At 53.4% G+C, this 57,671-nt stretch carries 47 protein-coding genes, 1 tRNA gene and 1 pseudogene (2 of these 49 only partly in view); 29 read left to right on the top strand and 20 right to left on the bottom strand.

Annotated elements, in window-relative coordinates; translation table 11 throughout:
* The 3 genes from ACZ5BW_RS09530 to ACZ5BW_RS09520 form a co-directional block, all read right to left on the bottom strand.
* Nucleotides 1-1,263: the 5' portion of a TonB-dependent siderophore receptor gene (locus ACZ5BW_RS09530; RefSeq protein ID WP_464539298.1), read on the bottom strand. The gene continues 1,110 nt to the left of window position 1, outside the view; only the first 1,263 of its 2,373 coding nucleotides appear in the window; it begins with the start codon at nucleotides 1,261-1,263; its stop codon lies beyond the left edge, outside the window.
* A gap of 90 nt (nucleotides 1,264-1,353) precedes the next feature.
* Entirely contained in the window at nucleotides 1,354-2,661 is a 1,308-nt protein-coding gene (locus ACZ5BW_RS09525) for a lysine N(6)-hydroxylase/L-ornithine N(5)-oxygenase family protein (RefSeq protein WP_464539296.1), read from the bottom strand.
* 10 nt (nucleotides 2,662-2,671) lie between these two features.
* Nucleotides 2,672-3,766, bottom strand: coding sequence for a GNAT family N-acetyltransferase (locus ACZ5BW_RS09520; RefSeq protein WP_464539294.1), 1,095 nt, complete (start codon nucleotides 3,764-3,766; stop codon nucleotides 2,672-2,674).
* Between the two features lie 475 nt (nucleotides 3,767-4,241).
* On the opposite strand from ACZ5BW_RS09520, the gene ACZ5BW_RS09515 reads away from it, so the two are divergent.
* Nucleotides 4,242-5,903: a cyclic peptide export ABC transporter gene (locus tag ACZ5BW_RS09515; protein ID WP_464539292.1), complete on the top strand. Its 1,662-nt coding sequence runs from the start codon at nucleotides 4,242-4,244 to the stop codon at nucleotides 5,901-5,903.
* Between the two features lie 9 nt (nucleotides 5,904-5,912).
* Nucleotides 5,913-7,184 carry a PepSY-associated TM helix domain-containing protein gene (locus ACZ5BW_RS09510; RefSeq protein ID WP_464539290.1) on the top strand — a complete coding sequence of 424 codons (1,272 nt, stop codon included), beginning with the start codon at nucleotides 5,913-5,915 and terminating at the stop codon, nucleotides 7,182-7,184.
* A 67-nt stretch (nucleotides 7,185-7,251) separates the two neighbouring features.
* On the opposite strand, the gene ACZ5BW_RS09505 is transcribed toward ACZ5BW_RS09510, so the two are convergent.
* The 7 genes from ACZ5BW_RS09505 to rplU all read right to left on the bottom strand — a co-directional run bounded on the left by ACZ5BW_RS09505 (nucleotide 7,252) and on the right by rplU (nucleotide 11,131).
* Nucleotides 7,252-7,575 (bottom strand): hypothetical protein, encoded by a 324-nt coding sequence (locus ACZ5BW_RS09505; protein ID WP_464539288.1) that lies wholly within the window; start codon nucleotides 7,573-7,575, stop codon nucleotides 7,252-7,254.
* Nucleotides 7,576-7,646: 71 nt separating this feature from the next.
* Nucleotides 7,647-8,465 carry a hypothetical protein gene (locus ACZ5BW_RS09500; RefSeq protein ID WP_464539286.1) on the bottom strand — a complete coding sequence of 273 codons (819 nt, stop codon included), beginning with the start codon at nucleotides 8,463-8,465 and terminating at the stop codon, nucleotides 7,647-7,649.
* Nucleotides 8,466-8,473: 8 nt separating this feature from the next.
* Complete coding sequence (locus ACZ5BW_RS09495) at nucleotides 8,474-8,989, bottom strand: hypothetical protein (RefSeq protein ID WP_464539284.1); 516 nt, start codon at nucleotides 8,987-8,989, stop codon at nucleotides 8,474-8,476.
* A gap of 12 nt (nucleotides 8,990-9,001) precedes the next feature.
* Nucleotides 9,002-9,217, bottom strand: a complete 216-nt coding sequence (locus tag ACZ5BW_RS09490) for a hypothetical protein (RefSeq protein WP_464539282.1) — start codon at nucleotides 9,215-9,217, stop codon at nucleotides 9,002-9,004.
* Nucleotides 9,218-9,406: 189 nt separating this feature from the next.
* Entirely contained in the window at nucleotides 9,407-10,471 is a 1,065-nt protein-coding gene (cgtA, locus tag ACZ5BW_RS09485; RefSeq protein WP_464539280.1) for an Obg family GTPase CgtA, read from the bottom strand.
* A gap of 78 nt (nucleotides 10,472-10,549) precedes the next feature.
* Nucleotides 10,550-10,807 (bottom strand): 50S ribosomal protein L27, encoded by a 258-nt coding sequence (gene rpmA, locus ACZ5BW_RS09480; protein ID WP_464539278.1) that lies wholly within the window; start codon nucleotides 10,805-10,807, stop codon nucleotides 10,550-10,552.
* Nucleotides 10,808-10,819: 12 nt separating this feature from the next.
* Nucleotides 10,820-11,131, bottom strand: a complete 312-nt coding sequence (gene rplU / locus ACZ5BW_RS09475) for a 50S ribosomal protein L21 (RefSeq protein WP_464539276.1) — start codon at nucleotides 11,129-11,131, stop codon at nucleotides 10,820-10,822.
* A gap of 192 nt (nucleotides 11,132-11,323) precedes the next feature.
* Between rplU and ispB the strand changes: the two genes are divergently transcribed.
* The 5 genes from ispB to ampD all read left to right on the top strand — a co-directional run bounded on the left by ispB (nucleotide 11,324) and on the right by ampD (nucleotide 14,036).
* On the top strand, nucleotides 11,324-12,292 hold the full coding sequence (gene ispB / locus ACZ5BW_RS09470) for an octaprenyl diphosphate synthase (protein ID WP_464539274.1): 969 nt from the start codon (nucleotides 11,324-11,326) through the stop codon (nucleotides 12,290-12,292).
* A gap of 40 nt (nucleotides 12,293-12,332) precedes the next feature.
* Entirely contained in the window at nucleotides 12,333-12,569 is a 237-nt protein-coding gene (locus ACZ5BW_RS09465) for an antitoxin (protein ID WP_464539272.1), read from the top strand.
* A 186-nt stretch (nucleotides 12,570-12,755) separates the two neighbouring features.
* Nucleotides 12,756-12,832: transfer RNA gene (locus ACZ5BW_RS09460), tRNA-Pro, on the top strand.
* A 344-nt stretch (nucleotides 12,833-13,176) separates the two neighbouring features.
* Complete coding sequence (locus ACZ5BW_RS09455; protein ID WP_464539270.1) at nucleotides 13,177-13,419, top strand: PP0621 family protein; 243 nt, start codon at nucleotides 13,177-13,179, stop codon at nucleotides 13,417-13,419.
* Between the two features lie 71 nt (nucleotides 13,420-13,490).
* Nucleotides 13,491-14,036 (top strand): 1,6-anhydro-N-acetylmuramyl-L-alanine amidase AmpD, encoded by a 546-nt coding sequence (gene ampD / locus ACZ5BW_RS09450; RefSeq protein WP_464543683.1) that lies wholly within the window; start codon nucleotides 13,491-13,493, stop codon nucleotides 14,034-14,036.
* Nucleotides 14,037-14,097: 61 nt separating this feature from the next.
* Here the strand turns inward: ampD and ACZ5BW_RS09445 are convergent, their stop codons facing one another.
* Nucleotides 14,098-15,771, bottom strand: coding sequence for an ABC-F family ATPase (locus ACZ5BW_RS09445; protein ID WP_464539268.1), 1,674 nt, complete (start codon nucleotides 15,769-15,771; stop codon nucleotides 14,098-14,100).
* Between the two features lie 206 nt (nucleotides 15,772-15,977).
* On the opposite strand from ACZ5BW_RS09445, the gene ACZ5BW_RS09440 reads away from it, so the two are divergent.
* Nucleotides 15,978-16,946, top strand: coding sequence for an acetyl-CoA carboxylase carboxyltransferase subunit alpha (locus tag ACZ5BW_RS09440; protein WP_464539266.1), 969 nt, complete (start codon nucleotides 15,978-15,980; stop codon nucleotides 16,944-16,946).
* Nucleotides 16,915-18,363 carry a tRNA lysidine(34) synthetase TilS gene (tilS, locus tag ACZ5BW_RS09435; RefSeq protein WP_464539264.1) on the top strand — a complete coding sequence of 483 codons (1,449 nt, stop codon included), beginning with the start codon at nucleotides 16,915-16,917 and terminating at the stop codon, nucleotides 18,361-18,363. The genes ACZ5BW_RS09440 and tilS overlap by 32 nt, the downstream gene beginning before the upstream one ends.
* A 162-nt stretch (nucleotides 18,364-18,525) precedes the next feature.
* Here the strand turns inward: tilS and ACZ5BW_RS09430 are convergent, their stop codons facing one another.
* Together ACZ5BW_RS09430 and ACZ5BW_RS09425 are read right to left on the bottom strand one after the other, a co-directional pair.
* Entirely contained in the window at nucleotides 18,526-19,224 is a 699-nt protein-coding gene (locus ACZ5BW_RS09430) for a pirin family protein (RefSeq protein WP_464539262.1), read from the bottom strand.
* Between the two features lie 72 nt (nucleotides 19,225-19,296).
* A complete protein-coding gene (locus ACZ5BW_RS09425) occupies nucleotides 19,297-20,961 on the bottom strand; it encodes an MFS transporter (protein ID WP_464539260.1) in 1,665 nt (554 codons plus the stop codon).
* Nucleotides 20,962-21,232: 271 nt separating this feature from the next.
* Here ACZ5BW_RS09425 and ACZ5BW_RS09420 point away from each other — a divergent pair.
* The 4 genes and pseudogenes from ACZ5BW_RS09420 to radA form a co-directional block, all read left to right on the top strand.
* Nucleotides 21,233-21,361, top strand: a pseudogene (locus ACZ5BW_RS09420) (IS3 family transposase); the annotation flags it as partial.
* 251 nt (nucleotides 21,362-21,612) lie between these two features.
* Nucleotides 21,613-23,328 (top strand): hypothetical protein, encoded by a 1,716-nt coding sequence (locus ACZ5BW_RS09415; protein WP_464539258.1) that lies wholly within the window; start codon nucleotides 21,613-21,615, stop codon nucleotides 23,326-23,328.
* A gap of 11 nt (nucleotides 23,329-23,339) precedes the next feature.
* Nucleotides 23,340-24,674: an FMN-binding glutamate synthase family protein gene (locus tag ACZ5BW_RS09410; RefSeq protein ID WP_464539256.1), complete on the top strand. Its 1,335-nt coding sequence runs from the start codon at nucleotides 23,340-23,342 to the stop codon at nucleotides 24,672-24,674.
* Between the two features lie 125 nt (nucleotides 24,675-24,799).
* Nucleotides 24,800-26,158 carry a DNA repair protein RadA gene (radA, locus tag ACZ5BW_RS09405; protein ID WP_464574137.1) on the top strand — a complete coding sequence of 453 codons (1,359 nt, stop codon included), beginning with the start codon at nucleotides 24,800-24,802 and terminating at the stop codon, nucleotides 26,156-26,158.
* Nucleotides 26,159-26,274: 116 nt separating this feature from the next.
* Here radA and ACZ5BW_RS09400 read toward each other — a convergent pair whose 3' ends face one another.
* Nucleotides 26,275-26,820 (bottom strand): peroxiredoxin, encoded by a 546-nt coding sequence (locus ACZ5BW_RS09400; protein WP_464539252.1) that lies wholly within the window; start codon nucleotides 26,818-26,820, stop codon nucleotides 26,275-26,277.
* Nucleotides 26,821-26,995: 175 nt separating this feature from the next.
* On the opposite strand from ACZ5BW_RS09400, the gene ACZ5BW_RS09395 reads away from it, so the two are divergent.
* Nucleotides 26,996-27,814, top strand: coding sequence for an alkaline phytoceramidase (locus ACZ5BW_RS09395; protein WP_464539250.1), 819 nt, complete (start codon nucleotides 26,996-26,998; stop codon nucleotides 27,812-27,814).
* Between the two features lie 50 nt (nucleotides 27,815-27,864).
* Complete coding sequence (locus tag ACZ5BW_RS09390; RefSeq protein WP_464539248.1) at nucleotides 27,865-28,251, top strand: group II truncated hemoglobin; 387 nt, start codon at nucleotides 27,865-27,867, stop codon at nucleotides 28,249-28,251.
* 89 nt (nucleotides 28,252-28,340) lie between these two features.
* Here the strand turns inward: ACZ5BW_RS09390 and ACZ5BW_RS09385 are convergent, their stop codons facing one another.
* On the bottom strand, nucleotides 28,341-29,759 hold the full coding sequence (locus ACZ5BW_RS09385; RefSeq protein WP_464574135.1) for a DEAD/DEAH box helicase: 1,419 nt from the start codon (nucleotides 29,757-29,759) through the stop codon (nucleotides 28,341-28,343).
* A 755-nt stretch (nucleotides 29,760-30,514) separates the two neighbouring features.
* Here ACZ5BW_RS09385 and ACZ5BW_RS09380 point away from each other — a divergent pair.
* Complete coding sequence (locus ACZ5BW_RS09380; RefSeq protein WP_464539243.1) at nucleotides 30,515-31,747, top strand: nidogen-like domain-containing protein; 1,233 nt, start codon at nucleotides 30,515-30,517, stop codon at nucleotides 31,745-31,747.
* A gap of 48 nt (nucleotides 31,748-31,795) precedes the next feature.
* Nucleotides 31,796-32,374 carry an invasion associated locus B family protein gene (locus ACZ5BW_RS09375; RefSeq protein ID WP_464539241.1) on the top strand — a complete coding sequence of 193 codons (579 nt, stop codon included), beginning with the start codon at nucleotides 31,796-31,798 and terminating at the stop codon, nucleotides 32,372-32,374.
* A 207-nt stretch (nucleotides 32,375-32,581) separates the two neighbouring features.
* Here the strand turns inward: ACZ5BW_RS09375 and ftsH are convergent, their stop codons facing one another.
* Nucleotides 32,582-34,456: an ATP-dependent zinc metalloprotease FtsH gene (gene ftsH / locus ACZ5BW_RS09370; RefSeq protein WP_464543682.1), complete on the bottom strand. Its 1,875-nt coding sequence runs from the start codon at nucleotides 34,454-34,456 to the stop codon at nucleotides 32,582-32,584.
* Between the two features lie 385 nt (nucleotides 34,457-34,841).
* On the opposite strand from ftsH, the gene ACZ5BW_RS09365 reads away from it, so the two are divergent.
* From ACZ5BW_RS09365 to ACZ5BW_RS09320, 10 genes are all read left to right on the top strand, one after another.
* Nucleotides 34,842-36,632, top strand: a complete 1,791-nt coding sequence (locus tag ACZ5BW_RS09365) for an autotransporter assembly complex protein TamA (RefSeq protein ID WP_464539239.1) — start codon at nucleotides 34,842-34,844, stop codon at nucleotides 36,630-36,632.
* Between the two features lie 6 nt (nucleotides 36,633-36,638).
* Entirely contained in the window at nucleotides 36,639-40,715 is a 4,077-nt protein-coding gene (locus tag ACZ5BW_RS09360) for a translocation/assembly module TamB domain-containing protein (protein ID WP_464539237.1), read from the top strand.
* A gap of 515 nt (nucleotides 40,716-41,230) precedes the next feature.
* Nucleotides 41,231-43,183, top strand: a complete 1,953-nt coding sequence (locus tag ACZ5BW_RS09355) for a glycosyltransferase (protein WP_464539235.1) — start codon at nucleotides 41,231-41,233, stop codon at nucleotides 43,181-43,183.
* Nucleotides 43,161-43,892 (top strand): SDR family oxidoreductase, encoded by a 732-nt coding sequence (locus tag ACZ5BW_RS09350; protein ID WP_464539233.1) that lies wholly within the window; start codon nucleotides 43,161-43,163, stop codon nucleotides 43,890-43,892. Before ACZ5BW_RS09355 ends, ACZ5BW_RS09350 begins: the two co-directional genes overlap by 23 nt.
* The gene (locus tag ACZ5BW_RS09345; RefSeq protein WP_464539231.1) at nucleotides 43,883-44,491 is read left to right on the top strand and encodes a D-glycero-alpha-D-manno-heptose-1,7-bisphosphate 7-phosphatase; all 609 of its coding nucleotides are present in this window, start codon (nucleotides 43,883-43,885) and stop codon (nucleotides 44,489-44,491) included. Before ACZ5BW_RS09350 ends, ACZ5BW_RS09345 begins: the two co-directional genes overlap by 10 nt.
* Before the next feature lie 91 nt (nucleotides 44,492-44,582).
* Entirely contained in the window at nucleotides 44,583-46,058 is a 1,476-nt protein-coding gene (gene rfaE2 / locus ACZ5BW_RS09340) for a D-glycero-beta-D-manno-heptose 1-phosphate adenylyltransferase (protein ID WP_464539229.1), read from the top strand.
* A 14-nt stretch (nucleotides 46,059-46,072) separates the two neighbouring features.
* Nucleotides 46,073-47,380 carry a glycosyltransferase family 9 protein gene (locus ACZ5BW_RS09335; protein ID WP_464539227.1) on the top strand — a complete coding sequence of 436 codons (1,308 nt, stop codon included), beginning with the start codon at nucleotides 46,073-46,075 and terminating at the stop codon, nucleotides 47,378-47,380.
* A 159-nt stretch (nucleotides 47,381-47,539) separates the two neighbouring features.
* On the top strand, nucleotides 47,540-48,346 hold the full coding sequence (locus ACZ5BW_RS09330) for a glycosyltransferase (protein ID WP_464574133.1): 807 nt from the start codon (nucleotides 47,540-47,542) through the stop codon (nucleotides 48,344-48,346).
* Nucleotides 48,347-48,622: 276 nt separating this feature from the next.
* Nucleotides 48,623-49,423 carry an inositol monophosphatase family protein gene (locus tag ACZ5BW_RS09325; RefSeq protein WP_464539223.1) on the top strand — a complete coding sequence of 267 codons (801 nt, stop codon included), beginning with the start codon at nucleotides 48,623-48,625 and terminating at the stop codon, nucleotides 49,421-49,423.
* 165 nt (nucleotides 49,424-49,588) lie between these two features.
* The gene (locus ACZ5BW_RS09320) at nucleotides 49,589-52,861 is read left to right on the top strand and encodes a hypothetical protein (protein WP_464539221.1); all 3,273 of its coding nucleotides are present in this window, start codon (nucleotides 49,589-49,591) and stop codon (nucleotides 52,859-52,861) included.
* A gap of 19 nt (nucleotides 52,862-52,880) precedes the next feature.
* Here the strand turns inward: ACZ5BW_RS09320 and ACZ5BW_RS09315 are convergent, their stop codons facing one another.
* From ACZ5BW_RS09315 to ACZ5BW_RS09305, 3 genes are all read right to left on the bottom strand, one after another.
* Complete coding sequence (locus tag ACZ5BW_RS09315; RefSeq protein WP_464539219.1) at nucleotides 52,881-53,285, bottom strand: hypothetical protein; 405 nt, start codon at nucleotides 53,283-53,285, stop codon at nucleotides 52,881-52,883.
* A gap of 95 nt (nucleotides 53,286-53,380) precedes the next feature.
* On the bottom strand, nucleotides 53,381-53,935 hold the full coding sequence (locus ACZ5BW_RS09310; RefSeq protein ID WP_464539217.1) for a DsrE family protein: 555 nt from the start codon (nucleotides 53,933-53,935) through the stop codon (nucleotides 53,381-53,383).
* A 208-nt stretch (nucleotides 53,936-54,143) separates the two neighbouring features.
* A complete protein-coding gene (locus ACZ5BW_RS09305; RefSeq protein ID WP_464539215.1) occupies nucleotides 54,144-54,602 on the bottom strand; it encodes a YbhB/YbcL family Raf kinase inhibitor-like protein in 459 nt (152 codons plus the stop codon).
* A 160-nt stretch (nucleotides 54,603-54,762) separates the two neighbouring features.
* Here ACZ5BW_RS09305 and ACZ5BW_RS09300 point away from each other — a divergent pair, with 160 nt between their 5' ends.
* Together ACZ5BW_RS09300 and ACZ5BW_RS09295 are read left to right on the top strand one after the other, a co-directional pair.
* Nucleotides 54,763-55,767 carry a glycosyltransferase family 9 protein gene (locus ACZ5BW_RS09300; protein ID WP_464539213.1) on the top strand — a complete coding sequence of 335 codons (1,005 nt, stop codon included), beginning with the start codon at nucleotides 54,763-54,765 and terminating at the stop codon, nucleotides 55,765-55,767.
* Nucleotides 55,757-56,761, top strand: a complete 1,005-nt coding sequence (locus ACZ5BW_RS09295) for a glycosyltransferase family 4 protein (protein WP_464539211.1) — start codon at nucleotides 55,757-55,759, stop codon at nucleotides 56,759-56,761. Before ACZ5BW_RS09300 ends, ACZ5BW_RS09295 begins: the two co-directional genes overlap by 11 nt.
* 25 nt (nucleotides 56,762-56,786) lie before the next feature.
* On the opposite strand, the gene ACZ5BW_RS09290 is transcribed toward ACZ5BW_RS09295, so the two are convergent.
* Nucleotides 56,787-57,671, bottom strand: the 3' portion of a protein-coding gene (locus ACZ5BW_RS09290; RefSeq protein WP_464539209.1) for a glycosyltransferase family 9 protein. Its footprint extends 264 nt past the window's final position; 885 of the gene's 1,149 nt are visible here — the last part of the coding sequence; the start codon falls outside the window, past its right edge; it ends in the stop codon at nucleotides 56,787-56,789.

Raw genomic sequence — 57,671 nt, 5'->3', positions numbered from 1 at the left:
GCGATCCAAGATTCGCTCATCTGCAAATCCTGCGGGGTTAATGTCTCTGAATCTGCCATCGAGCCCCATGAAACGGAAGTTTTGCCGTACTGTGAAGGTGTCGTTGAAATGGTGCTCGAGTTTGTAGCTGAAGGAAGCTTGGTCGGTCGAATACCGCGTGAAGTTGGGGTCGCCCAGCAACGTATTGGTGGGATTACCCTCTCGCGTTGCCACGTAAAAGGCAGACGCTTCGCTGCGATTGTTCAGAATACCGCCGAAAAGCGTGACGGATGTCCTGTCGGTGGGACGCCAGGTCAGCGATGGTGAAATATAAAAGCGCCTGATCTCGGCCCGGTCTCCGTCCGTATTCGGAAAGCGTACCTGCGTGTCTGTATCGAGTGCGGTCGTGACCAGCCGGAACATCAGTGTTCCATCTTCATTGGCTAACCCAAAGTCTCCGGCAATCCGCTTGCGGTCAAAATTGCCGTACTGAAGCTCGACCTCCCGAATGGGCGTGGCGGTAGGCAGCTTCGTAATGCGGTTTATGATACCTCCCGCGTCGCCTCGGCCAAATGTAACTGAAGTGGGACCGCGCAATACATCCACCCGCTCAAGGGAATAAGGGTCGGTAATGAAGTCGGCAAAAAAAAGTCCTCTCCCCTGCTGGCTTAAATTATCCCGAAAGTTGGCAGTGCTCAGGGAGTTGAAGCCCCTCATGCTTACATACTCGAAGCCTGTTCCATTGAAACCAAATGTGTCAGCTACGACCCCCGGTACGTAGCGCAGCGCCTCGGTGAAATTGAGATTTACCCCGCGCATGGTCAGCTCATTGCGATTGATGACTGAAATGGACTGCGGTACCTCTATAATCGGCGTCTTGGTCTTGGTCGCCGTCATGCTGTTTTTAACGCCATATCCTTCCTGGACTCCTTTTTCCCGGATGACCAAGGTCGGCAGGACCGTTTCGGAGGGTTTGGCTGATTCAGGATTTTCCCCCTGCTGCGCATTCTCCTGAGCCGACGGAGCGTTCCCCTTTAAAGCTTTTTCACCCGATTTGGAAGATTCTGTAGCAGAGGACTCGGTATTACCTTCTGCCGCAAGAACATTCGTTTGAAATTTTTTGGCTGATTCCGGGGAAGCTTCCTGTGCATGCACGTAGCCAGTTACGGACAGGCTGAGGAGTGCGTACTGTACTGCGGTTACAAGTCTGGTGGGTCGTGTAAGTGGAGTAAGTGAAGTAAGTGGACGGCGATGCCCTTTAATAGTTTTTGTATAGGCTTTCATTTTTGTGGTTGCTGGTAGTAAAAAAATGGTAAGTGGGTGCGTTATCAACTCGTATTCATGAGATCGAGAGGGATTTTCATTTGCAAAAACTCAGCGGCTTGCCACTGCGCGCACCGGGTTTTCTGCCTGCTTCGCAACCGGATCATTGACCATGCCTACGAGCGCCTGCCCTATTTCGTCCGTGCGAACCGCTGTAACTGAAAGCAGCGTATCGCTCAGCCCATGAGTTGATTCGCAGGCTCCCTGAAGGAAGATGGCAGGCCGAAAATTCGGCGCACTTTTCAGCCGGTAGTTGCGGTCTACGCTGAAGTCATCCATGTAGGGGGAAAGAGGTTTCAGCAAGGATTTGTGATAATCCCGTCCGTAGCCGGTTGCAAGCACGACCGCATCGTAGACCGCGCTGTATTCCCGCCCCGCATTCAAATCGCGCAGAAACAATTCAATGCCGCCTTCCGGCAAAATACTGACGCTGGCGACTTCATGACGCCGCAGGAAGCGGTGGCGGGTATTGCCGGTAACTCTCTGCTGGTAGAACACATTGAAGATCTGTTCGATCAGAATGAGATCAGGTGCGGCGTAATTGGTATGCCAGAACTCCTCCAGGAGAGAAACCCGGTCGTGCTCTGAACGGCTGAAAACGAAGTCGGTGAAATCGGCATTGAAGATTTCGTTTACAAAGGGGCTGTCGTCCGACGGTTTGATTGCGCGGGCGCGCATGATCAGGTCAACCTGCGGAGCATTCGGGCGGTTGTGCAGATCCATGAAAATTTCCGACGCGCTTTGGCCTGCACCCATGACCGCTATTTTTTTCGCTTCCTTGTGCCGCTCGATCTCGCGGAGATAGCTGTTCGAATGAAATATGCATTTGTCGCCTTTCAGCGATTGGAAGCATTCGGGTATGCTGGGAACACCGCCGATGCTGATAATGAGATTGCGTGCCAGCCGTTCCCGCACAGTTCCGGTGGAATCCAGCGAACGCACGCGCAGCAGCATCACTTCATCATTACGCTTCTCCGGCAGCACTTCCAGAACCTCTTCGCCATATGCGCAGCGATCGTCGAAATGGGATGCGGCCCAGGCGAGGTAATCGTTGAATTCGTGGCGGCTGGGAAAAAAGGTTTTAAGGTTGATAAAGTCCTGCAGCCGCTGTTTTTGATGGAGATAGTTGATGAATGTAAAGTGACTGGAGGGATTTCGCAGCGTGGCCAGATCCTTCAGGAAGGAAATCTGCATATGCGCATTGTCCAGCATCATGTTTGGATGCCAGGCGAAACCCGGCTGTTTCTCGATAAAAAATGCGTCTATGTCGTATCCTTCCTGCTTTTTTTCCTCCAGGGTGATGGCAAGCGCAATGTTGGAGGGGCCAAAGCCGATACCGATCAGGTCATGTATTTGCATAGCGATATCCTCAGGATAAAGAAGAGGTGGAACAGGATGTTGCGATGACATCGCGTGGAACCCACAACCGTTCTGCAAAGAAGCGTTCCCGCAACAACATGCCGAGCATGGCGCGTTTGTGGGGGAAATCGAATTCCTTGAGATTCGCATAGCCGCACCTGGCGAGATTGCGAATCATTTTGTAATTGTCCGTGCGAGGTTCTATGACGACGCGTTGAGTCCTGCAATCGTCGAGAAACAGGTAATGGGAGATCGATGGCAGCCAGGCTGTGACGAAGAGCTTGCCCCGAAAGCGGGCTTCACCGATCAGCACGTGCCAGCCCCGATCGAAGTCATCCACATCATAGAAGGGGGCAATACGGTCTTCTTTTGCCCAGTAAACTTCGAAATAACCGAAAGCCTCGTCATCGAGACTCGCGATAAGGGCTGTGACATGAGGGTCCGCAGAAATGGCGTGTAGATAAGCCTGATGTTTTGCCAGATCGCCTTCTTCCCGCCAGGATGCCGCTACTACGGGATCATTCATCCAGCGGTTGAAGCGTTCCAGGTCCCGGTGAAGGTCCACCGTGCGGAATGACAGGGTACGGCCGAGCCAGTCGATATGGCGCTGGTATACGATGCCGGCCGGTTTGGGAGACCGCAGCGGATGACGACGCCCCTCGCTGAGCATATAGGTCACGGGGAAGAAATAAGGTTGAGGCGGCACGAGCCACATTCTCGGCTGTTGCCAGAAAAGCTCGATATTCACAGTGGCCTGGCCGCTCCTGTCGCGAAGGAGAAGACCTGATCGAAGCAGTTCTTCAACCTGGTCGAAAGGAGCCAGGAGATTCAGTTTATCTGCGACAGGAAAACTGACGAACGCAGCTTCAATTGCCGCCAATACTTCCACGAGTTTTGGTTTTTCAGCATCGGACCCTATCCATTCCAGAGTCAGCCCGTCAGCCTGCTGGCCCAGCTGCCACCTCGAATTTTCAACACCATTCACCGGTTGTAAAAGCAAGGTGTTGCCGTTGAGCGTAGCCGAATATGCAGTCCGATCGGGACGGCAAGTAATCGACGTCGCACGAGCCGAGAGATGCTGGCCTTGCTCGTGTAAATGTCCCATCTCGTTTTCCGGATAAGTATTGTGAGAACGGCGCTGCGGGTTGTCACACTATCGCTGTCGCGCTGTTATTTGGTATTCGCTGTATTCCGCGGTGTTATTCTGCTTAAAGACGAATGAGAAACATTATTTTTTACAATTGCAGTCGGATTGATTGCTCATGCTCATTGCGAGAGCTATGACCTGGGGAGAAGTACGAGGGAAAATTCCGTTCTGGAGGAAATGGGGGATTAAAAGGGCCTATGCGGGTAACTGCCTAAGCGGATAACGGCAAGCACTCCTGCTGCAATTGTCTTTCCAGGCCCGCAGGAGCGAAATTGCCCTAAGGAATGAAATGCCTAAGGAATGAAATGCCCAAGGATTGAAATGTCCCAGGCCCTGTTTTGTCGATTAACAGGAGATGACGTGAACCGTTCGAACGTAAATAATTGTAATTCTCATTCGTCTTCCCTCATATCCATTTCCTTGCGGGACAGCCATGCTCAAGTATCTCATCAACCAATCCAGGGTATTATTGGCAGGCGCTTCATTGGTCACAGTATTCCATGGTGCTTGCAGCGTGTTTCTCATCACGCAGATCAGTTCTGCCCTCACCGCGGCTGAGAGCGAACGCGGAACCATGGCGCTCGTTTTTATTGCCACTGCCGTTGCCGTGATGCTGAGTTATGTAAGCGCAGCGATCCTTTTCGAGCGCCTGGGACAACGGGCGCACGCGGAATTGCGCAGCTTTGTCGCCAGAAAGGTGCTTGCCGCCGACTACCGTAATCTTGAAACGGTGGGGGCTGCCCGCATACAGTCGGCCCTTGCCGAACATTGCACGCACGTTGCCGAATTTTTCGTAAGCTTTCCTGTCATCCTGATGAATGCGGTCATCGTCACCGGATGCCTCCTTTATATGGCGTGGCTGTCATGGCAGGTATTCCTGCTCGCTGTCCTTGTGGTCGGCCTGGGGTCCGTGGGATATCATCTTGCGCACCTGCGCGCAATACGTCATTTGAATATTGCTTCCGAAGAGCAGGACAAGTTGTTTTCCTATTTCCGGTCCCTGACCGACGGGGCCAAGGAGCTTCGCCTCAATAATCGGAAGCGGAAGACATTTTATGAAGAAGTGCTATCGGGCTCGATCGAAACCGTGCGCCGCGAAAGGACTTTTGGAATGTCCGTTTTCGTCGCATCCGGTGGATGGGCCCAATTCCTGCTCTATGCGTTTATCGGAATGGTATTATTCGCGCTGGTGAGTGATGGTCCTGACCGGGCTCTGGTCATGACGGGCTACGCACTGGTGTTTGTTTACATGGTGGGACCGCTCGAAGCGCTTCTGTTGAATATTCCCCGCGCCAATCTGGCCAAGGTTTCTGCGGAGCGGATCGAGGAAATAACACGGGCGATGACCACATTGGAAATCGAGACCGATAATTCTTCTCCCCCAGGCTTGCAGTCCATCGCACTCCAGGGCGTGCTGCACCGGTATTATCATGAACAGAGCGATGAATTGTTTACGCTCGGTCCCATCGATCTGGATTTCCGTCCCGGAGAGATTACTTTTCTGGTGGGGGGCAACGGGAGCGGCAAAACCACTTTGGCTAAATTGCTGGTTGGACTCTACCCGCCAGAGGAAGGTCAGATAGTTTTCAATGGAAAAGTGGTCGATGAGACAAACCGGGATCGCTACAGGCAGCTTTTTTCGACGGTTTTTTCGGATTTCCATCTTTTCGACCGCTTGCTGGAAACGAGCAGAGTTGATCTGGATGACGAAGGCAATCGGCTTTTAGCCAAACTGCACCTGCAAAACAAGGTTAAAGTCCAGAACGGGGCTTTCACGACGCTTGCCCTTTCACAAGGACAGCGCAAGCGTCTCGCTTTGGTGGTTGCCTATCTGGAGAATCGCCCGTTTTTTATATTCGACGAATGGGCGGCGGATCAGGACCCGGTCTTCAAGGAAGTCTTTTACCGCGAACTCCTTCCGGAATTACGCGCCATGGGCAAGGCCGTATTGGTGATATCGCACGATGACCGTTATTTTCATCTTGCCGATCGGGTGATACGTATGGAGAGCGGATGCCTGACGTTCAATGGCCGTCCATCACTGAAAGATGCCGCGCACGCAACCGCGGCTCCGCCGCTGTACTTGACGGTATGACATGAAGCAATGAAACGAATGATCACGATGCCGGGCGTAACCGGAGTACAAGATACCCGGCGCGCGGAGAAACTTTCGATCAGACGCAGTTTTCTTGTGCTGGCGCACCGCTGGGCGGGTCTTTTATTGGCCGCATTTCTTTTCGTATCCGGCCTTACCGGCGCTGTCATCTCCTGGGATCATGAGCTGGATGAGTGGCTGAATCCCCAGTTATACGAAGCAAGGAATGCTGATGGCATCCCGCAGCCTCCACTGCTGCTGGCCGATCGACTGGAAGCGAGAGATTCACGGCTACTGGTCACGTGGGTTCCGCTTTCCGTTGAGCCGGGGCATAACCTTGGTCTGGCAGTGAAGCCGCGCCTCGCCCCGGCAACAGGCACGGCCTTCGATCTGGATTTCAACCAGATAGCCCTCGACCCAGTTGATGGGGAAGTGCGAGGCAAGCGCATGTGGGGCGAGATTTCGCTCAGCCGCGAGAATCTGCTGCCGTTTCTGTACAAGCTGCATTACAGCATGCATATTCCGGACGGGTTCGGCCTGGAGCTGGGTATCCTGTTCATGGGGACTCTCGCGATCATCTGGGCACTCGATTGCTTCATTGCCCTGTGGATTTCATTTCCGAAGGCGAGTGCATGGACCAAGTCCTTTGCATTCCGCTGGCGGCAGGGAGGAGCAAGGCTGAACTTCGATCTGCATCGATCCGGTGGAGTGTGGGTATGGGGATTCCTGCTGGTCCTGGCTGTGACTGCCGTGTCGATGAATCTCAACCAGCAGGTCATGCGGCCGCTGGTGTCGCTATTTTCGACGCTATCGCCCAACCCCTTTACACGTACTCCCAATCCTCCCGACCAGCCTGTCGAGCCGATAGTGGACCGGCGCACTATTCTGCAGTCGGCAATAACCGAAGCGGAAAAGCGCGGCTGGAGCACGCCTCCCGGTGGCATATTTTATGATCCCGAAGTGGGTGTTTATGGTGTGATCTTCTCCGAGTCGGGGAACGACCATGGCGATGTGGGACTGGGGAATCCCTCGCTTTTCTTCGACGGCAAGGATGGAACACCCGTCGGAGCGAATGTGCCGGGTGAGGGCAGTGCGGGCGATATTTTCATGCAGGCGCAGTTTCCGCTGCATTCCGGACGTATCGTTGGTCTTCCCGGGCGCATTTTCGTATCCGTCATGGGCCTGCTGGTGGCAATGCTGTCAGTTACGGGAGTGATCATCTGGCAGAAGAAGCGGTGGGCGCGAAAGAAAATGCTGATGAAGGGAGTGGAAGACGTATAGCTGTATTGCCCTGATTTTCGTCGTGTCCGCACCTTTCTGATTTTTTCGGAAAAACCTGCCTTGATCATCATCGGTGCGGAATCATTTTTCTGCCCAGTAACGATAGGACCACTCTGCGGCCAGTCGCAAGCACGGGATAAACCAGTGCAGCGGCGTTTCTGTTGCGGAACAGGAATTTGTTCAGCCCGCCAAGAAATCCCTTGTCAGCGCCGAGTATGGAAAGAAGGTGCATTGCATTGGCCCCGTGGTAATAATGCCTCTGCCATATCACGGCCATGCCTTCATTGATTTCCATGCCTTGGGCCCGCAACTCCCGGACCAGATCAGGTCTTGTCCGGGCGTCGATGAGTTCTATCTCGCCTATATTCTTCCGTAGAGCGTAAAGCTTCACAAACGCCGAACAAAAAGGACATTCCCCGTCATAAATGACGGAGAGACGATTTGAATCACTCGCAGTCGCTGTCATACCCAGCCCATCCAGCCTCGGACTGCCGAATTGGCTAGCATGACAGCCGGATAAGTTGCGAGAAAAGGCCAGACAAACGCGTTCAATCCCATGAAGTAGGCATTGGAAAAATGAAAAAGGGCGAAGCAGCAAAGACTTGCAATCGCTACACCGGGTGGCGCCAATAGAACGAGTGGAAACAGCATTTCCGTCCCGATAGTCAGCCAGCATACAAGCTTGCAGAAAGCGGGTCGGTCTGAGGCAAAACCCGCGGCAAGGGAGTGTCCGTATGTTCGGGTTTTCATCACACCGGGCAACGCTTTTCCGTTTCGCCAGACGGGCGAAACAACCTTGGCGGCGCCGGCAACAAAATAGGCGAGGACCGCCTGACCGCTGATTGCAAAAACGCCAGAGGCCGTCAGGTTCATGTCATCCAGCATAAGGCCGGCGGAAATGATGGCAACACCTGCGGCAACGACCATTCCCATCTGATCCGACCCATCGCCACCGAACCAGGTGCGGCGTGACATGTAGAAGCATGAAAGCAGAATGAGCAGGCTGGACGGCAAATCCGCATAATTAGGGTAGGGGATCAGCAACAGAAGCCCGGCGACAATACGGCATACCAGGACAGCAATTACAGCGGATTCCGCGTGCACACGGTGGCGGATGGATGCCGGGATCACAAGGCGTGGGCGCAGGCGCAGAATATTCCATGTGAGCAAACCATCAGACCGGAATAGGTGAAGGTTGGCAAACCATTCCGCTGCGGAAAGCAGGGCCCATGCAGCCAATAGAGTCTTGGTAATGACGAGGCATAAGGCGATGTTCGCCATGCCCTCAGTTACCATCGGCTATGAAAACTGGAAAGGAATGAACATTCCAGTTCCCGCTCGAGATGCCCCGTAGCCTCGATAATCGCGATTTGAAACTCGGTTGCGTCCGGCTCGGGCTGCACAGCATGGGCTGCGTAATGCAAAAGAAGGAGATAGGGGACGGTGAAAGGAAGTCCGGAGGGTCCCACATCGTCGCGTTTCAACAACAGCTTTATTGCCTGGACGGCATCAGTCAGTATCTTCGATGCGCGCTTCTGCGGATTCCACAAGTACGCGAATTTCGGGCGCGAGGGATAAACAGGCACGCTTTTCCAGTCTGTCAGCCGTCCATCACGGTAACGGTCCCTTATAACCAGGTGATAATCCCTGACTCCAGGATTAGGTGCAAAGAATGTCCAGCGCGGAATGATATGAAGTCCGTTAAACCGGTTGATGACGGACTGGAAGCGCGAGTGCTGCCCCAATAATGTGATTACCAGCCAAAGAGTCACTATCGAATAAAGCAGGATAGAGACTAATGACATGGTGAGCTTATGTCAGATCAGCGCGTTCTCGCGAAGTTTCATGAGTACGTCCAGTGACAGACCCTCTCCCCCTGATAAGCCTGCGTTGTCACCCGCTACAGCGGTGCCGGCATTGCCAATGGGTATCACGATCTGCTCATATTTGTCGGATGTATCGGATGTCATCCTTCTCGCTTCTATAACGGCATCCAGTCCTGCAAGTTCTCCTTCGGCAAGTTCTGTCATCATTCCTCCCCAGTCACAAAAAAATATTCCCAAATTTAAAGTTGGATCAGCGCCAGCAGAGTTTTATCTGGAAATCTGATTAAGTGTAGTACAACTTGGGGGCTATGTGCGCTGTGCTGTGAGCTCTGCTGCTGATAAGGGAATGGAAGGGGGTCGCAGCAGATGGCGCCCGTTAGTGGACACGAAGGGAAATCACTCGGATGTATCCGGTTCCTCAGATTTTGCCAGATCCTGATTTTCATCCATCGATTCCTGCTCCAGAAATTCCATAATCGCGTAGGTCAGTTCCTTGCAGCCATCCCCCGTTATGGCTGAGATGGCAAAGTTTTTATCTTTCCAGCCAAGGCTATGGATGAATTTCCTGCATATTTTTTCGCGCTCATTTTCAGGCAGCAGATCGACCTTGTTGAGCACCAGCCATCGCGGCTTGCGATAGAGCTCTTCGTCATACTTCCTCAGTTCTTCGAGAATAGCCCTGGCTTCATGCACCGGATCAACCGCTTCATCGAGCGGTGCAATATCGACGACATGCAGCAACAGGCGAGTACGCGCGAGATGCTTCAGGAAGCGGTGTCCAAGTCCCGCGCCTTCCGCTGCGCCTTCGATCAGTCCTGGAATATCAGCCATTACGAAACTGCGGTTCTGATCCACGCGCACCACGCCCAGAGCAGGGTGCATGGTGGTGAAAGGGTAATCAGCTACTTTTGGACGTGCCGCTGAAACTGCGCGAATCAGCGTCGACTTGCCCGCGTTTGGCATGCCGAGCAGTCCCACGTCCGCAAGAACCTTGAGCTCCAGCTTGAGGCCGGCTTCCTCTCCCGGTTCACCCAGCGTGAATTGCCGGGGCGTGCGGTTTGTGCTGGATTTGAAGTGCAGATTGCCTAATCCCCCCGTGCCGCCTTTCGCCAGCAGGATTTTTTGATCATGCTGGGCCAGATCGGCCACCAGTTCTCCTGTGGCCTCGTTGGTGACAACGGTGCCAACGGGCATGCGCAATACAATGTCCCCGGCGCTTTTTCCGTAGCGATCAGAGCCTTGCCCATTTTCGCCGTTTTTTGCGCGGTGGATGCGAGCAAACCGGTAATCCACCAAGGTATTGATGTTGCGGTCAGCCACCGCATAAATGCTGCCTCCGCGTCCGCCATCACCCCCGGACGGGCCGCCTTTCGGAATGTATTTTTCCCGGCGGAAGGCTGCGACGCCATCTCCACCTTTTCCAGCGATTACCTGAATAATTGCTTCGTCAATGTATTTCATGGGAATCAATTTACCATGATGCAAACAAAAAAGCCCTATCGGGGCTGATAGGGCTTTCCTGAGAAGCGCCAGTAAAATCTAAACCGGGATAATGCTCACTGTCTTGCGCTGTGGCAAACCTTTAATCGTGAAGTTTACCTTCCCGTCCACCTTCGCGAACAGTGTGTGATCCTTGCCCATTCCGACGTTCTCGCCCGGATGAACCCTTGTACCCCGCTGGCGGATGATAATGCTGCCAGCCGGAATCAATTCGCCGCCAAAGCGCTTCACGCCAAGACGCTTGGAATTTGAGTCCCGCCCGTTACGGGAACTGCCGCCTGCTTTTTTATGTGCCATGCCAGAGTCTCCTTATACCGAAATACCGGTAATCTGAATTTCGGTGTAGTTCTGCCGGTGCCCCTGCTGTTTCCGATAGTGCTTGCGCCGGCGCATCTTGAAAATGCGGATTTTGTCATGCCTGCCTTGTTCCAGTACGGTTGCCTTGACAGAAGCGCCGCTTAGCAAGGGTTTCCCCACTGAAATATTGTCGCCATCAGCAACCATCAATACCTGGTCGATCAGGAGTTCGCTACCGATTTCTGCCGGTACCTGTTCTATTTTGAGTTTTAACCCGTTTTCGACCCGGTACTGCTTTCCGCCGGTTTTTATGACTGCGTACATGATGGAATCCTGTTTATTGCGCCCGCCAGGGAGCCATGAAGAGAAGTAGACGCGGATTATACAGAGTCACCCACTCAAGGTAAAGGTCTGTTGTGGATGAGTTTTGTGCCGCAATCCAAGTTTTGCCTGTTTTCGAACTTGACACGTTGGTGGCGACATTTCTACCATGGCATCTTTTTTGCAGGAACCTCCGTGTCAATTGAACGTATCAGAAGCCTGATTGCCCAGGATATGGGCAGGGTGGATACCGTAATTCGTGAAAAACTCCATTCGGAGGTCGTGCTCATCCGGCAGGTAAGCGAATATATCATCAACAGCGGCGGGAAGCGTCTACGGCCCGCCTTGGTAATCCTGTCCGCGGGCGCGTTCGGCTACACCGGACAATACCATTACAATCTTGCTGCCATCGTGGAATTCATCCATACGGCAACCCTTCTGCATGACGACGTCGTGGATGCCTCCGAACTGAGGCGAAGCAAGGCGACTGCAAATGCCCTGTTTGGAAATGCCGCCAGCGTATTGGTCGGGGATTTTCTGTATTCCCGGGCGTTCCAGATGATGGTCGAAGTGGACAATATGCGCATCATGCGGGTATTGGCCGATGCGACCAACACGATTGCCGAAGGCGAAGTGTTGCAACTGCTCAATGTTCGTGATCCGGACGTTGATGAGGAAAATTACCTGCGCGTGATCCGCTATAAGACCGCGAAGCTGTTCGAAGCTGCAACACGGCTCGGTGCAATCCTCGGTAATGCCACGCCGGCGGAGGAAGAGGCGATGGCCGTGTATGGCATGCATCTCGGCACCGCGTTCCAACTCACCGACGACATGCTGGATTATTCCGGGGATTATCAAGAAACCGGCAAGAATCTGGGTGACGACCTGGCAGAAGGCAAGCCCACCCTGCCGTTGATCTATGCCATGAAAACAGGATCGAGCGCTCAGGCGGAGATCATACGCAGCGCTATCGAGCAAGGGGGCGAGGGGGGCTTTCAGCCCGTGCTGGAAGTTATCCAGCAGACCGGCGCACTGGATTATGCCAAGCAACGGGCGCAAACCGAATCCGAGACAGCATCCAATATGATTTCCTCACTGCCGGATTCAGACTACAAGCAATGTCTTCTGGATCTGAGCACCTTTGCGGTAGCGAGAAATTATTAACCCCGGTGCAAACACTCCGGCAATTCCAAGTCGTATCACAATGCTGACGCGGATTTTCAAGAGCGGTAGCTCACTGGCAGTACGTATACCAAAGGAGCTGGGTTTTGACGAAGCCGGTCGAGAGGTGGAGATCGAGCGACAAGGCGATGCTCTCGTTATACGATCTGTTCAGAAAAGGTCCGTGGCGGGACTGATGGATAAATTTGCTGCTTTTCCCTCGGATTTCATGAATGAGGGAAGGGGTTTCCATGAAGAAAAAGAGCGGCAAGGCTGGTAAGCCATGCGCTACATGATGAAATCATGCCTCCATTCTTCATGGGTTTAATGTTATTTGGCTACGAAACGCTTCACAGAGGGATTACACAATTTTGCATTTGCCCGAAAATCTCTTCCTGCGTACAATTGCAGCCCACGTGCCTGACATGAATTGTTCCAGGCATCGCAAGTATCAAAATCGGTTTTTCGGGGTGTAGCTCAGCCTGGTAGAGTACTGCGTTCGGGACGCAGGAGTCGGAGGTTCGAATCCTCTCACCCCGACCATTCGGCTTATTCAAATTAGCGTTTTCGATTACTTGTTATCCGGAAAACGCTGCCATACGCAAGATTTTTCTGCGTCATTCATTCCTGACTGGTATGCAAAGCGGGTCAGATTTGGCCTTCTCCCCAAGTCTGCAAATGCAGAGAGAACCAAGGAGAGAAGAAACAGGTCAACCGAACCATTTGTTCCCCTCTCCCACGCGTGGGGGAGGGGCCAGCGGAGAGGGCGGCCTTGGCGGATTTTTTATCTCCTCTCAAGCTTGCGCTCCAATGCATAAGCGGTAGAATGCCGTACATGTCATTTAACTGCTTGCCGCCGGTTTCGATATCGCAACGGAGATTCCAGCTTGGGTAGAATCCTGTTCTTCGCCCTTATTGCCCTTCTTTTTTTCTGGGTAATAAGGAGCTACCGTCGCGCTCTCAAAAAACGTGAGGAGATGCATAAACAGCCTCAATCTCTCGAAGGTGAGGATATGGTCCGATGTGTTTACTGTGGCGTCCATTTACCCAGAAGCGAGAGTATTGCTTCGGAAGGCAATTTTTTTTGCAGTGATGAGCATCGGCGACTGCACCTGCAATCTGAATCGTGAACCCGACAGTACAAATGGGTTACAGCCGGCAAAATGACGCAGCTAGCAGCGTCCGACAGGATGACTGCCTCATGCAGATCGATGCAACAGGATGTGCGAATGGCATCCGCTTCATCGCTTCGCCCAATTTCGACGAACGTCCCGCCGGGTGTGCAATCAGTCTGCTCGTGATTCACAACATCAGCCTTCCCCCCGATGAGTTTGATGGGGACGGCGTAGCCGAGTTATTCACCAATAAGCTTGATCCGGAAGCTCACCCCTACTACCGCGTCATTCACGGTCTCAAGGTTTCCAGCCACTTTTATATCCGCCGGACGGGGGAGATCATTCAATTCGTCCCGTGCGAAAAACGCGCCTGGCACGCGGGGGAGTCCTGCTGGCAGGGCAGGGGCCGGTGCAACGATTTTTCCATCGGTATCGAACTCGAGGGCAGCGATTCGCAGTCTTTCACCGATTTTCAATACAGAGCGCTGGTCGAACTCACGCTGGAACTGCAAAAGGCGTATCCCATTGAGCACATCGCGGGGCATTCCGATATTGCGCCGGGTCGCAAGACCGACCCAGGCCCCTGTTTCGACTGGGAGCGTTATCGCGCAGCGCTCACTGCTTCGCGTTAAGCCTTATCCGAGCCTGACGCGGTCTGTCGCTTATAAGCATCAGAAAGAAGAACTCATCCTGTCATCTGGATGAGGCGCGCGCTTTTTCCTTGGACGAGGCAGAACTATTCCCGCGCGAATTCATGCCGTCCGAAAAAATTCCCTGGCTCCGCAAATAGTCCTCGTAGTTGCCCTTGAAATCGATGACTCCCTCCGGCTTCATTTCAACGATGCGTGTTGCGAGAGATGACACAAATTCGCGGTCATGGGAAACGAAAATCAGCGTTCCTGTATATTTTTCCAGAGCTGCGTTAAGCGATTCGATGGATTCCATGTCGAGATGGTTGGTGGGTTCATCCATCAGCAACACATTGTTTCTTTGCAGCATGAGCTTGCCAAACAGCATGCGCCCTTCCTCTCCGCCGGAAATGACGTTCACCGATTTTCTGACTTCATCGCCCGAAAACAGCAATCTGCCAAGCACACTCCGTATCGCCTGGTCATCATCGTGCTCACCGCGCCACTGCGTCATCCACTCGGTAAGTGATATATCGTTATCGAAGTCCGCGGCATGGTCCTGGGCAAAATAGCCAGGACGCGCTTTCTCCGCCCATTTGACTTCTCCCGCATCAGGTGACAGATCACCGGCAAGGCAACGCAGCAAGGTTGTCTTGCCAATGCCGTTCGGACCGATAATCGCAATTTTTTCGCCTGATTCCACATTCATGCTGAATTTGTGGAACAGCGGTTTTTGCATTCCGGCAAAACCTTTGGTGATGCTTTGCACCGATACCGCCAGGCGGTGCAGTTTCTCGCGCTCATCCATGTCCAGCCGGATGTATGGATATTGTCGGCTTGAAGGTTTCACATCTTCCAGCTTTATTTTTTCGATCTGGCGGGCACGGCTGGTCGCCTGCCGTGCTTTGGAGGCGTTGGCGGAAAAGCGGCTCACGAACGACTGCAATTCAGCAATCTGGGCTTTTTTCTTCGCGTTGTCGGCCAGCATGCGCTCTCGCACCTGGGTAGAGGCGAGCATGTAGTCATCGTAATTTCCCGGATAGATGCGGATTTCGCCATAATCCAGGTCAGCCATGTGGGTGCATACGCTGTTCAGGAAATGCCGGTCGTGCGAAATGATGACAATCGTGCTCCTGCTAGTGTTGATGACGTCTTCCAGCCAGCGGATGGTATTGATATCGAGATTATTGGTAGGCTCGTCCAGGAGCAGGATATCCGGATCGGCAAACAATGCCTGGGCAAGCAGTATGCGCAGCTTGAAGCCGGGCGCCACAGCGCTCATCAGCCCCTGATGTTGCGGCAGCGGTATGCCTACGCCGAGTAGCAGTTCTCCTGCACGTGCTTCGGCAGAATAGCCATCCAGTTCGGCGAACTTCGCTTCCAGTTCCGCAGCACGCATGTAGTCATCTTCCGTCGCATCGGGGTTGGCATAAATTGCGTCGCGTTCTTCCTTTACGCGCCACAGTTCTTCATGCCCCATCATTACCGTATCGATTACGAGACAATTTTCGAAAGCGAACTGGTCCTGGCGCAATTTTCCCACGCGCTCATCGGCATCTACACTGACATTGCCGGAAGTAGGTTCCAGATCGCCCCCCAGGATTTTCATGAAGGTCGATTTCCCACACCCGTTGGCGCCGATCAATCCATAGCGATTGCCATCGCCGAACTTGACCGAGACATTCTCGAAAAGGGGTTTTGCCCCAAACTGCATGGTGATATTGGCTGTTGTAATCAACGTCTTTTCCTCTCTCTGTCCCCGCGAAGGGGCTGGAAAAAACTCTCCATTATACGTTTCCTGCAGCAGAAACGGAATATGATCCTCCATGGAGGGGCAAACAGGGAACCGATAAACAGGGCTCGCAGACATCCCGGCTTACTGAGAGATTCCTCGGTTTTCACCTGATCCTGTATCATTACCATTTCAGCTTAAATCGGTGTTTTATGAAGATTACATTTCTGGATTTCGAGCAGCCGATTGCTGAGCTTGAAGCAAAAATAGAAGAATTGCGTTTTGCCCAGGATGACTCAGCGGTCGATATTTCAGCTGAAATCCTGCGTCTGCAAAAGAAAAGCCAGTCCCTCACCAACAGCATATACGGGAAGCTCACGCCTTGGCAGATTTCACAAGTGGCGCGCCATCCGCAGCGCCCCTATACACTCGATTACATTCAGAATCTTTTCACGGATTTCGAAGAACTCCACGGCGACCGGGGTTTTGCGGATGACCATGCCATAATAGGCGGGTTGGCGCGTTTTAACGGGCAGCCAGTCATGGTGATCGGCCACCAGAAGGGGCGTGACACCAAGGAAAAAATTTATCGTAATTTTGGCATGCCCAAGCCCGAGGGATATCGCAAGGCGTTGCGCCTGATGCGCCTGGCAGAAAAATTCGGCATTCCCCTGTTTACGTTCATCGATACGCCAGGCGCATATCCCGGCATTGGGGCGGAAGAACGGGGCCAGTCAGAAGCGATTGGACACAACCTTTATGTAATGGCGGAGTTGAAAGTACCCGTGATCTGCACCATTATCGGGGAGGGCGGGTCTGGCGGTGCACTGGCGGTGGCAGTGGGCGACGCAATCCAGATGCTGCAATATGCAACCTATTCCGTCATTTCTCCCGAAGGCTGTGCCTCCATCCTTTGGAAAAGTGCTGACAAGGCACCTGAAGCTGCCGAGATCATGGGAATCACGGCGCATCGCCTCAAAAGCCTGGACCTGATAGACATGATCATCAGCGAGCCCTCCGGAGGTGCGCATCGTGATCATCCCGCAACCATGCAAGCCGTAAGGAAAGCCTTGCAGGACTCGCTCAAGCTCCTGCAGGACTATTCCATCGAATCGTTGCTGGAGAAACGCTTTGAGCGGCTGATGGGATATGGCAAGTTCAAGGAAGTCAAAGTCAGATAATATTTCGCGCAAGGCGCAGCATGTATTGCGTACCCAGGTCCAAACCGGTGATCATCTGACCGTCGCCTTGAGCGGGGGAGTGGATTCGGCAGTGTTGCTGCACCTGCTAGTCCCGTTTGCCTCGCAAATGCAACTCCCGCTCTCGGCCGTTCATGTCAACCACGGCATCAGCCCCAATGCGGAAAAGTGGAGTGAATTCTGCCGAAATCTGTGCCAGTCCCGAAACATTCCCCTTGAAATTGCCAGAGTAGAAGTCACGCGCGAGCCAGGAACCAGTCTGGAAGCCGCGGCGCGTGAAGAACGCTATCGCATCTTTCGAAATCTCCAAACGGATTACGTGGTGCTGGCCCAGCATCTGGACGATCAGGCAGAAACGCTACTGCTGCAATTGCTGCGCGGTGCAGGGGTAAAGGGTCTAAGTGCGATGCCGGTTGTGAGAACCGTGCGGAAAGAAATGGATGAGAAAGTCTGGGTGAACTCCATCCCTGCACTCGAGGGCAGGCCGAGGCTGCTTCGACCACTGCTCGACGTTTCGCGACGGGAGATCGAAGACTATGCGAGAGAGCATGCGTTGCAGTGGATTACCGATGAAAGCAACGACGAGGTATCTTTCGATCGGAATTTTCTGCGCCACGCGCTTTTTCCGCTCCTGGAAAAGCGCTTTCCCGCTTATCGCACGACTTTCCTGCGCGCCAGCCGCCATATGGCAGAGGCGTCCGCTTTACTGGATGAATTGGCTGAAGTCGATAGCGCGCAATGTGTGGTACCCGGAAAACTCCATGTCGAAGATTTACGGAAAGTGGGTTTTCCACGTGCCCGAAACCTGTTGCGCTACACGCTGACGCAGCATGCTGTCATACTGCCCAGTACGGTAAAGCTCGAAGAAATCCTGCGGCAACTGCTCTCCTCACGTCCTGATACAAAACTGCATGTTATTTTTGGGAATACAGAAATCCGGTGCTTCAGAGGCCGGGTACATATACGAAAAGCCCAAACGATAGTCCAAGCGATTCCCGAGGCTCGCTGGTATTTGGTCTGGCAGGGAGAAGAATGCCTTCCCATTCCTGAACTTGGCGGAACCCTCCGATTTGCACGTTGTAAGGGCGCAGGGATCAGCTTGCAAAAGATCAACGAGCAGCCCGTAACGATCCGGCTGCGCCAGGGCGGGGAACGCCTGCGTACAGACTGCAACCGTCCGCGCCGCAGCCTTAAAAACCTGCTACGCGAAGCATCGCTTCCACCTTGGCAACGGCAAAGGTTACCGCTGATATTCAGCGGGGAGCAACTGGTCTGCGTCCCGGGAATTGGCGTGGATTGCGACTTTCAGGCAGCGGAGGACGAACAAGGTCTCGTGGTGGAGTGGCAGGCAAATCCAGGTTCTCCATGGAGAAGACGCGAGATTCCTCATTCAGCCTGATGAAAGAAGAAAGAGTTTCCACAAATTGGTCATTCCGGCCTTGACCCGGAATCCATTTCGTTGACAATCTATCGTGCCTGAAGCTCCTCTGGGACTCATTGCTGCTGCTTCTTCCTGCAGGGGTTACCTATCGAATGCACTGATTCCCTGTCAGAACGCTCCTCACCACAATTCAAACACCAGCACTTCCGCCTTTTGACCCTGATCGAGAACCAGACGATCTTCATTGGTAAGTATGGCAGCATCTCCCGGTTCAAGCGCATGCCCATTCAGTGATATATGGCCGCGCGCAATGTGGACGTAAACATCATCACCTGAGCCAATACTGTGTTCAATTCGCTCGCCCCCATCCACCAGCGCAGCGAACATCTTCGCATCGGTCTGTATTTTTACAGAACCATTGGCGCCATCCGGCGAGGCAAGCAGGCGCAGCTTCCCGCGCTTTTCCGCTTCATCAAAGTATTTCTCCTCATAGCCGGGCGGAATACCGGTCTTGTTGGGCAGGAACCAGATTTGCAGGAAATGGACTCTTTCACTTTGTGACGCATTGAATTCGCTGTGCCGCACACCCGTGCCCGCACTCATGCGCTGAACGCTTCCGGGGCGGATCACTGAGCCGCCACCTGTGCTGTCTTTGTGCGCCAGCGCGCCTTCCAGCACATAGCTGACAATCTCCATGTCGCGGTGTCCATGCGTGCCAAAACCCTGCCCCGGCTGAACGGTATCGTCGTTGATCACCCGCAACGAACGAAACTGCGTGTGCTCAGGATCGTAATAGTCCGCGAAAGAAAAGCTGTGCCAGGAATTCAGCCAGCCGTGGTCGGCATGACCCCGCTCATGGGCAGGACGTAGTTGGATCAAGTAAATGCTCCTTTCAGTGAAACGGAAAAAGACGGCTCGTCAAGCTCGACAATTTGCGTAGCAGTTTCCTCTTTATGCTTGAGTCATGTTCTCGCCACCCACCGTACTGTCGGTTGACGCTGCCGGCGCACCACCGATGAAATGTGAAACTCGCGGTGCTTCGGTGCCTTTATGAAAGCGATCGACGTTTTCCTGCACACGCTGGTCCTCGCGGGTAACGCGTGCATGTTGGCGTAAATGATCCAGCCAGGAGGCCTGCTGAAAGAATTCGATATAACGCCCCGGCTTCTCGAGGTCCTCAAAGACCCCCCAGGCAAACGCCCCATCGCGCCGGCGCGATGCCCCCAGTGACCGGATTGCTTCCAGGAAGGCTCGCCGCTGATCCAGCGCAATCTCATATTCGACAGTGACCAGCACGGGTCCCCGGCGCAAGTCAGGTTCTTCCATTGCTGGAGGATGTGGCCGCCAATGGTATGAAGGAGCAAGATCCGGTGCCTCTCGGGACCCCAGGCTGAAATTGCGAACAGCCAGCGCTGCCACCATAGTCCCGACCGAGGATAGCAGGAGCGCGGTGGGAACGGTGGTGCTGGCAGCAACCCAGCCCCAAAACAGGCTTCCCAATGCCAGGCCGGCGGAGAAGACCATGATATAGAGAGACAGTGCGCGTCCACGGACCCAGGCAGGAACAGCGGTCTGTGCGGTAACCTGCAGCGACCAGAGCACGCCAACCCATGTCGCGCCGGAAAGCGCCATGACGGCGTAAAGCATCTCTTCGCTCTGCAGGGTTGCCAGTGCCATGATCGTCGCGGCATAAATCAGGCTTGCCACCAGCACCAGGCGATCGCGGGAGACAAGCTCATGCAACCGGGGCAGAACAAGGATACCGCAAACTGCCCCAATACCGACGAAGGAGAGCAAGAGTCCATAAGTCCCGGGTCCCCCGCCCAATTCAACTCGTGCAATCAGCGGAAGCAGGGCCCATCCCGAAGCCGCGAAGAGAATAAAAGCCGTGGTACGAATCAGCACCGCCCGGAAAGGCGACGCTATATGTGCATAGCGCACCCCGGCACGCAACGCCTGAAAAAAGCGTTCGGGCGGCAGCGATCGTTCTTCCGGTTCGCGCTTCCACCGCCACAGCACGATAATCATGCCTATGAATGAGAGTGCATTCAGGCTATAAGCGGCCCATGCGCCGATCTGGGCCAGCAACACGCCGGCAATGGCAGGCCCGAGGGAACGCGATAGATTCATTGACAACGAACTCAATGCGACCGCTTCCGGCAGCATGTCCCGGGGAACGAGCTCGGGGGCAGTGACGTTCAGCGCAGGGGTCGCCAGTGATGCGCCAATGCCGAGAGCGAAGGTCAGAATCAGCAGGTTCCAGATATCAATCTGATCGGTAGCAGCAAGCACGGCGAGCATTGTCGCGGCAAGCGCCATCCATATTTGCGTGAAGAGCAGGTAACGTCGCCGGTCTACGATATCGGTCAGCGCGCCAGCGACCAGCGCGAACAGTACCATGGGCAACGAAGTGGCTGCCTGCACCAAAGACACCATCACCGGTGAAGGAGAGAGGTCGGTCATTACCCAGGCTGAGGAAACTCCGTTTATCCAGGTGCCGACGTTGGACGCGAGTGCGGCAAACCAGAAAGCACGAAACAGCGGTACCTTAAGCGGGCCGTATATGCCCGCATGCGAACTGCCCGAGACGGCCTCACCCGCGTTTTTGTTCATCATGAAATCCGGTTTTTAGAGGAGGCGCTTTTTAGAGGAAGCTCGCGTCAGCTACTTTTGCATCGGCTTCTCGCAACTTGAGGATTAGCGCGGGCGGTAGGGCCGCGCACCCTTCCGGCCTGCCCTGACTCCTCCCGAAGGAAGAGTCCTCATCGTATAGTTTTTGTATTATCTGCGCAGTTATATATATAGATCATTTTGTTCGCAAATCAAGTTGTATTCCAAACGCATTTTTTGAGATCACGGGCGATAACGGATTCCGGTTTCTCGCATCCTGGAATGGGTATGCTGGTTCAATCATCAGCGGTTGCTTGAATCCATCGATGACAAGCAACCCGCCGAGGCCAAAGAAAGGTGCTGTCAACAACTCGCGGCGAAGGCTGCCGAACCTGTTTTACTTTAACCAGACAGCCTCCTCAAACCCCGGAGGAAGAATGGAACAACGTGATATAGACATATCTTTTCCAGAAAATGGAAAGCAGGCAACAGCCGGATAATTGCTGAGCAGGTAGACCGCTTGAAGATGACGGCAACGGTGCGCGAAAAAATGTTACCCGGATTATTTCATGCGGCCACGCAGACAGGGGCATCTGCATCTATGTACTTCAATCCGAATAATAAGTTTGTTTAATTGATAAATCGATGGAGATTGAGATGCAGCAAAAGATTTTATCCAGCTTTTTTCTCCTGCTTCTTACGTTTGCCTCAGAGCTCTTTGCGCAACAAGCCTATGAGGATGAGCCTGACATGACGCCGGTGGCCGCGCCATCCAAGGTCAGAATTGAGATCAACAAGAAATATTTCGAGGTTTGTGAAGCAGAGCTGGGACCATTTCCTCAGGAAACCATTCACTGTCCGGATGCAGTGCTGATTCCGACGGAGCGCACGCTTGCCGGCGGCAAAGTGATCGAGCTTGGTGATGATTTGCCGGAGAGCACTCCCCGGTTCCGCAATTCCGAAACCGGGCAGCTCAAGTTGAATGCCGATACCCGGTTATTCGATGACATCACCTCCTGCGACAAGCCCAGCGGCATTTTTCGGGACATGCGTAATGCTGGCTGTGTCCCCGGCAATCGCATCAAACACCTGACAAATCAGATCAAGGGCGGGCAAACCGTCGATTGGGTCTACATATGCCGGAAAAATAGCAATTTTTCGAAGCAGGGCGATCATTACAATGAACTGGGCCTGATCGGCTATAACCGGCATACGGGTAAAACCTGCTATTTTGCCGGGCAGCCGACGCAAACCCTCAAGGTCAATGGGAAGTGGAAGGTCATCGAGAAGAACAATGAAGGTGAGCCGGTCGAAACCATCAGAACGGAAGCGGATGTCGCTCTGATTCCGGGGGAAAAGATTCCTGCGCCAGGCTTCAGTAAATTCGATGAAAAAATGGTGGCCCACTGGTCGGTGCCGACCCTTGGCGGCTGCACCCGTTGTCACTCCAACGGTCCGTTCATTCGCTACCCATTCAATGAGCCGGTCTGCCTGGTTGTCGGCAGTTCTGCCAACTGTCTCAGAAGTTTTTCCAGCAACGAGGCTTGCGGAAAATATCTCGAACAAACCTATGGGCGTGGCGACCGCATCAAATATCAGTGCAGGGTTCTGAAACCACGCCGCCAGCCGGGAATGCTGTACTCGGTGGTTTCTCCTTTTGATGGAGACGGTACGCTCAACAAATTTTTACTGGCGATGAGCGAAGCCGACAAAAAAGATAAATATTATGAAGATCTGATGCAGTATCCCTGGGAAAAGCCCAGGCGTCTGGTCAGTCCCGAGGCGAAAGCGTGCGCGCAATGCCATGCACTCGGAAATGGTGTCTACGCCACTTTTGTTAATTCCCTGTTTTCCGTCCATAGCCTGAAGGACGACAAATTTCATCCCGCGGTTGGCGAAAACTGGCGTGCCCGTTTGTTTTTGTCGAATGTTTCCGAGACTCAGCGCAGCGATAGCGCGCACGATAAAAAGATAAAGAGCGAAGGCATCCTGCCGATCAGGGTCAGCGCCAAATCGATCAAGGAGGAGAACGAATTGCGGGAAAAACTATCGCTCGGACACTATCAGACGGCCTTGCAAAAGATCAATGATTGCGACCGGCAGCCGGGAAATTGCCAATGGGACGATCACTGGACGATGGAGCGGGTCAAAAAGGAACCGTTCAAATATCTGCAGGAACATTGCAGCTATTGCCACACGCCGGAAATGGCCAAGCCGGTTTTAATGACCGAAGCCGATTTCAAACACCCCGGTCTGGTTAACAAAATCATAGGCCGCATGCACGAACCGATCAATCCGATGCCCCCCAGCGGGCAACTGCCAAGTTCGGTGTTAAATGTCTTGTCCGACTATCTGCGCAAAGCAAATAATTAAAGGATGCAACAATGAACGAGGAATTGAAAAAGAACATAGCGGCCAGCATCGAAAACACTCGGTTCGATATTTTGCAGATGATCGAGCTGGGACGTCAGCTTATCGACTATCCCGATGAAATACATCACGGGCCGGTGGTATCCATGGGGGTGCCGAAGGATACGCTGCCCAAATGGAACGATATCCAGATTCTGACAGCGCAGCTCCATAAAAAACCATTAATGGATGATGCGCCGGTGGATACTCAGCTAGTAATCGGTCCGCGTGCCCAAAACCCCCTGGTTCTGGATATCCCGCTGCTGGTCGGCGATATGAGTTATGGCGCGCTGTCGAAAAGGGCCAAGCAGGCATTGTCAAAGGGCGCTGATCTGGCCGGCACGGCGATCTGTTCAGGTGAGGGCGGCATTCTGGGGGATGAACTCGATCTGAATCAGAGCTATATGTTCGAATTGGGCAGCGCGCGCAACGGCCTGAAGAAAAACGACGACTTGAGTCAGTTCGCGAAGGATTTTAAAGGCAAAGTCAAGGCGTTTCACTTCAAGGGCGGGCAGGCGGCCAAGACCGGCACCGGCGGGCATTTGCCGGGAGGCAAGGTCACGGAGGAGATTGCCAAGGCACGCCAGATTGAAGTCGGCAAGGATGCGATTTCCCCATCCACATTTGCCGATTTCCACACACCCCGCGATTTTGCTGATTTTGCCGATCAGGTTCGCGATCAGATGGGCGGCATCCCGATTGGTTTCAAGATAAGCGCAAACCATATCGAGGATGACATGCGCTTCGCGCTCGATGCAGGAGCCGATTACATCATTCTCGACGGACGAGGTGGCAGTACCGGCGCTGCGCCGGCGATTTTCCGGGACCATATTTCAGTGCCAACGATCGCCGCGTTGGCGCGGGCGAGAAAATTTCTCGACGCCGCCGGCCATGAGAAAGGCGCAAAGAATAGCGTGACCCTGATCATTGCCGGCGGTTTGCGCATCCCCTCTGATTTCATCAAAGCGTTAGCCTTGGGAGCCGACGGAATCGCGCTGGCCAACAGCGCGCTGCAGGCAATTGGCTGTACCGGTGCGCGCATCTGCTACTCCGGCGATTGCCCTGCTGGCATAGCAACCCATGCCCAGCACCTGGTCAACAAGATCGATGTCGACGCCAGGGCGCGTGATCTGGCGCTGTTTTTCACCGGCAGCGTGCACCTGATGAAGATCATGACAAGGGCTTGCGGCCACCATTCCCTACGGGAATTTACCCGGGATGATATTTGCACCTGGAAAGCCGAAATGTCCAGATTGGCCGGAATTCCCTATGCCGGCGTCGATCCTCAAATCTCTGACTGTTGGAACTGATGCAATCTTGCGCTCGACGGAACCTGCCGTCTGCTCGATATATCTATGACGTGGTTCGTGGAAATGAAATATATTACTTCGATGATCGAGCTTTCAGGGCGATAACGAATTCCGGTTTTTCACATATGGCTAAATCCAAATCCACTTATTCCTGCACCGAATGCGGCGGCCAGACCTTGAAGTGGCAGGGCCAATGCCCGCATTGCCAGGCATGGAACACGCTGGTCGAGGCGATGAGCGAAAAGGCAGCGTCCCGGTTCACCCCCGTCTCGGAAAGCAGGGAAGTTCAGAGCCTGAGCGAGGTGGAGGCAGAAGAAGAGCAGCGTTATTCGACAGGCTTACTAGAGTTTGACCGGGTGCTCGGCGGCGGCCTCGTGCAGGGTGGCGTGGTATTGCTGGGGGGCGATCCGGGAATCGGCAAATCCACGCTGCTGCTCCAGGCATTATGCAATATGTCTCTGCCGCCGCTTGCGAGAAACGTGTTGTACGTGAGCGGTGAAGAGTCGGCCAGGCAGGTGGCGATGCGCGCCAAACGGATGGGGGTCGATGCAAAGGCATTGCATTTGCTGGCTGAAATTCGCCTGGAGCGGATCCAGGAAGTGCTGGCCGAACGCAAACCCGATGTAGCTGTTATCGATTCCATCCAGACAGTTTATTCCGACGCGCTTCAATCCGCACCCGGTTCCGTCGCTCAGGTACGCGAGTGTGCGGCACAATTGACCCGACTCGCCAAGGCCAGCGGTACCAGCATCATTTTGGTAGGACATGTAACGAAAGAGGGCGCGTTAGCCGGTCCGCGCGTACTTGAGCACATGGTGGATACAGTTCTCTATTTCGAGGGTGACACGCATTCGAGTTTTCGCCTGATCCGCGCCTTCAAGAACCGGTTTGGCGCAGTGAATGAACTGGGCGTTTTTGCGATGACTGAAAAGGGTTTGCGGGAGGTGAGCAACCCCTCGGCCCTGTTTCTTTCTCATCACGGCGGGCAGGTGCCGGGCTCCTGCATCATGGTGACACAGGAAGGCACCCGGCCGCTTCTCGTTGAAATCCAGGCCCTGGTGGATGAGGCGCACTCGCCTAACGCACGAAGACTGAGCGTTGGGCTGGAGCAGAACCGGCTGGCCATGCTGCTCGCGGTTTTGCACCGCCACGCGGGCATCGCCTGCTTCGATCAGGATGTGTTCGTGAACGCGGTGGGGGGTGTGAAAATTACCGAACCGGGTGCCGATCTGGCGGTATTGCTGGCAATCGTTTCCTCGCTCAAGAACCGGCCGCTGCCGGAAAAAACGGTAGTGTTCGGGGAAGTGGGTCTGGCGGGAGAAGTGCGCCCGGTTCAGCGCGGCCTGGAAAGGCTGAGAGAAGCGGCCAAGCTGGGTTTTGTGCAAGCTATCGTTCCCAAGGCCAATAAACCGAAAGCGGCACCTTCCGGCATCGAAATTATTGCAGTGGAACGAGTGGAGGAGGCGGTTGCAAGAATGCGATGAAGGCACCTCACGGGAAAATTCGCTTTCAGGAATATCTGTTACTTTATCTACAGGTAGGCTTGGTGATGACTCCCGGTTTCCAAGGCTCTGAAAGGTTTCACATTTGGAGATTCGCTTCAATCTTTGACATGCAACCGGGAATCCTTCATTCTTTTCAAGTCCTCGATTATTTCAACAGAATTGCGCGAAGGGCTGGCTGATAAATAAATTTTAGCGACTCTGCCTTCCGGGTCAATGAGGTAGGTATTGCGTTTGGCCAGGCCGATGATGCTCCATATCGAATCGTAACGCTTGGCAGTTTCGCCTTTGCTGTCTGCCAAAAGCGGAAAGGGAAGTTCATACTTTTTGGCAAAGTTGGCATGGCTTGCGCTATCGTCCACGCTTACACCGATAACTTCCGCCCCCAGATCCCTCAATTGGTGAATGTCATCGCGGAATTTGCATGCTTGCTTGGTACACCCGGGTGTATCGTCCTTGACATAGAAATACAATGCCAGCCATTTGCCGTGGTAATCCGAGAGCTTGTGGTTTTTGCCATTTTGATCGGGAAGATTAAAATCCGGTGCTGCCTCGCCCACCTTAAGAGGCTCGGCAAGTACGCCACGACTTCCAAAAGTCATAATAAGTGTTACTAACGTTGCAAGTACTCCCAGCACTTTCATGATTTCTCCTTGATATTCAAATCGATCTGGCAAATCGGCATCGCACGATGTTTTTGCGTGCGGGTTGAAACACTTGTTCTCATACCAGGTCTTCTCTTTTCATGTTGCATGCACCATATTATGGTTCACTTCCTTATTTGCATGCAAAGCCCTTCAGTTGAGTTTGGACGAGTAATTGAGTAATAAATTCAAATTATGGATACTGGCTATACTTTCAGTCGGCATGTTGTTGCTTGCCGCAATTGTTCCACCCATTCCGCAGCCCCTGTCATATCACCATTTCGCTGATAGCCGTGAGTGTTTCGGCATTCCAAACTGTTTTAACGTAATCTCCAACCTCGCCTTTCTCTTCGTGGGAGTCGCAGGGCTGGTATTTCTGCTGTCCTCCCGAAGCTCGCTTGCCGCCAAGGCCTTTACCCTGCCGTCCGAACGCTGGCCTTTCGTGATTTTGTTCCTGAACGTGGCGCTGGTATGCTTCGGTTCAGCCTACTACCATCTGGCTCCTGACAACGATCGCCTGATATGGGACCGATTACCCATTGCAATCGGCATCATGGCGCTGCTGACAGCAACGCTCAACGACCGGATCGGTCCAAAAGCAGGGACACGCCTTTTGCCTGTCCTGATTGCGATCGGAGCGGGTACCGTACTGAACTGGTATTGGAGCGAGCAGCGCGGGGCGGGCAATCTGAACTTTTACGTAGTCGTGCAGTTCTATTCGTTGCTGGTCATCGTTCTCCTTGGTGTTTTTTTCCGCTCGCGTTATACCCGCGGAGGAGACATCTATGCTGCGCTGGGGCTTTATGCCCTCGGCAAGGTTGCGGAATTCACAGACCGGCCGATTTATGCTCTCGGACACGCAATCAGTGGACACAGCGTAAAACATCTGCTTGCTGCTTGTGCTATCTACTGGGTTTTACGCATGCTGAGGAAACGTGAACCTTTACAGGGAACAATGGAGGAAGCAGCGCCTTGTTCTTCCGGCCTTCCCTGACGATGTGACGATCTGGTTAAAGCGTGGTTAAAGGAAAGAAGGAGAATGAAATGCACCTTATAGAAGCTTATGAACGGATGGGTGGGGAAGCAGTCATCCGTCATTTGGTAGACCGTTTTTATGACCTGATGGATGAGGATCCCGACTATTACAGCATACGCAAGCTTCATCCGCAGGACTTGACCAGTTCCCGGGACAAATTGTTCATGTTCCTCTCAGGTTGGACCGGGGGGCCGACACTTTATACTGACAAGTATGGTGATCCCCGCTTGCGCAGCCGCCATATGCCTTTTCCTATCGGCGCTGCAGAGCGCGATCAGTGGTTGGGCTGCATGTATCGAGCGATGGTGGATATCGAGCTGGATGAAGCCTTGCGCAAGAAGCTCGCCATGGCGTTCGATCAGACTGCGGACTTCATGCGCAACCAGCCGGAATAAAATTGATGCAAGGAAGGATTGCGTGAATAGCGGGGTGGGAAATTCCCCGCTGCTGGCCCATCCGATGGATGGGCACGTGGATGAAAGGCCTACTTCCCCCTGAAATAAGCGCTGGAACCGGTCGTGCTTCCAAATGAGTCGCGCCTGCTATTCCCTCCGCTGCTGGCTCTGGCGGCTTTGGTACTGCTCGCTGTATTACCCCACGTATCTCGATTACCGGCAGGTGAACGACTCTGCCCGGCCTTCCAGTCTCCATCGGACCTATAAGCGTTGCTCCGGTGCGGAACATCGCTGGACCAGGTACGACTGCGTTTATGGGCGACACTAGGCGTACTTCTGGGCTGGGCACCCACGCCAGGGCGTGGTTTAACGCGTGGTTCCAAGCCGGGAACGACATGCGAAGCAATACGCTGGCCGGTAAAGCGTTCGATTTTTTTCAGATGGATTCCATCCTTGCTGGAAGCGAATGAAACCGCAATTCCTGACGCGCCAGCGCGTCCTGTCCGCCCGATGCGATGCACATAATCTTCGGCAAATTTCGGCAGATCAAAATTGATAACGTGGGTAATGCCTGCCACGTCAATTCCCCGCGCGGCTACATCGGTCGCGACCAGCACTCTAATGCCCCCCTGGCGCAGCTTTATGAGAGTCCGGTTGCGGTCGCGCTGGCTCATGTCCCCGTGCAGGGCGGCTGCCGCATGACCCTGCGCGGAAAGACTGTCGGCGATCATATCCGCATCACGTTTGGTGGCGGTAAAAACGATGGCTTGTTTAAGCGCTATATCCTGAAGCAGGTGATCCAGCAACTGGTTTTTGTGGGAAATGTCGTCCACGTAATGCAGCCGTTGTTCGATATTGTTCAACCGGGCCTTGGAGGTGGCTACCTGGATGCGCTTCGGCGAATTCAGCAGACGCGCAGCTACATTATCCATTGCACCATCCAGGGTGGCTGAAAACAGCAAGGTCTGGCGGGTTGCAGGGGTGGCCGATGCAATCCGTTCCACATCCTCTATGAAGCCCATGTCGAGCATGCGGTCGGCCTCGTCCAGCACCAGCATTTCCAGGCGCGAAAAATCGATCCGCCCCCGTTGGATGTGGTCGATCAGCCGCCCTGGAGTGGCCACAAGAATATCGACCACCTGCGAGAGCAGCTTGTTTTGCAGCGGGTAAGGCATACCACCAAGTATGCTCACCACTTTGGCCCGCGGGAGGTACTTCCCATATTTGGCAGTGGCCTCGGACACCTGGAGCGCGAGTTCCCGCGTCGGCGTCAATACCAGCACGCGGGGTCCGCGGCTGCGTTCTTTGGAAGGTGAAGCCAGCCGGTGCAGGGCAGGCAACATGAAAGCAGCGGTTTTGCCCGTGCCGGTTTGAGCCGATGCCATGACATCATGCCCGGCCAGCAATTCGGGAATGGCTTGTTCCTGAATGGGCGTGGGCGAAGTATAGCCGGCATCGTTGACGGCTTTAAGGATGAGCGGGTGCAGATTCAAATTTTCAAAAGACACGTTGTTTTTTCCTGTTGAATGAAAAAATATGGCGCATTCTCAAAAATCCGGTTTCCATGCTTCATGCCACAACTTAAAAGAATCTGGTGCGGAGGAGTTATGAACGCAACGCTTCAAATTCCGCGTTTGGGGACAGGATCTGTCCCATTTCACGCTAACTCTGAATGACAGGATTACTGAATCAAGGAATGCGCCTAAAGCGCGCAAGCAGGATATGCTCCGGAAACGGACACCTTTATTCGGCTAGCGCACATACATAAGAAACCTCTTGAACAACCCATAAGGGGCTGATCTAGAGTTCCAAACATCGCCGCTAACCACGGTGCCGCCAATTTCCGCTGGAAACTTGAAAGTGGAAGAGAACTCAGAAACGGTCAGGAACGATGAACCGAAAAAAGCCGTAATGACATTAGGGCTTTTTATCGAAGCGCGGAGTATACAGTAACGGAAGTCTTTATAGAAATTTTTTTGGGAGTGAAGCGAGAGAGTGACTGTCTCAGAGAACCTCAATATAGGTATCCCCTCACGACAAAACCTCCACCTTCCAGAATGTGAAGTCAAGCTATCTATGCTGCCTAGCCCCCCATATACGTTGCTTCTTATGTCGATAAGGTTTACAGCAGATGGATGATCTTTCGATCCTCATTTTCGTAAATACCTGAAAAGAATAATAAAACTAACATAGGCATAATTATTGCTAGGTTCAATAGCCGGGTACACAGCCCATATTCTAATTAAGGAAAACCTAGAAAAAAATGAAAAATAATTTATGGCTCTCCAGCACAATATTGGTAGCGAGTGTTTTCGTATACAGTTCTGTCCATGCGATGGAACTGCGCAGCGGTTTCGGCGGATCCGCGGGATTTGGGGATTTATCACAATTGCCCAATGATGACGGATCATCAAATAGGATTAACTTGCCGTTCACATTAAATTTTTTTGGAAGCAACTACAGCACGTTCTGGGCAAACAACAACGGAAATATAACTTTTGGCGGTCCGGTTAGTTCTTACACCCCCAATGCTTTTCCGGTTTCAGGTCAGCCCATGATCGCCCCCTTCTGGGGGGACGTGGATACGAGAGGAACAGGAGCTGTATATACTGCTTCTCCGAATGCAAATACCCTGGTCGCAACCTGGCATAATGTGGGTTATTACGGCGCCCACACCGATAAAGTCAATGATTTCCAGGTAACGCTGCTCAATCGCCCAGATACTGGCGCGGGCAATTTCGACATTGAGTTTCGTTATCGGCAACTTGAATGGACAACCGGAGATGCCAGTGGCGGTTCAGGTGGGTTGGGAGGTAGGCCAGCGCAGGCAGGTTATGACGCTGGTGATAATACCCATTTTTTCGCGCTGCCCGGTTCTTTGACTTCGTCGGTACTGAATCTCGCGAATACGAGCAACGTCAGTGAGGATACGCCGGGTCTTTGGACCATGGCAATTCGCAATGGCGAAACCTCAGATGGGTCGTCACCCGATGCGCCGTTATTACCTGTTATTGTCCAGGATGGCGCCTGGCATTTCGATTTCAACATCGACCTCAATGAAAGAATCTTTATCGATCCGCTCGTTGCGATTGGCTACGACTATGAGGTTAATTCCGGACCTAACATTCAAACGGCGCTGTTTCCGGTTGTAGCTGGCGACACAGATGGATATGACGTTTTCGGATTTAATACCGGCACTAACCTGTATGACATCAGCCTTGGCCACGTTAATGTCGGGGACGTGTTCGATTTCGGGATTGGTGGCGTGAGCCGATTTGGCTTGCGCGACATTGATATCACGGCAGGTCTTGATCCCGCCGACACTCAGGCATTTGTTACTGGTCTGACATTTGTCAGCGCCGGGGCTGTCAGTATGACGCAGAGTCCAATCGTTGTGGATGTGTCGACAAACGACGTGCCGGAGCCTTCGACCATTGCACTTTTACTGGCAGGGCTCCTTGGCTGCAGTGTGTTGCGCCGTCGCCAGTCACATTGAGAAAAGAGGCCACGCATGAGTATTGACTACTATATGCGTGGGTAATCCATGCGAACTACTGCAGTTTTGCTTTTCGTGGTTCTTGTTGCCGGTTGCGATCGCAGTGATTCAGGGCCTTCGCAGCCGGTTGCACCCATTAGTAAAGAGACCCGGCAACTACAACCTCGGGCGACGCTCCCGGCGCGTTTTTCATCCTGGAGCTTATCCTGTGAGGGAACTCAAGATGTAAAAGACTTGACTTCGAAAAGGTGTGCCATATCTCAAATCGTGACCACCAATCCGAAGAGTGCCAAGGTATTACTCGGGGTGACTGTAGATTATCTGGATTCCCCAAGTGTGCCTACTATCCACTTTCGCTTTTCACCAACTGCGAGAGTTGCTCCGGGAATCGGAATAAAAATCGATGAATTAGCGGAGATGCGCCTCCCTATCAGCGATTGCAATGCGCAGCGATGCGAGGCTTCAGGCCGGTTGGTACCAGATGTGCTGAAACTCTGGCAGTCTGGCCGCCTGGCTCAAGTAGCATTTATCGCAGAGAATGATAAACAGGTCACCTTGCCCGTATCCCTTGATGGGTTCCCTATGGCCATTGCGGCATTGAATGAGCAATATAGTGCGATCCGATGAGTTTACAGCCGAATTGGGATTAAGGATCAACAGATATAGTTTGGCGTAAACGGCTTTAGTCGAAAGGTTTTTTTGCGAACGCCGAGATTGAGCGCATGCGCGACTTGGTTGAGACTGTGAGACTGCCAAGCTGGAACAAACCCAGCGCAGACCCAGTGGGGCCTGTTCCAGCGCGGCAACCAGTCATGCAAAGTCAGCATTCGAAACCTACATTTTCTCCAGGACTTTGTCGCTTTCCGGGGGAGTAGTTTCGGTGCGCGGAAGCACGGGCCTGGCAGTAATCTGCCGTTTCAGGTTCTCTATCTCGGGTTCATTCAACGTTTCGGCCTGAAGCAGTTCCTCCGCCGTCCGGTCGAGCAGCGGGCGGTTGTTTTCCAATATTTCTATCGCTCGCTCCAGCGCGCCATCGACGAGCGCGCGTACCGTGTTGTCAACCGTGTTTGCCGTATCTTCGCTATAGTCCCGGCTTTGCGGCATGGGAATACCGGGTTGCAGGAACTGCGAACGCTCCCGGTCATACGCAACATTACCGATCGCTTCGGTCATCCCGTAACGGAGCACCATCGCGCGGGCAAGATCGGTCGCGCGGACGATGTCATCCGATGCGCCCGTTGATATTTCGTTGAATACCACGCGTTCCGCAGCTCGTCCGCCCATCATCACCGACATTTTGTTTTCCAATTCCGATCGGGTCATGAGAAACCGGTCTTCAGTGGGTCGCTGCACTGTATAGCCGAGCGCGCCTATTCCACGTGGGATAATAGAAACCTTGTGCACTGCATCAGTCCCCGGCAAGGCGAGCGCCACCATCGCATGCCCCAATTCGTGAAACGCCACCACACGGCGTTCTTCCGGATTGAGCAGGCGATTGCGCTTCTCAAGTCCGGCTACCACTCGCAAGATAGCATTATTGAAATCACCCATTGTCACCGATGCGCCGTTTCGGCGAGTAGCAAGCAGGGCGGCTTCGTTCACCAGGTTGGCCAGATCCGCGCCAGTAAAACCGGGAGTTAATGCCGCGATCTGCTCGGGCTTCACGTCAGGATCGAGCTTCACCTTTTTGAGATGTACGGCAAGAATCTGCTCTCGCCCCGGTTTGTCGGGCCGATCTACCAGCACCTGGCGGTCAAATCGCCCCGCGCGCAGCAGGGCAGGGTCGAGGATTTCGGGCCGATTGGTCGCTGCGAGCAGCACCACGCCACTTTTAGGGTCGAAACCGTCAAGCTCGGCCAACAGTTGATTCAGCGTCTGCTCCTTCTCGTCATGACCCCCAAGCCCATAGGCGCCCCGGGCTCGTCCCAGCGAATCCAGTTCATCGATAAAGATGATGGCGGGAGCCATCTGACGCGCCTGTTCGAACAGGTCACGCACCCGGGCAGCCCCAACCCCGACAAACATCTCTACGAACTCAGAACCGGAGATCGAGAAGAACGGAACATTCGCTTCACCTGCCACAGCACGGGCCAGCAGCGTCTTGCCCGTACCGGGCGGTCCCACCAGCAGGATACCCTTGGGTACCCGCCCGCCCAGGCGGCTGTATCCGGCAGGATCCTTCAAAAAATTGATGACTTCTTCCAGTTCTTCCTTGGCCTCATCCACTCCCGCCACGTCTGCGAAAGTCACCTTGGTTTCTTTCTCCACGAAAACTTTGGCGCGGCTCTTGCCGATCGACATCAGCCCGCCGCTCATGCCGCCCGGATTCATGCGCCGGATAATAAACAGCCATATCCCGAAAAAAATCGCCATCGGCAATATCCACGACAGCAGATCGCGCATCCAGGTGCTCTGAATCACGCCCGTATACGTCACGTGGTGTTGATCGAGCTTATCGGCCAGCTCGGGTTCCACACGGGTGGTCACGAAATCCTTCAATCCGTCGGCACCTTCCCCCTTCAGGGTGCCATAAATATGATTTTCGGTGATGGCTATCTCCGCAATCTTGTCCTCATCCAGTAAGGTATGAAAGCGGCTGTAAGGGATGGGCTCGACCTTGGTATAGCGGGCATACATGCTTTGTATGAGCAGAATGCCGAGCACCGCAATAATGACGTACCAGAAGTTGAGCTGAGTTTTTTTGTCCATGGGAAGTTGGGGCTTTTTATCCTTTTTATCCATCAGATATCCTTACTCTCGTACTGTTATATTCGTAGACAGTCAAATGCCTGACTTTGTTCAGCATAGTATACGGATGCTGTAGCGCAAAGCGCCGTAGGCAGCTTAGGTAGGCCACCAGGCTGTTTAGACTATGGCAGGAGAGAGCTTGTTAAGCAAAGGCTTGACGCGACCGCACCGGATGCGCTTTACTCGGGAAAATTGCTTATATCGCCGGTCTGCTATTCTTTGATTCTGGCGGTCCGCTTGCGGATGCAAAGATTTTTACCTTATCCCGCAGGTTTACAGGCAAAGCCTGCCTTTCATTCGCGGGCTTCCGGTAGTGTTTATACAGCCCTTCTCGCATTTGTCCGTCTTGAAATTCTTGTTTTCTCTTCTGGCAGATAAAGCGTGTCTTTATCTCGGCGTGATTATTTTGCTCATGCTGAGTAACGGCACGGTCGAAGCGGGTCTCTTCGAGGGGCTCTTCGGAGACGATGCTCCGCCCCCCTCCATCGGGCTTTCCGCTCCGGAACCCGTGGCGGATCTGCTGAAGACACATTTTCGTCTGCCGACGGAGCCTCTGGAAGACGAAACGGCGCGTGCCACTTTCATGCGGCGCGCCCAGCGCGAAATCAGCGAACTGCTCGCCACCGAAGGCTATTTCATGCCCAGGATAACATTGCATCTCTCCACATCCGGCGAGGTACTACCGCAATTGGAAGTCGCACCGGGACCGCGAACAGTGGTTGCCGAGGTGCATATCGAGTTCAAGGGAGACTTGGGTGTCGATGAGCCTGTACGGCGCGCACGGATTGAAAAGCTGCGGTCTGCCTGGTCACTCAAGGAGGGCCAGCCCTTTCGCTCCCCTGCCTGGGAAGAGGCCAAAGCAGTATTGCTATCCAGTGTCGCGGGAGAGGATTATGCCGCAGCGCAGATCGAGGAAAGCAAGGCGGAGATAGATCCTGATTCTTCGCACGCGCGATTAATGGTGATAGTGAACTCGGGGCCCGCATTCCGCTTTGGCGATCTCGACGTAAAAGGGCTTAATCGCTATGAACGGTCACTCATAAGCGGCCTTGCGCCATTTAAACCGGGGGATCCTTATCGCCGCGATCAATTACTCTCGTTCCAGACGAAATTGCAGAATCTGCCTCAATTCAGTTCCGCGGCTGTCAATATTCAACCTGACGAAGCAACGCATCAGGCGGCGCCGGTAGAGGTAGTGCTATCAGAGGCGAAATCGAAGAGGGTAGGGTTCGGTGCAGGGTACAGTTCCAATACGGGTGCGCGTGGCGAGGTCACTTACGTGAATAACGATTTTCTGAATAGCGCATTGAGATTCAACAGTGGGTTGCGTATCGAGCAGAAACGCCAGAGCTTGATGGGTTCAATCGACAGCGTGGCGGATGCGTCGGGAACATGGTTTTCCCTGGGGGCGTCGGGAGATAGGACCTTCATCCAGCACTTGGAAACCATACGCCAGAAAGTCGGCATCAGTCGCAATCAGCTCTTGGACAAGACTGAAACAAGATTTTCATTGAACTGGCAGCGGGAAAACCGGAATCCAGAAGGGGGCCTGGAGCAGGTCAACCAGACCTTGGTGCTGGATAGCTATCTGCGTTATCGTTCCGTGGATGACCCGTTATTCCCCAGGGATGGCAGTGTTTCGGAATTGCGCATAGGGGGCGGTAAACGTGAATTGCTGTCCGATCAGGACTTCTTGCGAACCTATGCAAGACATCAGTTCTGGTATCCGGTGGGCAAGCGCGACGTGCTATTTCTACGGGGCGAGGTGGGGTACACCTTTGCGCCTTCACGCTTCGGCATTCCCCAGGAATATCTCTTCAGGGCGGGCGGTATTCAATCCGTTCGCGGATACGCTTTTCAGCATTTAGGCGTGCGGGAAGGCAGCGCGATAGTCGGGGGCAAAGTAATGTTCACAGGATCGATTGAATATAATCACTGGTTTACGCGTAATTGGGGTGCTGCCATCTTTACCGATGTGGGGGATGCAGCCGATACCATAGGCGGGTTGAACCCGGCCGTCGGATACGGTGGAGGGATACGATGGCGCAGTCCCGTCGGGCCGTTGGCAGTGGATGTCGCCCGCGGGCAACGGGACGGGAAATTTCGTCTTCATTTTTCGATTGCCGTGGCGTTCTGACAGCGCATGATGCTTGCAAGCGAACAGCGAATCCGGCATGTCTTCCCAAGCTTCCGCTGGTGGCAGTGGGTGCTGCTGGTGGGGATCTTCATTCTCCTTGCGGTCGCGGGCTCTGCCCTCTGGCTGGTTACAAGCAACTCGGGTCTCGTCTGGCTCGGGTCGGCTCTATCCCGCCTGAGCGCGGATAGCATTTCTCTTGAAGGGCTGGAAGGAAAGCTATCCAAATCCGTAAGCGTCCGGCGCGTGCGCTTTTCCGGGGAAAACCTGCTTATCATCGCACGGGACGTGCAACTGGATTGGGAACCCGGTGCATTGCGGTCAGGCCACCTGAAAATCATCGCCTTGACAGCGGGGGAAGTGGAAGTGGTTTCACCCCCTTCCCCGGAACCGTCAACACAACCGGATAATCTGGAATTACCTTTGTCACTGGACGTGCGCAAGTTCGAGATCGGCGTCCTTCGTGTGATGCGCGAAAAAGGGAGCGCTCCGGTTTTTCGGGCGCTGGACCTTGCCGCGAAATTGACAAGTGATGGACACGTTCATCAGATTCCGGAACTGCACGTCATGCTCGACTATGGCCGCGTGACTGCATCAGCCGAACTGAAAGGCGGGAAGCCTTTTCCTCTGGAAGGCCATGTAACCCTGACAGGGATTGCCGTTCCCAAAGTGCAACAACCACCCGGTACACCCGGTACATTGGCGGGGAAATCGGAAGCACGCATTTCTGCCACTCTTGGTGGCGATCTGGCACGGATCGACGTGAAAATCGAGGGGCAGGGCGCCGGACTGGCAGGGGAGGGGGACGCAAAGCTGCGTCCCTTTGCCCCGTTCGCGGTGGCGGGGCTACGGTTGTCACTGAGCGGTCTGGATCCTCATGTTTTTTCAGCTACGGCGCCTCAGGCCAGGCTTGAGTTGCAGGCAGATTTGAATGAAAAAATGGCGGGGCAACTCGAAGGCACCCTGACCGTTAAAAACAGCAAGCCTGCCGCTCTGGATGCGGGCGGTCTCCCGGTGCTCGAGGCGCGCGCGGACCCCGTGTTGGCGGCGGAAGTGCTCCAGCTTCATGACTTGAAACTGCTGCTGCCGGGCGGCGGGTCGATCATGGGTGATGTCGTATGGCAACTCAAGCAGGCAAGCGGATCGGCGGACTTGCGCATTCGGCAGGTTAACATGGCTAGGCTGGACACGCGCGTGCGTCCTACAAATGTCAGTGGATCGCTGAGACTCAGCGGGGATGCGAAGAGCCAGCAGGGAATATTGGCGCTTCATGATCGGAAGCTGAGTGCGGGAGCTCATATGACACTGGCGGACGATGTGCTGACACTGGAAAAAGTGCGGCTCAGCCATGGGCAATCCATGTTTACCGGTCAGGCTAGGATGGAGTTGAACGGGCAGCGGGAGTTTGAGCTAGCGGGCAACTTGCGGCGCTTCGATATCTCCGCGTTTTTGCAGGCGCCTCGCACCGGTCTCAACGCAACCCTCAAACTGGCGGGTAAGCTGGGCTCCGCCGGAATGCGCGAATCCGCCCGAAAAGTTTCGGAACCGGCGGGTGTGGCCCAATTTGCAATCTCCAACAGTCACGTCGCGGAACAACCGGTATCAGGCAATGGCCGCATTGAATTTGCAGGGCTGAGCCGGGCTAAAGGGGGAATCGAGTTAAACTTCGGCACGAACCGGCTTCTGGCGCACGGCGGTTACGGGCGGCCGGGCGACCAGCTACAGCTTGAACTGAACGCTCCTGCGCTGGCACAAATCGGATACGGACTTGCCGGCTCACTCATGGCGAAGGCAATGATGGGGAGCAGTTCTGCCAGTTTTATCGAGAAGCCGCTTGAATTGCCGGATATAAGCTTTTACGCCACCGGAAAGGGTGTGAAGCTTCCGGATGAGCATTATCTGGGTAATTTTACTGCCGATGGCAGGCTGCATGGCGATGCGATCACGTTAAAGATTCTGGCTGCGGACTACCGGCTCCAGGCAAATCCGCGTCTGCAACAACTCAGTGTGGAAATGGGAGGCAGTACTTCACAACACGAGATCCAGGTCTCTGCCCAACTGGTCGATGATCAGAGCTTGTCCCTCCGCGGCAGAGGTGGTCTCACCAAAATGGGGGGGAAGTGGCGGGATGCCGGGTGGGCAGGGGAACTGATGGAGTTGTCCGGGTCCGGCCGGGTTCCATTTAGCCTCAAAAATACCTCTCCCGTACGGATTGGCTCAAGCCACGCATCACTCGGCTTATCGAATATCAGCATTGCGGGAGGCGAGGTCCAGATTCGCGAAATCGACTGGAGCCCTGAAAGGTGGAGCACAAAGGGGCATTTTTCGGGGATTGGGCTGCGTCCCGGGACTGGAGGAAAAAAGTCTGAGGAGGCTGCGGGGGGTGTGGCGGCCGTGAAGGCCGTAAAGACTGCAAAGACTGCACGGGCAAACGAAAACGAAGGCACGGATGGGCGTAGGGTGTATGAAGCCGATCGGGGAGCGGGTCATGAAGCTCTCCGGCTGCACGGAGAATGGGATATTTCAGCCGGTAGTCAACTGAAGGGTTTTATTGACATCGAACGCGAGGGAGGTGACTGGGTATTGCCGGCCGAGCCGCCGCTACCGCTGGGTCTGCAAATCCTCAAGTTGTCTACCCGGACCACAGACGGCCAACTGACCGCAGAACTCACTGCAAGAGGCAAGCGATTGGGCGAGGCGAACGCTCTTGTCTCCATGCCGCTGGCGAGATCAGCCGAGTCTGGGGTGCACTGGACGATTTTGCAGGGTGCCGCCCTCTCCGGGCATATCCTTCTCAAAATGCAGGATATTTCCTGGGCGGGTCCCGCCATTGACAACAGCATCAGAACTGGCGGCGCAGTCGCATTGCAGGCGGATGTGATCGGGACGTTTGGCAAGCCGCGGCTGGAAGGGAAGATACAGGGAGATAATCTGGCGGTTGCCTCGCTGGAGCACGGCGTGCGGCTTGAACAGGGAAAGCTCGCCGCGCATTTTGACGAGGAGTCCCTTCATATGGACCTCCTGGATTTCTCGGCGCCGCATTACTCACCTCCGCAGGACCCTCTGTTGCGGCATCTGGAACTCGCAAAAGGACCGGGTACTTTGCGGGCGTCGGGAGTCATGGATTTTACCGGAGAGCGCGGCAGTGTCGAAATTACCGCCAATCTTGTTCCGCTGGCTCAACGGCCTGACCGCTGGATTATTGCTTCGGGAAGCGGTAATGCCACGCTGGAACACAATATGCTCACCCTCAGAGGAAACCTCATGGCGAACGCGGGTATGCTGGCGCAGCCTACCGCGGGTCGTCCCCATTTGCCCGATGACGTGATTATCATCGGCCGGGACGAGCCGGATGGACAGCATCCCGAACGCAGCGGATTGCGCATCGATGTTGAAGCTACCCTCGATCTGGGCGAGCGGTTCTACATTCATGCATCAGGGCTGGAGGGCAGGCTTGCCGGACAATTGCATCTGCGGGGCGAGCCCGGACAGAAGCTACGCACTGTCGGCACCATTACCGCACAGGATACGAAATTCGAGGCCTATGGGCAGGACCTGACTGTGGAGCGAGGCATCGTGAGCTTCCAGGGTTCGATCGACGATCCGGCACTGAACGTGCGTGCAGTGCGCAAGGGGTTGGCGGTGGTGGCAGGAGTTGAAGTGACTGGCAGCGTGCGTCATCCCGTCATACGGCTGGTATCGACGCCGGCCGTGTCCGATCTGGAGAAACTCTCGTGGATTACGCTGGGGCGAGCTCCGGGAGGCAAGGCAGACGCCTCATTATTGCTTGCGGCAGCCGGCTCCATTCTCGGAGGGCAATCCGGCGGTGTGACCGATAAAATAACCCGGGCACTGGGAGTAGACGAGCTATCGATCCGGCAGGCGGGAAGCGATCCATTGACCGGACAAATCGGCACGATCGGCAAGCGCCTGTCAAAGGAGGCTTATATCAGCTACGAACAAGGCCTTGCCGCGGCGGCGGGTGTGACGAAGCTCACCTATGCGCTAACTCCCAAGATCACGTTAGTTGCCCGTGCGGGAATGGATAATGCAATCGATGTGCTTTATTCGCTCAGTTTCGATTGATCGAATCCGCGCCGAGTGCGCGAAAAAGGCCGGGAATCAATCAGATTGCCGGATGAACAAACCTCGTATCCGCGTCATAAAAGAATATCTTCCTGCTTCTCTTCAGTTAAGAATACCCGAACCCGGAAAGCCTGGAGAATAATGCCTACCCTTTCTCTTTCGTCTGGCCTGAGCAGGCTTCCACCGGAAAAGCCTCACCGTTCAGGATGAGTGTGTTACCGAACAGAGTGAGCTCGTTTTTGTCCTTAAAATTCAGACTTCTGCTCTAATTCAAGCTGGGCGATTGATCCAGGATCAGGTGGGCAGGCTGCATTGCATTGAGATGCAGCTTGCGTCTCCACTGAGAACATTGAGAATTTCGTGGCCCTCGATCGCTGCGGCATCCGACATACTCTGGCTGGACGTGCAGACGCCGGCCTGTCGAAACAGGAAGTGCTCTCGTGTGAATGAGGTGCCTTCTTCTGTTTCATTACCGGCAGGCGCCTCGTGACCGGCTTCAATGAAAGGGGAGGAGTATGAAGAAGAGAATTGCTCTCATCAGTGAACACGCTTCACCCATTGCGGCAATAGGGGGTACGGACACCGGCGGACAAAATATCGCGGTGGCCGAACTGGCCCGGCATCTTGCCGCCCTCGGCTACGAAATCGACGTCTTTACCCGCTGGGACGACCGTCGTGTTCCAAAAATCCTCAACTGGCGGGACGGCATACGCATCGTACATGTGGAAGCCGGGCCAGTCACGTTCATTCCCAAGGAAAAGCTGCTGCCTCATATGCCCGCCTTCACGCGGAACATCCTCCGGTTTATCAAGGCAGAAAACAATCGCTACAAGCTCGTTCATGCCCATTTTTTCATGTCCGGGCTGGTGGCGGCGGATATCAAGCGGAAACTGGGCATTCCTTTCATCGTTACCTTTCACGCTCTTGCAAAAGTACGGAGGCTTCACCAGGGGGGGAATGACTGGTTCCCGGACGAGGGCTTTGCCATCGAGGAAAGGGTGATCGCACAGGCTGACCAGATTGTTGCCTTGTGCCCGCAGGATCGCGACGATTTGATCAATCTCTATGAAGCTGATCCTGGAAAAATCACGGTTATTCCAAATGGATTCAGGCCGGATGAAATCTATCCTCTCGATAAGCTGTTCGCGCGCATGGCGTTGAAACTCGACCCCCAGGAAAAGATCATCCTGCAACTGGGGCGCATGGTGCGGCGAAAAGGTGTCGATAACGTCATAAAGGCGCTGGGCTACATGCGGCGCGAGCACAACTTCGAAGCACGCCTCCTGATAGTGGGCGGGGAGTCGGATGAGCCCGATCCAAAAACAACGCCTGAAATCGGTCGCCTGCAAAAACTGGCTGAAGCAGAGGGTGCGGCCGATCTCGTGACGTTTGTCGGACGCCGGCCGCGCGACATGCTGCATTACTACTATAGCGCGTGCGACGTATTCACGACCACGCCCTGGTATGAACCGTTCGGCATCACTCCGCTTGAAGCCATGGCCTGCGGGACACCCGTGATCGGTTCAAATGTCGGTGGCATTAAATCCACGGTCATGGACGGCAGGACGGGCTTTCTTGTGCCACCCAATGACCCCGCATCGCTTGGCCGCCGCATCATCGAGCTTTTGAGCAGTAACAAGCTCATGACGTATTTCAAGGAAAACGCTATCCGCCATGTCAATCAGAATTACACATGGATGAAGGCAACGCATCTCACGGCCAACATGTACGAGCGGATTGCAACGCAGAGCCCGCTGCGGGCAGACGACGAAGAAGATTCCCTGTCGTACATCGACGACTCCTTCGGGGCATTAATAGAGACTATTGAAAAGTCCAGGCGGAAAATCCGCCTTGCCACCCTCGATTCGGCCCAGGCTATTTACCGATCGCTCGCTCGTGGCGGGAAGGTGTTGGTTTGCGGCAATGGCGGGAGTGCCGCCGAAGCGCAACACTTTGCAGCCGAACTCATGGGGCGGTTTGAGGCGAACGGTCGCCGCGGCTTGCCCGCGATGGCCCTCACTGCCGATACCGCCTTTGTGACTGCCTGGTCGAACGACTATACATTTGATGATGTATTTGCCAGGCAGGTCGAAGCACACGGGCAGCCGGGAGATGTTCTGGTCGTCATCAGCTCGAGCGGGCAGTCAGTCAACCTGGTCAAGGCGCTCCGGAGTGCGCGCCGGCGCGAGATGTTCTGCATCGGCCTGCTTGGCAAGGAAGGTGGACCCGCCAGCGAACTGACTGATGTCAGCATCATCGTTCCGTCAAATGAAACTTCACGCATCCAGGAAGTACAACTGCTTGTTCTCCACGTGCTGAGCCATCTGATCGAGCAGCAAATCGTGGTGGACGACCTGGATACCATTCAGATAACGGAAGAGTGGTCAATAAAGCACTTCCAGGTCCAGGGACTGGCTAAAAACGTTAATAAGAGGAAAATCAAGCATGAATCAACAAAGTGTGACTGACAAAGTCGTTATTGTCACTGGGGCGGGCCAAGGGTTGGGCGAGGCGATTGCGAATACACTCGGTTCAGCAGGTGCGGTCGTCTGCGCCTGCGATGTCAAGGAAGACAAGGTAAAAAACGTAGCCCAGGCCATTAACGATGGGGGCGGCACTGCTTATCCCTTCGTGCTGGACGTGCGCAACGCGGAGGATATCCGGCAGACTATCGATGACATCATGGCCGGGCATGGGCGCATCGACATACTGATCAATAACGCCGGTACCGACATGACTCTCGGTATTGAAGATTTAAGCGTCACGGATTGGGAGCGGGTGGTGGACGTCAACTTATGTGGTCCCTTCCTGTTATCGAAAACCGTCTATCCGCTCCTCAAGCGTCAGGGCAGGGGGCATATCGTCAACATTGCCTCGACAGCCGCGAAGCGGGTGTGGACCGAGGCAAGTGCCTATCATGCCAGCAAGTGGGGCCTGCTCGGTTTCAGTCATGCGCTGCATGCGGAAGGACGCAGGGACAATATCAAGGTCACCGCGGTGATAGCAGGCGGAATGCGCACGCCTTTTATCATGGACAGGTTCCCCGATACTGACCCAAACGTCCTCCAGGATCCGAAAAACGTGGCCGACACCGTGCACTTCGTTCTGACACAGCCGGACGAAACGGTGATCCCGGAGGTCATGGTTCTTCCGATGCGGGAGACATCGTGGCCGTAGTGCATGAGGAAACTGAAGAAACTGAAACCGGAAAGGCAGTGTTTATTGACAAGGATGGCACGCTTGTTCACGATGTGCCCTACAACGTCGATCCCCGGCATGTGCGATTGACCGCAGGTACGGGCGCAGCGCTCCGGAATATGAAAAATGCGGGTTATAAATTGATTGTCATTTCCAATCAATCCGGCATCGCCAGAGGCTTGTTCGAGGAAAAGGATTTATTTCCTGTTAACCGCTGCATCCAGTCCTTGCTGGCGGAATATGACGTAGCCATCGATGCTTTTTATTACTGCCCGCACGGGCCGACTGAGGGTTGCCAATGCCGTAAGCCGATGCCGGGCATGATTTTACGGGCAGCCAGAGATCATGACGTGCACCTGCAAGCCTCCTGGATGATCGGCGATATCCTGAATGACGTGGAAGCGGGAAACCGCGCTGGCTGCCGCACGATTCATCTGGATAACGGTAACGAGACGGAGTGGGTAAGGGGTAATTACCGTGAACCCATGTACTCGGTAACAGATTGGATGGAAGCCGCCGAGCTTGTTTGTCAGGGCGCCGGCTGCGATGGGATGCGCAGAGAGTTTGCACACTGCTGATACCGGCAGTTTACGCAATTGCTCCCCTGAAATTTGCTTTGATCAGTGTACGCATCCACAGGGTGACACATCCCAGGTAAAAGGAGGCAGCATGAACAGCAGTTATCTTGCCACTATCGATCGCTTCAGCGGATTGAATGTGCTGGTAATCGGCGATGCAATGCTCGATGTGTATCTCGACGGGTCGGCAAATCGTATCTGCAGGGAGGCGCCCGTTCCCATTGTGGATATCAGGGATATCAAGGCAGTGCCGGGAGGGGCGGCCAATACAGCAGTAAATCTGGCACAACTGGGTGCCAGGGTCCACTACCTTTCGGTTGTCGGATGTGATCACGAGGCCGAATTGCTGAAAGAATCGCTCGTCAGTCATGGCCTCGACATTTCCCTGGTTATCTGCGATCCCACCCGCCGCACGCTTACCAAACAGCGTGTGGCTGCCGGAAGCCAACTGCTGGTGCGTTTCGATGCGGGCACGACGGAACGGGTATGCAAGGAGCATGAGCTGCAGATGATCGATACCCTGAACGAAAAGTTTCATGAGATGGATGCTGTCGTTGTCTCCGATTATGGTTATGGCATTCTCACGGACACGGTGATCGATGCCTTGCGTATCTTGCAGCAAAAAAAAGAAAACACTCTGGTAATCGACGCAAAATCGCTCGATAAATACAGCCGGCTTGGGGCGACTGTAGCCAAGCCGAACTATCAGGAACTCGTCACGCTGCTTGCCATCACGGAACCAGCACCTGTCGGCCAGCGTTCGGAGCAGATCAGGCTCTACGGACAAAAGCTGCTCAAAAAAACAGGAACGAAATATGTTGCAGCCACCATCGATATCGAAGGCGCATTGCTGTTTCAGCACGGCAAGGAGCCTTATCGCACATTCTCCAAACCGGTAGAGAACACCAGGGCAGCGGGAGCAGGGGATACTTATGTCAGCGCGCTTACGCTGGCCCTCGCCAGCGAGTCTTCCATTGAGGTGGCGGGTGAGATTGCCAAGTCTGCGACAATGGTGATACTGCAAAAATCCCATACTGCGACCTGCACGCAGAACGAGCTGCGGCATTACCTGGGAAGCAGCAGTAAATATATCCCGGACTGGCAAGGCTTGAATAATCACTTGGCTACATTCAGAAAAGAAGGCAAGCGTATCGTGTTTACCAACGGATGCTTCGACCTCCTTCACAGCGGCCATGTCAGCTATCTTGAGCAGGCGCGGGACCTGGGCGATGTCCTCGTCCTGGGCCTCAATTCCGATGCGAGCATAAAACGCCTGAAAGGGAGCAACCGCCCCATCAACAACTTGTACGAACGTATCCGTATACTGTCCGGATTGGAGTCAGTGACACTCATGACGTCATTCGAGGAAGACACGCCAATCGATCTTTTGGAAGTCATTCAGCCGGACTTGTATGTAAAGGGCGGCGACTATACGATCGAAACGCTTCCCGAAGCGCCGGTTGTCCGGGCATACGGCGGAAAAGTGGAAATCATGCCTTTTGTTCAGGACCGGTCCACGACAAACATCATATCCAGGATCAAAAGCATGGACAAACAGGTTGCATAGGCCGGGAAACCAGAGTGTTTGCCGAAGCCTGGAAAAATTACAAGAACATATTATGTGTCCGCCCGGACAACATGGGCGACGTGCTGATGAGCCAACCGGCAATGCGGGCGCTCAAGGAATCGGTTCCAGGCAGAAAAATTACTCTGTTGACTTCCACCGCGGGAGCATGCATCGCCCCCTTCATTCCGGAAGTGGACGAAACGATTCCGTTCGATGTTCCATGGGTAAAGACGACCGAAACCAATGGAGCGCAACGATTGCTGGCGCTTGCCGGTGAATTGCAAGTCCTTCGGTTTGATGCCGCAGTAATCTTTACAGTCTATAGCCAGAATCCGTTGCCGGCCGGAATGTTGTGCTATCTGGCGGGTATCGAAACCGTTCTGGGTTATTGCCGTGAAAACCCCTACCAGCTTATCAATCAGTGGGTACCGGACAGGGAGCCGCTGGACTATGTCGTCCACGAGGTCGAACGGCAGCTTCGCCTGGTCGAGATGGTTGGCGCGGAAACCTCCGATACAAGGCTCCTGCTGAAAATCCCGGAGGAGACGCGGAAAGAAGCAACGGACAGGATATGGGATATATTAAATGCTGCTGGCATCCGGGCGGGGATGCGCTGGCTGGTGCTGCACGCCGGCGTTAGTGAAGAAAAGCGCCTTTATCCGGCCAGTGATTACGTGACGGCTTGCCAGTCGCTCATCAGGCAAGGCTATAAAATCCTGCTCACAGGCAGCGGCAGCGAGCGCGATTATGTAGATCAGATCGCTCGCCAGTTCGGTGATGCTGCGATAAATGTCGCAGGCGAGCTATCCATTGCAGAACTCATTGTCCTGATCGAAGCGGCGCCTGTCTTGATCTCGAATAATACCGGTCCTGTCCATATTGCCGCAGCCGTCGGCACCCCTGTCGTAGTGCTGTATGCCATGACCAACCCCCAGCATACGCCGTGGCAGGCGCCGAGCAAAGTGCTTTACTTCGAGGTGCCGCCGGAGTTGAAGACAAAGAACCGGCTGCTTCAGTCTTTCCCCGAACCATCCATACCCAAAGCTTCGCCGGAGGCAATCGTGGCGGCTGTAGATGAGCTTGTGTCCCCACGGAGAAAACTCGGGTCCGTCACTCCAGACCCGACCACGGAAAGGCTGGTCAAATCCAGTCGCAGCCTGGGGGCAAGGAAAAATGCATTCGTCATTCCTGGCCTGGCCAGGAATCCAGGCCGAACCGACAATGGCATACAGTGTATTCCACTGGCTGCCTATAGCGCTCCAATTACTCCGCATAATGAATATGATATGTGCCCACCTGATCAATGTAGTGAGGATATATGAAGCGGGCACAAATCCAGGCTGTGTTTATATCGCATCTTTCCGGGCCTGACCCGGGATCCCGGCGGAAACAACAACGGCAGCTCGCGGATTCCATTGTGTCCCGTCTCCCGCAGTCTGCAGGCCGTTTTGTTTGTTCACCGGATCCATAACAAGGGGTACATGATGCGGGAAGACATTACTGTCGTTATTCCTTCCTACAACCGCCCCACGGCGCTGGCGGTAACGCTTACCGGGCTTTGTTTCCAGCAATATCAGGGTTTCGCTGTCGTTATTTCTGATCAGAGCGATCTTCCCGTATACAGGGACGCCTCTGTGCAGACGGCAATCCGCCTGCTGGAAAAAAAAGGCCATGCGGTGCAGCAACTGACCAATTTGCCTCGCCGCGGCCTGGCGCAGCAACGGCAATTCCTGCTGGATACGGTCGATTCGCCATGCTGCCTTTACCTCGATGATGACGTTCTGCTGGAGTCTTTCGTTCTGGGAAACATGCTGCAGGCGCATCAGGAAGAAGAGATCGGATTCGTCGGGCAGGCAGTCATCGGGTTGTCATATAGGGATGACTGCCGGCCCTGGGAGCAGGTGATCGAGTTATGGAACGACCGCGTTGAGCCGGAGATCGTAACCCCGCAGCACGCAAGCTGGCAGCGTTACAGCTTGCACAATGCCGCCAATATCCTTCACGTGCAGGAAAAACTGAAACTGACTCCCGACACGCAAAAGAAATACAAGATCGCCTGGGTGGGAGGCTGCGTACTGTATGACACGGAAAAGCTGCGGGAAACGGGCGGGTTTGAATTCTGGCAGGAGGTGCCGCAAGAACACGCGGGCGAGGATGTTCTTGCACAGTTGAGAGTCATGAAGCACTACGGCGGCTGTGGCCTTATCCCCTCCGGCGCCTACCATCAGGAAGTGCCGACCACCATAGTCAACAGAAAATTCGATATCCCGAAAGAACTGGCGTTATGAGCAGGAAATAAGGCAGTTCAGGAAATAAAATGTATTCATCCTTGGAACCATCTAACCAATCGTCATTGCTAATTCGAAGTAGGTCGGGCTCCGCCCGACAACCAAAAACTGTCGGGCAGAGCCCGACCTACTTCTATAAATCTGTCATTCCGAGCTTTATCCGCTACTGCCCGGAATCCGGTTTTAAACGTTGATGTCATATATTTACAACCCCTGGATACCCGTTTTCACGGGTATGACGTGTGTTGTTTGATTACTGAATTAAACAAAGCGCGTATGAAAAACCTCAAGCTTAAAAGCTTTGCACAGTACGACTTTCCTATCGAAGAAATAGAAAAAATTGCAAAGCTCGCCGGAAGCATTATCAAAGCGCACTATATCCAGGGTGTGGCCTCCCAGTTCAAATCCCCCCGGCAGGTTGTAACCACTGCTGACAGGGAATCCGAGCAATTCCTGAAGGAAGCGCTTCTGAAACTCCACCCATGCCATTTTTATGGGGAGGAAAGCGGGGGAGCCATTACCGAGCAAGGCGATCAGTGGGTCGTTGACCCATTGGATGGGACCGAAAACATGGCTGGATACCCACCGCTTCTTGCCATCTCCATCGGGCTTCTCCGCAACGGAAAACCTGTTCTCGGCGTCATTTACGATCCCATCCATGACATCTTATATAGCGCACAGGAAGAACATCAGCTAAAAATAAATGGAGAAGTTACGCGAATAAAGAGCCAGACCGAACCGGCAAACGCGATCGTTGGACTCGATTTTTCCTCTGAAATGCAGACGCGCCCGGCAACACTCAGCCAGTTATCACGCGTATTGCAGCAGGCCCGCGCAGTAAAGGTATTCGGGGCGCCGGTACTATCGCTGGCCGAAGTTGCGGCAGGAAGGCTCGACCTGTTTTTCCGTCCTTCGACCAAACTGACAGACATGGTCGCGGGTGTCTGTATGGTCAGGGCAGCAGGAGGGAATGTAGCGGATTACAAGGGTGAAGATTGGACGATACATTCGAAGGGCGTGATTGCAGGCTCTTCCAGCATGATAGATGCCTATATGCCTTGTTTTTACACAACTTGAACTTAACAGAAGGGAGGTTCGATGCGGTTTTGAACCGATCATTGAGAGCCACTGCCGCTGCTGGGTTCAAGTCCCCGCCATCAAGAAGTAGGAGTTAACAAAATTCGCCGTCTGATCATGCTGCTGTAAAACAACACCTATTAAACTCAGGGGTTATAGCAGATTATGGCCGAGATAAAAGAGCCAGAATTGCCAGACCTGGCGCCCGCAGGATTGGCCTTACTTTTCATATTTGGGCTCTTGATGTGGTATGACCTGCCACGTGAGAACGGTCGTCCCTTTGACCCATACACTCAAAATCAAGTCCCGCATATCAAAGGATACGCCTACGAAAGCTGGCTGTGGCAGGACCCTTTTGGCGTTGATCTGGACTCTGATACCCAAAAAAATCAATATTATATTGAGTTTAATGACAGTGAGTTTAATGACAGTTTGGAAGAGATATCTCATCTTCGTTATAAGGTACATAAAAAGATGGATTTGGAACCCCTTGACCAGAAAACAGGGTCTGAGGACCAATGCAAATATCAGCTAAATGAAAGGATAAAGAAGAACGTCGTAAAAATATTGGCGCCATTGCTAAAAGTTGAGCCTAATACTTTAGAAAACAAAGAGCTGCGAACCAGGCAACGTTATGCAGTAATTGCCGGATTGATAGAATCAGGTTATAGCCCCTCAGAACCGGACCGTTTGCACTTTTGCTCCAGTAAAAAAAACAGTAGCAACAAAGGTCCTGATCAAAAGAGCAGTAGCAATAATAAATATGACGTGCGCTGGGAGCATTACTTTCATCAATCCAGAGATAAGCCAGACATTATTGTTGCCTGGATGAATAGCGAGATTGTACCGGGTAATCTGCTCATACCCGGAACGGAGGATAAAAATAATTTCTACCTATTTGATCTGAATAATATTTTTGGTCAAGATCATTTCAAGGAGATAACAGAAAAGCATAAGAATATCGCATTCATCAAACCGGCTGGCACAGACAGCAAAGAACTTACTGAAAAATTAATTGAGGAGCTGATAAAGCGCCAGAATATTAAGGAACCATCTGACTTGATGGTCATTACAGAACAGGATTCAGAGAATGTACGTAACTTCTCACATAGCTTCCGCAAAACGCTCTGTAACTCCCTTGCTAAAGAACACGACATGCAACCTATCGTTGCGAGTGCTTGTGAAATAAAAAACGTGTTCTATCTGAAAGGTTTGGATGCTTATCTGCAAACCATCCAAAAACAAGATAAAAATGAGGGTGAGCAAGCAACGAACAAACGGGCTGAGCGCCTTTCTGTTGTCGATATGGACAATCCAACGACCTTGGCCCTAGGTCCAAGGCAATTGGATTACTTTCATCGACTGGCAGAGTGGATTAAAGATTCTCACAAAGAGATAAATCTGGAGAAACGTGATAGCGGGATAAAAGCAGTAGGAATCTTTGGCAGTGATATCTATGACAAACTGCTGATACTTGGAGCCCTGCGGGCAGAAATGCCCAATATGCTGGTTTTCACAACTGATCTTGACGCGCAAATGCCTCACCCCAGGCACTGGCCCTCGACTAGAAACCTCGTTGTAGCTTCACACTTCGATCTACGACTTAAAGATAAGAACGAAGTTGAGGATGAAGATAAAGAACGTTATCGGGAACAATGTAAGGATAAAGAAATAGAAAAACAATTTCCTGCCTTTCGACATTACTGTGACGCTGTTGCGGGCATGGAAAAATATCAGAAACAGTTTCCCGCCTTTCGAGATAGCCAACAAACCAACATTTTTTACCTCACACTAAGTATCGCCAAGGATGACATTAAGGAGATTCAAAAATCTGAAAACACCTCACCCCAAGTTTTCGAAATCGGTAGAAATGGGCCGATTCGCCTCGCACTGGTACAGGAGAAATACGGAGACTTGGATTACCATCCCCTCGACGATTCCCTGACGCAAGCCAAAAAACGGCTATGGTTGCTGGGAGGGGTTATGTTTTTTCTTATTTCTCTTCACTGGTGGATACGTCCCAATTCCGATCTATCCTCAGTATTTTTAGTGCTCAGTTTACTGGCAATACTATTCGTCGCTTTCAATTTCGCTACAAATGAATCTGGAGAGCCACTTAGCTTTACGGACGGCACCAGTCTCTGGCCTACCATATTCATACAAACTATCGCAATCTTCCTTGCGCTCGCGTTTTTCTATAAGGCCAGGAAAGAGCTTGACGAGAATTTTAATAACCTGAATAAACACCCTCCTTATTTTAAAATTGACCTAAACGGCGAACCTCCTCCTATTTTTAACTTTGATCCAAAGGAGCCTGAATGGTTAAGTCGACGGTGGTTACTTTATTGGCCACGCAAGTTATTTCTGCCCATCATTATTCTTATATTCACTGCGGCAGTTTATGCAATAAATGATGCTTACCCAGCAGATTTTCGGTTCTGGCCATGTTTAATTTTGCTCTTTGTCCCTTCGATCCTTTTCTGGCTTAAAATTTGGATTAAGGAAGGCGAAGATAATTTTCACTTTGACTCTATTAAAGATTGGATAGAAAAAGATAATGCCCGACCAAGAAAAACGGCTTCTCATGATTTTCCTGACTTAGTCCAGGACAGCACACTGATTTGTTATTCCATTGGGGAAAAATACATAGCTCGCACAGAGCGCCTGTTATTTATTCGAGATGTTTCTTCTAATTTGTGGCGAGAATATTATAACTATGGCCGAGCCGAGCACTCTGTAAATCGTGCTGTCGCCATCTGGCTATTCTTCGCCATCATTGAAACGATACTTATTTACATAATGCCGCCTTGGCCATGGCCCTGCCGCGGCTCCACTTGCCAGTGGGTTTACTGGACAGGAGTGATAAGCTTTATCGTGATCATGGTTCTGCTCTTTTTTATACTCGACGCTGTCAAGCTGAGCTTTTATTGGATTAGAAAACTGCGTACAGAACATCCCCTGCTCGATAATAAAAATGGTGAGGAAAATCTTAATGCTTTTAATAATCCACTTGAGTCACTTGAAAAGATTGTTGAAGTGGTCGCAGAAAGAACACAAATGGTCGACAAACTTATTTATTTCCCAATGCTCTGCATTATGCTGATGTTATTTGCAAAAATTACTTATTTCGATAATCAGGATTTTCCGCTTAGCAAAGCCATCACTTTTGCTGTGAGCATTTCGTTACTCTTTTTTTCAGGTTTTATGATTCGAAAAGAAGCCAAGCTACTTAAGCGTTCCGTCCTTGAGCGCATCAAGGAGCTACACAAAAGTAACAAAAGCGATCGTATAAAAGCAGATGCAGCTATTGAAAAAATAAACAGCATCTGTGAGGGCGCTTTTCAACCCATGTTCGAGCAACCCGTCATGCGGGCATTATTAATAATATTGGCATCCATCGGTCTCTTTGCGAGTAAATATCTTGAGTTCTTTGGATAATTCTATCCCCCAATAGAAATTACCTTCCCTCAAGCAACGCTTTCAGCTCATATTTTTCCCGGTCGATTTCGCTCCGCGTACGTACACCCGAGCGCCGCAATATAGGTAATGGCGGGCACCATCCTTGCAGCGAGTGCTGCAGCAGGAACGACAGTACAACCGTGGGTAGCGCCAGCCATTTCCTGTTGACAGTCAGGCCAAGCAAAAGACCCGTCAAGGCCAGTGCCGATGCATTAGCTTCAAGTGCGCGCTCGATGTCCCATTCTTTGTCGAGTTCCTCGATGCGTCGATTGATGACTTCCTCGCTGCTGTTGGCATAACGTCGGATGTTGCTGTTCGTTTGGCGGTCTATTTCGCGGTTCACGTTTGGCGCTGTTGAGTGGCGAACGCGATCTCTGCTTGTTCGATCTTCGGCCTGTAACATGATTCTTGCTCCTTGAAAAATGCTTTCAGGAAAAGCATATGTTCGTTTATCTGTGGTTCAATGCCTGGCTACTTGATAAAGATCAATCTCTCGTCTTATTCCGGGATGAGGGCGTAACCATCGAGTTGATAGACGGACAACACCGTCAGCGCTGCCAAGGCGATATCCACCTCCGGATTGATCCAGGCGGGCTCAAATCCATTGTGAGCGAGCGCCTGCCCGCATACATAAACAATGACGCCAGCACGCTTCAGGGCGTCGATCAGTTTCCTGTCAGGATTGTCGAACTGATATTTTTCCCGGTAGTGACGGTCGTCAAGTGCGACAGCAGTCGCTGGGCCGTGGAGCACCGCTACAATTTTGAGCTTCTCGGGTGGAACTTTCGCGAGGGTGAAAAGGTTGATCAGGCGGGCGATATGCTCAAGTCCAGGATTTATCTGGCTTGGCGCACTGGCTGCTTTAGTGACGTCGAAGAGAATCTTGTATTCCCGATCCGGGCTTGGCTGAACCGCCGCCTCCGGCATGGGATGCACTTTTCCGTACCCTTGAACGACAGGGTTTTGCCAGAACGATTCAGCAAAAATCGCAGAACTGGCGACTGCCAGACTCAGCACAAGAAAACAACTGATCAATCGAATAGCTGGTTTCATGCTCAACCAGATGCTCCTTGCTTATACGGGCAATTATTGTCTGCCTGATTGTTAAAGTACTCTGTACGGAAAGGCACACTAAGCGGGGATGATTGCTTCTATTGATGCCAGTCTCTGCTTATCTGGGGACGGATGGGTATGAGGACATGAGGAAACATGTCCTCACCATTTGACGGATTTGATAGAAACGACTGTAGGTACAGAAAGCTCAGCTTTCCATCTTTGTCCCCTCGCACAAACCGACGAGTGTCGCGGAATCAATGATGTGTTCTTTCATGCTTGCGGCTACATGAGCTTTATCCGCACTTGGAGGTAAATCCAATATGGCATCCAGGGCGAATAACTGGAAATGATAGTGGTGGGTACCGTGGAAGTATTTGGGGCAAGGCCCTTCATAACCGTGTGTGCCGCCATTGGCAATGCCTTCCGTCCCGCCCGCGGGAATACTGCCGGCTGAAACCGTTGTGGTATCAGGGGGAATATTGAATACCAGCCAATGTACCCAGGGAACCGGTGTTGCATCGCAGTCTTCCACGATAAGGACCACGCTTTTCGTCTGCGGGGGAAGGTCTCCAAACTCCAGGGGAGGGCTGATATTTTCTCCCATGCAGGTATGTGGCTTGAGAACGATGGTGCGATCAGGAAAAGCCGGGCTGGATATGAACATCGTGACTCCTTTCAATTAATGGGCTTCAGAAAAGAAGAGTTAAAACAGGAGAATTGGCTACAAAAATAGCGAAACCCTGGCGTACATGCAATACTGTTGAGCGAAGGGAGCCTGACTGATTTTGACTCGTACCACTCGTACCGGAGCGCATGGAAAGCATATGGCTCAGCTGGGTAATCTGCCAATTAAAAAGATCGCGATTTTCAGGGCCTTGAAGCTGGGAGATTTCCTGCTGTTCGTTCCTGCGCTGCGGTTGATTCGGCGGGCTTTCCCACACGCCACCATCGATTATGTCGGGCTGCCCTGGAACAAGGCACTTGCCACGCGCTACAATCATTATATTGACGAGTTTGTCGAATTTCCGGGTTTTCCGGGATTGCCCGAGCATCCCTTCAAGGCCGAGGCGGTCACGGCCTTTCTGGAGGGCATGCAGCAGCGACAATACGACCTTGCCCTGCAAATGCATGGCAAAGGCACGGTGTCTAATCTTGTCGTCTCCCTTTTTGGAGCATCTGTTGCGGCCGGGTTTGCGAGCGAGGACGGTCATTGGCCGAACCGCGATTTCTTCATGCCCTACCCATCCAGGCGGCCTGAGTTGTTAAGGAATCTCGCGCTGCTTGAATTTCTCGGCTTGGGCCAGACGGACCGCGCGGGGGACAGGGCAATGGAGTTTCCGGTATTGGACGGAGACTACCAGAAACTTAAGGAGTTGGAAGAATATGTGACTATTCTTGATAAACCTTATGTCTGCCTGCATCCGGGCGCTATCTCCGCCGTGCCCTGGCCTGCCGCGCATTTCGCGGAGGTGGCGGACAGGTGTGTTCGGCAGGGTTTGAAAGTGGTGCTGACGGGTACCGCCGAAGAGAAGCCGCTTACGCAAGCAGTCGCGGGGAAAATGACGGGTACTGCGATTGATCTTGCCGGTAAAACTGACATCGGATCACTCGCCGCCCTTCTGAAAGGCAGCCAGGCGGTGATTTCGAATGACACGGGGGTTGCGCATCTGGCGGTAGCGGTCGATGCTCCAAGCGTTACTGTCTTCACCACCACTGATCCGGTGATCTGGGGTCCGTTGGATCAGGCTCGTCATCGGGTTGTTTCGCGAAACGCCGTGGGGACACCGAAAGCAGCAATCCGGGCGCTGGAGGAATTAATTGGGCATTAATATGGAAGTAAAGGGGAATCAGGGAAGAAAGGAGAACGTGACAAGGCAGGAGAAATTGCGGGTTCTTACCTGGCATATTCACGGCAACTACCTCTACTATCTCACCCAGGCTCCATTGGAGTTTTATTTGCCCAAAGGAGAGGGCGCAGGTTACGGTGGCCGTTCGAGTGGTTTCGATTGGGGGGACAACGTGCACGATGTGCCCATCGAGCAGGTGAAAGATCTCGATTTTGACGTGATTCTGTTTCAGCATCGTAAGAACTACGAAGTTGACCAGCACGAAATCCTGTCCGAGGCGCAGCGGCGGCTGCCCAAAATTTATCTCGAACACGATCCCCCGCAGGAACATCCAACCAATACCGCGCATTGGGTGGACGATCCCTCCATGCTTTTGGTTCACGTAACCGATTTCAACCGCCTGATGTGGGATAGTAACGGAACATCGACTGCTGTCATCGATCATGGCGTAATGGTGCCGGACAACGTGAAATATACGGGCGAGCATGCCAGAGGCATCGTGGTGGTGAATAACATGCACAAGCGCGGCCGCCGCCTGGGCCTCGATGTATTCGAGAAAATCCGCGAGCAGATACCGCTGGACCTGGTGGGGATGGGATCAACGGAACTGGGCGGGCTAGGTGAAGTGTCGCATGATGAGTTGCCTGCTTTCGTCGCCAAGTACCGTTTCTTCTTCAACCCTATTCGTTATACCAGCCTCGGGTTATCCGTCTGTGAAGCGATGATGACGGGATTGCCCGTCGTAGGGCTCGCGACAACCGAGATGGTTACAGCGGTGGAAAACGGCAAAAGGGGCTATGTTGAAACCGATGTGGACAAGCTGATCGAACGGATGCGTTATCTGCTCGACGATCACGATCATGCACGGGAATTGAGCCGGAACGCTCGGGAGTATGCAACCCAGCGATTCAGCATCCAGCGATTTGCCAACGACTGGCAAAGAGTCGTCAGCAACTTTGTTCAGAATGCTCACTGAAAAGCAGCAGTTCAGGGCTCAATGCTCAGTGCTCGTGCTCAGTCGTCGGACGCAATAATTCCGTGACCAATCCAAGAACCTCTGCGACCGGTACGCTTTCCACGAATGAGTACGGATGACTGCAGTCCGGTTTCTGCGGCTGAAACGGCCAGGGTGAAACTGGCTTGATGCCGCATTGGGGGCATTCAAGCTGCCAGCTTATCGCAATGCGATGCCGGTCGCGGCTCAGCGGCCCCCAGTTGAGCACGTTGGGCGCCCAGTAAATCCCGACTGTACGTACCCCGACCGCGCGTGCCAGATGGAGCGGACCGGTGTCGTTGCTGACGACGAGCGCGCTTTTCTGTAAGAGGGCAGCCAGGCCACCCAGGCCAAGCCAAGTACACGGAATTGCAGAGCGATTCATTGACTGTGTAACATTCATGACGCCCTCTTCTTCTTTCGGCGTTCCCGTCACGACAACTTCATATCCCTTTTCGATCAGGCAATCTGCTGCCTTGGCAAACCTGGCTGCAGGCCATACCCTGCGGAGGTCATCCGCGCCCGGGTGGATAACGATATAGGGTTTGCCCTTGATGAGTTGCCGGACCGGTTCTGCCTCCTGTTCGTCGGATTCCGTCACCTCGATGCGCGGTTCGAATCCGGTGCTCGTGGTATGAGCCCCGATCAAGGCCGCCACTTCCAGATTGCGCAGAATCTCGCTCTGGTAATGCACATAGGGAATGGAGCGGTCGAGGGGTTCAGCAGGCGGGTTGCACATGCCTGCCGTCATGCGGGCGGCGAATTTATTGATGAAGGGGTTGACGAATTTACCGTCACCCTGCATGTGAATGACGACATCGAGCTTTTCGCCTTTCATCGCCTGGCAAAACCGATCGACTTCCAGCGGGTAGGCGAAACTACCCGTATCGCA

The organism is Nitrosospira sp. TNL300 (assembly GCF_055385915.1).
This window is presented reverse-complemented; position numbering and strand designations above follow the sequence as displayed.

Coding starts and splice junctions, on each gene's coding strand:
- ACZ5BW_RS09525 (WP_464539296.1), bottom strand. CDS start 2,661: ATGCAAATACATGACCTGATCGGTATCGGCTTTGGCCCCTCCAACATT.
- ACZ5BW_RS09520 (WP_464539294.1), bottom strand. CDS start 3,766: ATGGGACATTTACACGAGCAAGGCCAGCATCTCTCGGCTCGTGCGACG.
- ACZ5BW_RS09515 (WP_464539292.1), top strand. CDS start 4,242: ATGCTCAAGTATCTCATCAACCAATCCAGGGTATTATTGGCAGGCGCT.
- ACZ5BW_RS09510 (WP_464539290.1), top strand. CDS start 5,913: ATGAAACGAATGATCACGATGCCGGGCGTAACCGGAGTACAAGATACC.
- ACZ5BW_RS09500 (WP_464539286.1), bottom strand. CDS start 8,465: ATGGCGAACATCGCCTTATGCCTCGTCATTACCAAGACTCTATTGGCT.
- ACZ5BW_RS09495 (WP_464539284.1), bottom strand. CDS start 8,989: ATGTCATTAGTCTCTATCCTGCTTTATTCGATAGTGACTCTTTGGCTG.
- ACZ5BW_RS09490 (WP_464539282.1), bottom strand. CDS start 9,217: ATGATGACAGAACTTGCCGAAGGAGAACTTGCAGGACTGGATGCCGTT.
- cgtA (WP_464539280.1), bottom strand. CDS start 10,471: ATGAAATACATTGACGAAGCAATTATTCAGGTAATCGCTGGAAAAGGT.
- rpmA (WP_464539278.1), bottom strand. CDS start 10,807: ATGGCACATAAAAAAGCAGGCGGCAGTTCCCGTAACGGGCGGGACTCA.
- rplU (WP_464539276.1), bottom strand. CDS start 11,131: ATGTACGCAGTCATAAAAACCGGCGGAAAGCAGTACCGGGTCGAAAAC.
- ACZ5BW_RS09465 (WP_464539272.1), top strand. CDS start 12,333: ATGCTGACGCGGATTTTCAAGAGCGGTAGCTCACTGGCAGTACGTATA.
- ampD (WP_464543683.1), top strand. CDS start 13,491: ATGCAGATCGATGCAACAGGATGTGCGAATGGCATCCGCTTCATCGCT.
- ACZ5BW_RS09440 (WP_464539266.1), top strand. CDS start 15,978: ATGAAGATTACATTTCTGGATTTCGAGCAGCCGATTGCTGAGCTTGAA.
- tilS (WP_464539264.1), top strand. CDS start 16,915: ATGGCAAGTTCAAGGAAGTCAAAGTCAGATAATATTTCGCGCAAGGCG.
- ACZ5BW_RS09425 (WP_464539260.1), bottom strand. CDS start 20,961: ATGATGAACAAAAACGCGGGTGAGGCCGTCTCGGGCAGTTCGCATGCG.
- ACZ5BW_RS09415 (WP_464539258.1), top strand. CDS start 21,613: ATGCAGCAAAAGATTTTATCCAGCTTTTTTCTCCTGCTTCTTACGTTT.
- ACZ5BW_RS09410 (WP_464539256.1), top strand. CDS start 23,340: ATGAACGAGGAATTGAAAAAGAACATAGCGGCCAGCATCGAAAACACT.
- radA (WP_464574137.1), top strand. CDS start 24,800: ATGGCTAAATCCAAATCCACTTATTCCTGCACCGAATGCGGCGGCCAG.
- ACZ5BW_RS09400 (WP_464539252.1), bottom strand. CDS start 26,820: ATGAAAGTGCTGGGAGTACTTGCAACGTTAGTAACACTTATTATGACT.
- ACZ5BW_RS09390 (WP_464539248.1), top strand. CDS start 27,865: ATGCACCTTATAGAAGCTTATGAACGGATGGGTGGGGAAGCAGTCATC.
- ACZ5BW_RS09380 (WP_464539243.1), top strand. CDS start 30,515: ATGAAAAATAATTTATGGCTCTCCAGCACAATATTGGTAGCGAGTGTT.
- ACZ5BW_RS09375 (WP_464539241.1), top strand. CDS start 31,796: ATGCGAACTACTGCAGTTTTGCTTTTCGTGGTTCTTGTTGCCGGTTGC.
- ftsH (WP_464543682.1), bottom strand. CDS start 34,456: ATGGACAAAAAAACTCAGCTCAACTTCTGGTACGTCATTATTGCGGTG.
- ACZ5BW_RS09360 (WP_464539237.1), top strand. CDS start 36,639: ATGATGCTTGCAAGCGAACAGCGAATCCGGCATGTCTTCCCAAGCTTC.
- ACZ5BW_RS09355 (WP_464539235.1), top strand. CDS start 41,231: ATGAAGAAGAGAATTGCTCTCATCAGTGAACACGCTTCACCCATTGCG.
- ACZ5BW_RS09350 (WP_464539233.1), top strand. CDS start 43,161: ATGAATCAACAAAGTGTGACTGACAAAGTCGTTATTGTCACTGGGGCG.
- rfaE2 (WP_464539229.1), top strand. CDS start 44,583: ATGAACAGCAGTTATCTTGCCACTATCGATCGCTTCAGCGGATTGAAT.
- ACZ5BW_RS09330 (WP_464574133.1), top strand. CDS start 47,540: ATGATGCGGGAAGACATTACTGTCGTTATTCCTTCCTACAACCGCCCC.
- ACZ5BW_RS09325 (WP_464539223.1), top strand. CDS start 48,623: ATGAAAAACCTCAAGCTTAAAAGCTTTGCACAGTACGACTTTCCTATC.
- ACZ5BW_RS09320 (WP_464539221.1), top strand. CDS start 49,589: ATGGCCGAGATAAAAGAGCCAGAATTGCCAGACCTGGCGCCCGCAGGA.
- ACZ5BW_RS09315 (WP_464539219.1), bottom strand. CDS start 53,285: ATGTTACAGGCCGAAGATCGAACAAGCAGAGATCGCGTTCGCCACTCA.
- ACZ5BW_RS09310 (WP_464539217.1), bottom strand. CDS start 53,935: ATGAAACCAGCTATTCGATTGATCAGTTGTTTTCTTGTGCTGAGTCTG.
- ACZ5BW_RS09305 (WP_464539215.1), bottom strand. CDS start 54,602: ATGTTCATATCCAGCCCGGCTTTTCCTGATCGCACCATCGTTCTCAAG.
- ACZ5BW_RS09300 (WP_464539213.1), top strand. CDS start 54,763: ATGGCTCAGCTGGGTAATCTGCCAATTAAAAAGATCGCGATTTTCAGG.